General features: G+C 66.4%; 39 protein-coding genes. 22 read left to right on the top strand and 17 right to left on the bottom strand.

The window, feature by feature from the left end:
* From DBY63_RS23925 to glsB, 3 genes are all read left to right on the top strand, one after another.
* On the top strand, nt 1-681 hold a 681-nt coding region (locus tag DBY63_RS23925; protein WP_256594523.1), incomplete at its 5' end, for a response regulator transcription factor.
* A complete protein-coding gene (locus tag DBY63_RS23920) occupies nt 682-1,998 on the top strand; it encodes an ATP-binding protein (protein ID WP_108582973.1) in 1,317 nt (438 codons plus the stop codon).
* Nucleotides 1,999-2,047: 49 nt separating this feature from the next.
* On the top strand, nt 2,048-2,989 hold the full coding sequence (gene glsB / locus DBY63_RS23915) for a glutaminase B (protein ID WP_077171000.1): 942 nt from the start codon (nt 2,048-2,050) through the stop codon (nt 2,987-2,989).
* On the opposite strand, the gene DBY63_RS23910 is transcribed toward glsB, so the two are convergent.
* The 3 genes from DBY63_RS23910 to DBY63_RS23900 all read right to left on the bottom strand — a co-directional run bounded on the left by DBY63_RS23910 (nt 2,986) and on the right by DBY63_RS23900 (nt 6,551).
* Nucleotides 2,986-3,870, bottom strand: coding sequence for a hypothetical protein (locus DBY63_RS23910; RefSeq protein WP_108582974.1), 885 nt, complete (start codon nt 3,868-3,870; stop codon nt 2,986-2,988). The two genes, glsB and DBY63_RS23910, sit on opposite strands and share 4 nt — an antisense overlap.
* An 82-nt stretch (nt 3,871-3,952) precedes the next feature.
* Nucleotides 3,953-5,392, bottom strand: a complete 1,440-nt coding sequence (gene cls / locus DBY63_RS23905) for a cardiolipin synthase (protein ID WP_007162696.1) — start codon at nt 5,390-5,392, stop codon at nt 3,953-3,955.
* A 28-nt stretch (nt 5,393-5,420) separates the two neighbouring features.
* A complete protein-coding gene (locus tag DBY63_RS23900; RefSeq protein WP_108582975.1) occupies nt 5,421-6,551 on the bottom strand; it encodes a class I SAM-dependent methyltransferase in 1,131 nt (376 codons plus the stop codon).
* A gap of 72 nt (nt 6,552-6,623) precedes the next feature.
* Here DBY63_RS23900 and DBY63_RS23895 point away from each other — a divergent pair, with 72 nt between their 5' ends.
* Nucleotides 6,624-7,400, top strand: coding sequence for a ferredoxin--NADP reductase (locus DBY63_RS23895; protein ID WP_027598461.1), 777 nt, complete (start codon nt 6,624-6,626; stop codon nt 7,398-7,400).
* Nucleotides 7,401-7,632: 232 nt separating this feature from the next.
* Complete coding sequence (locus DBY63_RS23890; RefSeq protein WP_027598462.1) at nt 7,633-9,186, top strand: TerC family protein; 1,554 nt, start codon at nt 7,633-7,635, stop codon at nt 9,184-9,186.
* 153 nt (nt 9,187-9,339) lie between these two features.
* On the opposite strand, the gene mscL is transcribed toward DBY63_RS23890, so the two are convergent.
* Nucleotides 9,340-9,789 (bottom strand): large-conductance mechanosensitive channel protein MscL, encoded by a 450-nt coding sequence (mscL, locus tag DBY63_RS23885; protein WP_108582976.1) that lies wholly within the window; start codon nt 9,787-9,789, stop codon nt 9,340-9,342.
* Nucleotides 9,790-10,015: 226 nt separating this feature from the next.
* Here mscL and DBY63_RS23880 point away from each other — a divergent pair, with 226 nt between their 5' ends.
* From DBY63_RS23880 to DBY63_RS23860, 5 genes are all read left to right on the top strand, one after another.
* Nucleotides 10,016-10,255 (top strand): DUF465 domain-containing protein, encoded by a 240-nt coding sequence (locus DBY63_RS23880; protein WP_007162691.1) that lies wholly within the window; start codon nt 10,016-10,018, stop codon nt 10,253-10,255.
* A gap of 94 nt (nt 10,256-10,349) precedes the next feature.
* Nucleotides 10,350-10,559, top strand: a complete 210-nt coding sequence (locus DBY63_RS23875) for a hypothetical protein (protein ID WP_007162690.1) — start codon at nt 10,350-10,352, stop codon at nt 10,557-10,559.
* Between the two features lie 148 nt (nt 10,560-10,707).
* Nucleotides 10,708-10,977: a hypothetical protein gene (locus DBY63_RS23870; protein WP_007162689.1), complete on the top strand. Its 270-nt coding sequence runs from the start codon at nt 10,708-10,710 to the stop codon at nt 10,975-10,977.
* 119 nt (nt 10,978-11,096) lie between these two features.
* Nucleotides 11,097-12,458, top strand: coding sequence for a DNA repair protein RadA (gene radA, locus DBY63_RS23865; RefSeq protein ID WP_108582977.1), 1,362 nt, complete (start codon nt 11,097-11,099; stop codon nt 12,456-12,458).
* An 86-nt stretch (nt 12,459-12,544) separates the two neighbouring features.
* Nucleotides 12,545-13,255, top strand: a complete 711-nt coding sequence (locus DBY63_RS23860; protein ID WP_027602972.1) for a copper resistance protein B — start codon at nt 12,545-12,547, stop codon at nt 13,253-13,255.
* Between the two features lie 410 nt (nt 13,256-13,665).
* Here the strand turns inward: DBY63_RS23860 and DBY63_RS23855 are convergent, their stop codons facing one another.
* The 3 genes from DBY63_RS23855 to DBY63_RS23845 form a co-directional block, all read right to left on the bottom strand.
* Nucleotides 13,666-14,031, bottom strand: coding sequence for a PilZ domain-containing protein (locus DBY63_RS23855; RefSeq protein ID WP_027598465.1), 366 nt, complete (start codon nt 14,029-14,031; stop codon nt 13,666-13,668).
* A gap of 147 nt (nt 14,032-14,178) precedes the next feature.
* On the bottom strand, nt 14,179-14,817 hold the full coding sequence (locus DBY63_RS23850) for a response regulator transcription factor (RefSeq protein ID WP_027602973.1): 639 nt from the start codon (nt 14,815-14,817) through the stop codon (nt 14,179-14,181).
* Nucleotides 14,814-16,187, bottom strand: coding sequence for a cache domain-containing protein (locus DBY63_RS23845; RefSeq protein WP_042136754.1), 1,374 nt, complete (start codon nt 16,185-16,187; stop codon nt 14,814-14,816). The genes DBY63_RS23850 and DBY63_RS23845 overlap by 4 nt, the downstream gene beginning before the upstream one ends.
* Before the next feature lie 165 nt (nt 16,188-16,352).
* Here DBY63_RS23845 and DBY63_RS23840 point away from each other — a divergent pair, with 165 nt between their 5' ends.
* From DBY63_RS23840 to DBY63_RS23825, 4 genes are all read left to right on the top strand, one after another.
* Nucleotides 16,353-18,410, top strand: a complete 2,058-nt coding sequence (locus DBY63_RS23840) for a carbon starvation CstA family protein (protein ID WP_108582978.1) — start codon at nt 16,353-16,355, stop codon at nt 18,408-18,410.
* Between the two features lie 12 nt (nt 18,411-18,422).
* Nucleotides 18,423-18,626, top strand: a complete 204-nt coding sequence (locus tag DBY63_RS23835; RefSeq protein ID WP_007162682.1) for a YbdD/YjiX family protein — start codon at nt 18,423-18,425, stop codon at nt 18,624-18,626.
* Between the two features lie 57 nt (nt 18,627-18,683).
* The gene (gene yjiA / locus DBY63_RS23830; protein ID WP_108582979.1) at nt 18,684-19,676 is read left to right on the top strand and encodes a GTPase; all 993 of its coding nucleotides are present in this window, start codon (nt 18,684-18,686) and stop codon (nt 19,674-19,676) included.
* Nucleotides 19,677-19,889: 213 nt separating this feature from the next.
* Nucleotides 19,890-20,069, top strand: a complete 180-nt coding sequence (locus tag DBY63_RS23825; protein WP_108582980.1) for a hypothetical protein — start codon at nt 19,890-19,892, stop codon at nt 20,067-20,069.
* Nucleotides 20,070-20,112: 43 nt separating this feature from the next.
* Here DBY63_RS23825 and DBY63_RS23820 read toward each other — a convergent pair whose 3' ends face one another.
* A complete protein-coding gene (locus DBY63_RS23820) occupies nt 20,113-20,589 on the bottom strand; it encodes a DciA family protein (protein WP_108582981.1) in 477 nt (158 codons plus the stop codon).
* Between the two features lie 234 nt (nt 20,590-20,823).
* Between DBY63_RS23820 and secA the strand changes: the two genes are divergently transcribed.
* The 4 genes from secA (at nt 20,824) to DBY63_RS23800 (ending at nt 26,636) form a co-directional block, all read left to right on the top strand.
* A complete protein-coding gene (gene secA / locus DBY63_RS23815) occupies nt 20,824-23,565 on the top strand; it encodes a preprotein translocase subunit SecA (protein ID WP_027598471.1) in 2,742 nt (913 codons plus the stop codon).
* Nucleotides 23,566-23,753: 188 nt separating this feature from the next.
* Complete coding sequence (gene argJ, locus DBY63_RS23810) at nt 23,754-24,971, top strand: bifunctional glutamate N-acetyltransferase/amino-acid acetyltransferase ArgJ (protein ID WP_027598472.1); 1,218 nt, start codon at nt 23,754-23,756, stop codon at nt 24,969-24,971.
* An 82-nt stretch (nt 24,972-25,053) separates the two neighbouring features.
* Nucleotides 25,054-25,692, top strand: a complete 639-nt coding sequence (locus DBY63_RS23805) for a glutathione S-transferase family protein (protein WP_027598473.1) — start codon at nt 25,054-25,056, stop codon at nt 25,690-25,692.
* Nucleotides 25,689-26,636 (top strand): Nudix family hydrolase, encoded by a 948-nt coding sequence (locus tag DBY63_RS23800; RefSeq protein ID WP_108582982.1) that lies wholly within the window; start codon nt 25,689-25,691, stop codon nt 26,634-26,636. The genes DBY63_RS23805 and DBY63_RS23800 overlap by 4 nt, the downstream gene beginning before the upstream one ends.
* A gap of 166 nt (nt 26,637-26,802) precedes the next feature.
* Here DBY63_RS23800 and DBY63_RS23795 read toward each other — a convergent pair whose 3' ends face one another.
* From DBY63_RS23795 to DBY63_RS23785, 3 genes are read right to left on the bottom strand one after another with little or no spacing between them, the layout of a single operon-like run.
* On the bottom strand, nt 26,803-27,852 hold the full coding sequence (locus DBY63_RS23795; protein WP_027598475.1) for an alkene reductase: 1,050 nt from the start codon (nt 27,850-27,852) through the stop codon (nt 26,803-26,805).
* A 15-nt stretch (nt 27,853-27,867) separates the two neighbouring features.
* Complete coding sequence (locus DBY63_RS23790; protein WP_108582983.1) at nt 27,868-29,031, bottom strand: MFS transporter; 1,164 nt, start codon at nt 29,029-29,031, stop codon at nt 27,868-27,870.
* A 16-nt stretch (nt 29,032-29,047) separates the two neighbouring features.
* Nucleotides 29,048-29,338, bottom strand: coding sequence for a metalloregulator ArsR/SmtB family transcription factor (locus DBY63_RS23785; RefSeq protein ID WP_007161865.1), 291 nt, complete (start codon nt 29,336-29,338; stop codon nt 29,048-29,050).
* A gap of 218 nt (nt 29,339-29,556) precedes the next feature.
* On the opposite strand from DBY63_RS23785, the gene DBY63_RS23780 reads away from it, so the two are divergent.
* The 4 genes from DBY63_RS23780 (at nt 29,557) to DBY63_RS23765 (ending at nt 35,370) form a co-directional block, all read left to right on the top strand.
* Entirely contained in the window at nt 29,557-30,252 is a 696-nt protein-coding gene (locus DBY63_RS23780) for an OmpA family protein (RefSeq protein WP_007161866.1), read from the top strand.
* A gap of 251 nt (nt 30,253-30,503) precedes the next feature.
* On the top strand, nt 30,504-32,642 hold the full coding sequence (locus tag DBY63_RS23775; RefSeq protein WP_169853363.1) for an EAL domain-containing protein: 2,139 nt from the start codon (nt 30,504-30,506) through the stop codon (nt 32,640-32,642).
* Between the two features lie 174 nt (nt 32,643-32,816).
* Nucleotides 32,817-33,971: a phosphatidylserine/phosphatidylglycerophosphate/cardiolipin synthase family protein gene (locus DBY63_RS23770; RefSeq protein WP_027598478.1), complete on the top strand. Its 1,155-nt coding sequence runs from the start codon at nt 32,817-32,819 to the stop codon at nt 33,969-33,971.
* Between the two features lie 94 nt (nt 33,972-34,065).
* On the top strand, nt 34,066-35,370 hold the full coding sequence (locus DBY63_RS23765; protein WP_108582984.1) for an acyltransferase: 1,305 nt from the start codon (nt 34,066-34,068) through the stop codon (nt 35,368-35,370).
* Here the strand turns inward: DBY63_RS23765 and DBY63_RS23760 are convergent.
* From DBY63_RS23760 to yaaA, 6 genes are all read right to left on the bottom strand, one after another.
* A complete protein-coding gene (locus DBY63_RS23760; protein WP_027598480.1) occupies nt 35,345-35,713 on the bottom strand; it encodes an antibiotic biosynthesis monooxygenase in 369 nt (122 codons plus the stop codon). The two genes, DBY63_RS23765 and DBY63_RS23760, sit on opposite strands and share 26 nt — an antisense overlap.
* A gap of 129 nt (nt 35,714-35,842) precedes the next feature.
* Complete coding sequence (locus DBY63_RS23755; protein ID WP_027602987.1) at nt 35,843-37,363, bottom strand: fumarate hydratase; 1,521 nt, start codon at nt 37,361-37,363, stop codon at nt 35,843-35,845.
* Between the two features lie 229 nt (nt 37,364-37,592).
* Nucleotides 37,593-38,567: a D-glycerate dehydrogenase gene (locus DBY63_RS23750; protein ID WP_108582985.1), complete on the bottom strand. Its 975-nt coding sequence runs from the start codon at nt 38,565-38,567 to the stop codon at nt 37,593-37,595.
* 24 nt (nt 38,568-38,591) lie between these two features.
* Complete coding sequence (locus DBY63_RS23745) at nt 38,592-39,455, bottom strand: TIGR01459 family HAD-type hydrolase (protein WP_108582986.1); 864 nt, start codon at nt 39,453-39,455, stop codon at nt 38,592-38,594.
* 116 nt (nt 39,456-39,571) lie between these two features.
* Nucleotides 39,572-41,032 carry a mannose-1-phosphate guanylyltransferase/mannose-6-phosphate isomerase gene (locus DBY63_RS23740; protein ID WP_027598484.1) on the bottom strand — a complete coding sequence of 487 codons (1,461 nt, stop codon included), beginning with the start codon at nt 41,030-41,032 and terminating at the stop codon, nt 39,572-39,574.
* 395 nt (nt 41,033-41,427) lie between these two features.
* Nucleotides 41,428-42,207 (bottom strand): peroxide stress protein YaaA, encoded by a 780-nt coding sequence (gene yaaA, locus DBY63_RS23735; protein WP_027602990.1) that lies wholly within the window; start codon nt 42,205-42,207, stop codon nt 41,428-41,430.
* Between the last annotated feature and the right edge of the window lie 325 nt (nt 42,208-42,532).

The following is a 42,532-nucleotide window of genomic DNA, read 5'->3' as shown; positions in this document are numbered from 1 at the left end:
ATCGTCGAAGACGACACCGCCCTGGCCGAGCTCATCGCCACCTACCTGGGCCGTCAGGGCTATGCCGTGACGGTGATCGGTCGCGGCGACGAAGCCCTGGCCGCGGTGCAGCGCCTGCGCCCGCACCTGGTGGTGCTCGACGTCATGCTGCCGGGGCTGGACGGCCTGCAGGTCTGCCGTCAGCTGCGCGCCGCCCAGCCAGGCCTGCCGATCCTGATGCTCACCGCCCTGGACGACAGCCACGACCAGGTGCTGGGCCTGGAGATCGGCGCCGACGACTACGTCAGCAAGCCCTGCGAACCGCGGGTGCTGCTGGCACGTATCCGCACCCTGCTGCGCCGCTGCCAGCTGGGTGAGGCGCCCGCCGATGACCGCCTGACGATCGGCCAGCTGCGGCTGCTGCCGGGTGAACGCCAGGTCTGGTGGCGCGACCAGCTGGTGGAGCTGTCATCTACCGAATTCAACCTGCTGGCGATCCTCATGCGCCATGCCGGCGAGGTGCTCAGCCGCGACCAACTGATCCAGCAACTGCGCGGCATCGAATTCAACGGCGTCGACCGCTCGGTGGACGTGGCCATCTCCAAGCTGCGCCGGCGCTTCGAAGAGCACCCCGGCGACGCCCGGCGGATCAAGACCGTCTGGGGCAAGGGCTATCTCCTTTCCCGCGCCGAGTGGGAATAGATGCTCAAGATCCTCGTCCGCCTCTACCTCATCCTGCTGGTGACCTATGGCGCCGCCAGCTACCTGGTGCCCGAGGCGCTGCTGCAGGTGTTCTACGAGCGCTACAGTCGCTACACCCTCGAGCAACTGCACGGCCCGCTCAGCCTGGTGCAGCGCACCTTCAACCAGGCGCCGCCGGCGCGCTGGCCAGCCCTGCAGGAGGAGTTGGCCGCGGAGCTGGCGCCCATCAGCCTGCGTCTGGTCCCGCTTGAGGATCCGGCCCTCACCCCGGAGGAGCGCGCCGATCTGGCCGCCGGCCAGCGACGGGTACGCCTGGGCGACTATGGCGAACCCAGCGCGGCCCTGGTGCCGCTGCCGACGGATCAGGTGCTCTGGGTCGGCATCCCCGAGGCGCCCACCGACATCGCCCTGACCTACTGGGCCATGAACGCCCTGATCGGCGCGGCCCTGCTGGTTTGCCTCTATGTCTGGCTGCGACCGCACTGGCGCGACCTGGAGCGGCTGCGGCGTACCGCGGCGCGCCTGGGCAAGGGCCATCTGGGCGAGCGCACGGCCATCTCGCCGCGCTCGGACATCGGCGAGGTGGCGCGGGCCTTCGATGACATGGCCCAGGAACTGGAGGCGCTGATCGTCCAGCAGCGCGACCTGCTCAACGCCGTCTCCCATGAATTGCGCACGCCGCTGTCACGCCTGGAATTCGGCCTGGCGCTGTTGCAGGCCGATCCGCTGCCCGCCGAGACCCACCGCCAGCTGGAGCAACTGGTGCGCCACGTCCGCGAACTGGATGCCCTGGTTGACGAATTACTGTCCTTTGCCCGCCTGCAGAGCAGCCAGCAGCCGCCCGAACGCCTGAGCCTGGAACTCGAAGCCTTTCTCGACAGCGTGCTGGCCGACTTCGCCGAAGAGCAGGAGCGCCGCGGCGTCGTGATGCACCTGGACCTGACGCAGGCGCCCAGGCTGGCCGAACTGGCGCCACGCCTCACCGCCCGCGCCCTGCAGAATCTCGTCGGCAACGCCCTGCGTTATTGCCAGCGCGAGGTCTGGGTAGCGGTCCGTGACGACGGCGACGCGTTGCTGATCGCCGTCGAGGATGACGGCGAGGGGATTCCCGCGGCGGAGCGCGAGCGGGTCTTCGAACCCTTCTATCGCCTGGATCGCAGTCGTGACCGCGCCACCGGCGGCTTCGGCCTGGGCCTGGCCATCAGCCGGCGCGCGGTGGACAACCAGGGTGGCCGGCTGGACCTGAGCGCCGGTGCTCAGGGTGGCGCTCGATTCGAGATCCGCCTGCCATTGCCGCCGCGCCTGGGGCTCGCCTGAGGCCGCCGTGGCCCCTACACTTGGCGCCCCCGCCCGTTTCGGAATCGTCATGGCAGAGCCCTTCGACCGCCAATCGCTGCAACCCCTGCTCGACCGTATCGCCGCCGCCGCGCCGCGCCATTTCGGCGAAGGCGAGGTGGCCGACTACATCCCGGCCTTGGCCGAGGTGGCGCCGGATCAGTTCGGCATCGCCGTCTGCGACGTCAAGGGCCAGGTCTGGCGCGCCGGGGCGGCCGACACCGCCTTTTCCATCCAGTCCATTTCCAAGGTGCTCAACCTGGTGATCGCCATGCAGCGCCTGGACGAGGCGGATATCTGGACCCGCGTCGGCCGCGAGCCTTCCGGCCATGCCTTCAATTCCATGGCCCAGCTGGAAGAAGAGAAAGGCGTGCCGCGCAATCCCTTCATCAACGCCGGCGCCGTGCAGGTCTGCGAATTGCTGGTGTCGCGCATCATGTCGATCCACTGGATGATGCGCGAACAGGCGCGCCGTCTGGCCGGCAATCCGACGCTCAACTTCGACGACCGCGTGGCCCGCTCGGAGATGGACCACAAGGCGCGCAACGCCGCTCTGGCCTATCTGATGAAGGCCTACGGCAATCTGCACAGCGAGGTCGATGACGTCCTCGACGTCTATTTCCACGGCTGCGCCCTGGCCATGAGCTGCGTCGACGTGGCTCGCGCCTTCGCCTTTCTCGCCAACGGCGGCATCAATCCCCAGGATGGCCAGGCCGTGGTGACGCCCCAGCAGACCCGCCAGCTCAATGCGCTGCTGCTGACCTGCGGCCTCTACGATGCGGCCGGCGACTTCGCCTGGCGCGTCGGCCTGCCGGGCAAGAGCGGGGTAGGGGGCGGCATCGTCGCCATCGTGCCGGGACAGATGAGCATCTGCGTCTGGTCGCCCCGGCTGGACAGCTACGGCAACTCGGTGGCCGGCCTGCGTTCTCTAGAGACCCTGGTGGAAGGGCTGGGCGTGGCGCCGCTCGGCTAGTAGGCCATGGACAGGCTGAGGGTCACCTGGGGCACCACGCCGTCGGTCTCGCCCTCCGGACCGCTCAACTCGCGCAGCGCGCCGTCTCGATAGAGCGCCAGGGCTTCGGCGCGAGCGCTCCAGCGCGTCTCGCCCCAGCGAAAGGGCTGCTCCAGCGCCAGCCCGGTGCGGGCATAGAGGCGATCGCCGGAATCCGGTCCATAGAAGCCGTTCCACCCCACCCCCAGGGCACTGGGGAAACTCAGGCGCAGGCCACTGGCCGAGATGTCCAGTCCGGGTTCCAGGCTGCCCTGGGTATAGATACCGCTGTCGCCCTGGGTGCGGGTGGTCACCGCCAGTCCCGGACGCCAGGCGCCCAGGCCCGACTCGGCCTGGTAGGCCAGGGTCAGGCTGGCTTCCTGAGTGGTCGCGGCAACGTCGTTGGGACTACTCTTGACCGTGTAGACGAAGCCGACCCTCAGGCCCTCGGCCGGTGACACCACCAGGCCCAGCAGGTTGTTGCTCTCGTACCAGCGCCGCGGGCTGACCCGTTCCTCGCTGGAGGGGCTGTGCAGGCCGTTGCTGCTGCTGAACACCAGCCAGGCATCGGCATTGCCGTCGCTTCCCTGGTGCAGATCCAGGGCGAAGCCCGCCTGCAGGTGCAAGGGGACGCGGTCGAGGCTGGCCGCGTCGTCATCGTAGTTGCCGCGGGAAAAGTCGCCGTTGCGCACGTCCATGCCCAGTTGCGGATGGAAGCGCCCGGAGTTTTCGCTGACCTCCACGCTGCCCAGGGCGGCGTCTTCGCTTTCGATGGACGGCACGCTGCGCGGCGCGGCGGTGGCCTCCAGGGCCAGACAGCCCGCCAGCAGACCGGCGCAACGCAGGGGCGAGGGGCGCGACATGGCGACTCCGGGATGCGCGGGGCGCTCCGGGTGAGGCGCCATGGGGCATCGGACCAGGCCGCCGCCGAGCGGGTTCCAGGCCCTAGAGCACCGGCGAAAACACCCGGGCCACCCGCATGGCCACCCGTCGCCAGCGGCGCAGGGCGGCATTGTCCTCGGGGGTGAGTTCGCGGGAGCGACTGAAGTCCTGCTCCAGCATCTTGCGCACCTCCCAGGCGAAGGGGACGTCCATCACCATCACCATGACCTCGAAGTTGAGGCGGAAGGAACGGTTGTCCAGGTTGGCGCTGCCCACCGCGGCCACGTCCTCGTCGATCAGCACCACCTTCTGGTGCAGGAAGCCCGGGCCGTAGCGGAACACCCGCACCCCGGCATGCACCGCTTCGAAGGCATAGAGGTAGGAGGCGGCATAGACCACCTTGTGGTCGGGTCGCGAGGGCAGCAGGATGCGCACGTCCACCCCGCGCAGGGCGGCCAGGCGCAGGGCCGCCGAAACGGCTTCGTCAGGGATGAAGTAGGGCGTGGTGATCCAGACGCGGTGGCGCGCCGAGTGGATGGCCTCGACAAAGAACAGCGAGCAGGTCTCCTGATCGTCCGCCGGCCCGCTGGGCACCACCTGGCAGAGCACGCCCCCCTCTTCGTAGCGTTCCGGCAGCAGCAGGGTGGGCAGCTTTCTGGTCACCCAGTACCAGTCCTGGGCAAAGGTTTCCTGCAGGGTGGCCAGGGCCGGACCGCGTAATTCCAGGTGGGTGTCGCGCCAGGGCGCCAGGGGCGGCTTGAGGCCCATGTATTCGTCGCCGACGTTGAGCCCGCCGGTAAAGCCCACCTCGCCATCGACGATGACGATCTTGCGGTGGTTGCGGAAGTTGACCTGGAACCTGTTGATCAGCCCGCGACGGTTGCTGAAGCCCTTCACCTCGCAACCGGCTTCGCGCAGCTTTTCCACATAGGCGCGCGGCAGGGCATGGCTGCCGATGGCGTCGTACAGCAGAAAGACCTGGACTCCGGCGCGGGCGCGGTCCAGCAGGGTGTTCTGCAGGGCCAGGCCGAGGGCGTCGTCGTGGATGATGAAGAACTGCACCAGCACCACCTTCTGCGCCCCGCGGATGGCCGCGAGGATGGCGGCGAAGGTCTCCTCGCCGTTGATCAGCAGCCGCACCTGGTTGTTGGCAACGCAGGGCGTGCCGGTGAGGGCGGTCATGGCCTTGAGCTTGCGATTGGCCGCGCTGCACTGCTGGGCGGCCATGGCCTCGGCGATCCAGGGCCGCCAGTCCAGTTCGGCGGCCTGGCGCGCCATCTCCTCGTCGGCCTGGCGCCGCGCCTTCACGTAGCTGTCGAAGCGCCGCCGGCCGAATACCAGATAGGGGATCAGACTGAGGAAGGGCATGAACACCAGCGCCATGGCCCAGGCCATGGCGCCCTGGGCGGTACGCACCGTGATAATGGCGTGGATCGCCGCGCTGATGCCAATCAGTTCGAGGACCAGGGCGATGTAGTGGAGATCGAGGGGCAGGGAAGGCACGCGGGCAGCTCTCGCTCCTGGGTGGATGTCAGAGGGGTTGGACCGCCCTGAGCACCACGAATTTCGGCGTGGCCGCGATCTGTTCGACACGCCTGAACAGCCGCTTGAGCTTGACGTGATAACCCAGGTGGCGATTGCCCACCAGCCAGAGTTCGCCCTTCTCGGTCAGCGCCGCCCGCGCCTGCTGGAACATGCGCCAGGCGAGGAAGTCGCCCACCACCTGCTGCTGGTGAAAGGGCGGATTGCACAGGATCAGCTCCAGCGACCGCGGCGCCTGGTCGGCCAGGCCATCGGCCGCGCGGATTGCCACCGGTCGCTCGCCGAAGGCCGCGCTCCAGTTCTCGCGCGCCGACTGCACCGCCATGTAGGACTCGTCCACCAGGGTGAATTGCGCCTCCGGATTGGCCAGGGCGCAGGCCAGCGCCAGCACGCCGTTGCCGCAGCCGAGATCGGCCACCCGGGCCTGGCCCAGGCCCTGGGGCAGGTGTGGCAGGAAGGCACGGGTGCCGATATCCAGGCCCTCGCGGCAGAAGACGTTGGCATGGTTGACCAGGGTCAGTGGCGGCGCATCCAGGCGATAGCGACTCGGGTAGGGCGAGGCCACCGCCGGTCGCGCCTCGGGGGTGGCGAAGAGCAGCCGCGCCTTCTTTACCGCCAGCGAAGCCTGCACCGGGCCGATATGCCGCTCCAGCAGGTCGCCGGCGGCGCGGGGCAGGTGCTTGAGCATGCCGGCGGCGATCACCCGGGCACCCGGCGCCAGCTGGCCGTGCAGGCGGATCAGCTGCTCTTCCAGCAACGCCAGGGTCTTGGGCACCCGCACCAGCACCAGATCGAAGGGACCGCTGATCGCCTCGCTGGCCGGGACGAAGGTTACCGCCTCGGCGGCGAGGCCGTTGCGCGCCAGGTTGGCCGCCAGCGCCAGGGCCGCCAGGTGCGAGTCGCCACTGGAGGTCACCTGGGCATGAGCGGCGAGACTGGCGGCCAGGGCGCCGAAGCCGTCGTTGAGCACCAACACCCGGGCGGACGGGGCCAGGCCATCCTCGGCGACCTGCTGCAGCAGGTATTCGTCGGCGGCGTCGAAGGCCTGCAGGGGATCGTCGCGGCGCGGGGGCTGACGGTCGAGTTCGAGGGTGGCGAAGGGCGAGACGAGAGAAGGCATGGTTTCTGTCGGTGTTTATCGGCGGCTCACTGCGGGACAATGGCGCCAAGCAATCGGGAAAAAGAGGCCAGTATGACCGCCACCGAAGACAAGTTCACCCGCGAGACGATCACCGCCGTCTGGCCCTGGAGCGACAACCTCTTCAGCCTGAGGACCACCCGCGATCCGCGCTATCGCTTTCGCGCCGGCCAGTTCGCCCGGCTGGGCGTGCGCAAGGCCGATGGCGACATCGTCTGGCGGGCCTACTCCATGGTCTCGGCGCCCCACGACGACTTCCTCGAATTCTTTTCCATCGTGGTGCCGGGTGGCGCCTTCACCAGCGAACTGAGCCGCCTACGCGAGGGCGACGAACTGCTGGTGGAAAAGCAGCCCTATGGCTATCTCACCCTGGAGCGCTTCGGCGGCGGTCGCGATCTCTGGCTGCTGGCCACCGGCACGGGCCTCGCGCCCTTCCTGTCGATGCTGCAGGAGCCCGATACCTGGGAGCGCTTCGAGCGCATCGTGCTGGTCTACAGCGTGCGCGAAGCCCGCGATCTGGCCTACCAGGAGGTCATCCGCGGTTACGGCGAGGTGGAGCACCTCGAAGGTCTCACCGACCGCCTGGTCTATGTTCCCGTGGTTACCCGCGAGGATCACCCCGGCGCCCTGCGTGGCCGCATCACCACCCTGATCGAGAACGGCGAGCTGGAACGCGCCGCCGGCGTCGAACTCTCGCCCGAGCACTCGCGCATCCTCATCTGCGGCAATCCGGAGATGGTCGACGACACCCGCCAGCTGCTCAAGACCCGCGATCTACAGCTGGCCCTGAGTCGCCGACCCGGGCAGGTGGCGGTGGAAAACTACTGGTAACAGGGGCCACCACCGGCGTCTTTACGTTTTCTTCACAATTGGAAAAGGTTGGGCCTTTAGCTTTGGCCCCACCTTGCTCTAGGATCGGAATTTCCAAGGCTACTTTCCGAGTCCCGATGAGCAGTGACAGATCCGAGCCGCCCCCGGCCCCCAGGCCAGGTGCGGCTGACACCCCCTACCGTCTTTCTTCCTCCGCGGCCGTTCGGCCCTCTATCGCGGAGGCATCCCGCTAATGGAATGGATCGCCGATCCCACCGCCTGGTTGGGACTCCTCACCCTGATCGTCCTGGAAATCGTCCTGGGCATCGACAACCTGGTGTTCATCGCCATCCTCGCCGACAAGCTGCCGCCCGCGCAGCGTGACAAGGCGCGGGTGATCGGCCTGTCGCTGGCGCTGATCATGCGTCTGGGCCTCTTGGCCAGCATCTCCTGGATGGTGACCCTCACCGAGCCGCTGTTCGAGGTCTTCGGCAAGGCCTTCTCCGGCCGTGACCTCATCATGCTGTTCGGCGGTATCTTCCTGCTGTTCAAGGCCACCACCGAGTTGCACGAACGCATCGAGGGCCACACCCACAAGACCGGTGGCAATCGCGCCTACGCGGCCTTCTGGCCGGTGGTCGCGCAGATCGTGGTGCTTGACGCCGTGTTCTCGCTGGACGCCGTCATCACCGCCGTGGGCATGGTCGAGCACCTGAGCGTGATGATGATCGCCGTGATCATCTCCATCGGCCTGATGCTGGTGGCGAGCAAGCCGCTGACCGCCTTCGTCAACGCCCACCCCACGGTGATCATGCTGTGCCTGGGCTTCCTGATGATGATCGGTCTGAGCCTGACCGCCGAAGGCCTGGGCTTCCACATTCCCAAGGGCTACCTCTATGCCGCCATCGGCTTCTCGATCCTCATCGAGCTGGCCAACCAGGTGGTGCGCTGGAAGCGCAAGCGCCAGTTGCACGAGCGGCTCGGCATGCGCGAGCGGACCTCCCAGGCCGTGCTGCGGCTGCTGGGCGGTCGCCTGCGCGAAGACGAGGTGGACGAGGACATCGCCGAGCTGATGGAAGGCGAGAAGGGCGAAGGCCCGGTCTTCGATCGCCGCGAGCGCCTGATGATCAGCGGCGTGCTGCAACTGGGCGAGCGCCCGGTGCGCACGGTGATGACCGCCCGCGCCGACGTCGACATCCTCGATGCCGACGCCGCCCCGGAACGGCTGCGCGAGCAATTGCTGGCCTCGGCCCACTCGCGCCTGCCGCTGGTGGTCAACGGCAACATCGACGAACCCCTGGGCTATGTGCACAAGAAGGAGCTGTTCGCCGACATCCTGCAAGGCCAGTCGCCGGATCTGCGTGCCCGGGTGCGCACCCCCATCCACCTGCCGGCCCAGGCCACGGTACTGGGCGCTCTGGAACAGCTGCGCGCCGCCTCGACCCACGTGGCCTTCGTGGTCAATGAATTCGGTGGTTTCGAAGGCCTGTTGACCCTGACCGACATCCTCGAGGCCATCGCCGGCGAATTGCCGGATGCCAGCGAGGAGAGCCTGCCGGAACTGGAAAAGGTGGAGAACGGCTATCGCGCCAGCGGCGGCCTGAACCTGCATCCCCTGGCCCAGCGCACCGGTTTCCAGATCGCCGAAAACGAGGACTACCAGACCCTCGGCGGCCTGGTGGTGGACCTGCTGGGACGCCTGCCGGTGGCCGGTGATCGCCTGGAATACCAGGGCTGGCAGCTGACCGTGGAATCGGTCAAGGATCGGCGGATCGGCTGGATCCGCCTGGAGCGGCCCGCCTCCTAGCGAGGCGGGCGTTCTGTAAGCCTGTTCAAAGGCTGCGAGCTAGAGTCAAACAAGGCGAAAATGGCTGAGGAAGCGGAGTTTACAAGTGGTAAATGAGCATTCCGAAGCCATTTTCAACGCAGGTTGGCCGACGCGCAGCCGACTTTGAAAGGCTTACAGCGGGTTGACCGGCGGTTCCTGCTTCACCACGGGAGCCTCGGTCGCCTTGCTGTTCTGCTCCTTCAGCAGGTCGCGGATCTCGGTCAGCAGCACCTGGTCCTTGGTCGGACCGGCCGGGGCGGCATCCTGGTGCAGGCGCAGGCGGTTGAGCACCTTGATCGCCATGAAGATGGCGAAGGCGATGATCACGAAGTCGAAGATGGTCTGCAGGAACTTGCCGTAGGACATGACCACGGCTGGCTGGTCACCCACGGCGGCCCTCAGGGTGATCGCCAGTTGCGAGAAATCCACACCCCCCAGCAACAGGCCCAGCGGCGGCGTGATGATGTCGGCCACGAAGGACGACACGATCTTGCCGAAAGCCGCGCCCAGGATGATGCCGACCGCGAGGTCGACCACGTTGCCTCTCATGGCGAATTTCTTGAACTCGGCAATGATGCTCATGCTGCACTCCTTTGGATGGTTTCGAAGAGACGATAGACGATTGTGCTCGCTTCGCTCGGGTTTGGAACCCTGCTAACGGTCTCCAGGTTCCCCGGAAGCGGCAAATCGCCGCGCGATCGGCAACTGGTCGCGGCTGTCGCACTTTGTCGAAGGGGCCGGGTCCACCCTTGTACGCCGAGGGCAGCAACCCTCGCGACCTCCACCTCTCGTCCCCAAGGAGCCCCTGATGGTTGCCAAACACGACCTGCACAAAGACTTTCCCGAGTACGCCGAGCAGCTGGACAGCCGTCCGCAGACCGATGCGGCCTTCGCCAAGCTGCTGGAAGACTACGCCAAGCTCGACCAGCAGATCCTCGATCTGGAGGAAGTGGAAGAATCCAGTGGCGACGAGGAACTGGGTCGCCTGCGCCGCGAGCGCGTCCTGCTCAAGGACAAGATCGCTCAGCAGCTGAAATACCCGTCCTAGCCGTACCGGGCTCGACCGGCAGCGTCGAGCCCTGCCTGGCGCGATTGGCAAGAGCCGCTGGCGTTGCCATCATGGCCTCCCAGGAGAGGAGCCGATGACCGACGAAGTGGCGATGTACCAGCAGTGGCACCTGTGGATCACCGAGGCGGCCGTGGAAGCCCAGCGCCGTCGCGTGCAGCTCGAATTCGCCGAATACAGCCGGTTGCTGGCCGACCTGCAACTGCTCGAACAGCAGCGCTGGCAACAGGCGTTGCCCGTCTGGTTGCGTGGCGAGGCGGAAATGGTGTCGACGCTCAAGCACTAGCGGCTGATCGGCGAACCCCCTGCAGAGCCTGATGACAGCGCGATGAACGACCAGCGGTGCCCGGCGGTCAATGGGTTACCCCAGGCTACTTTCGCGGGGTGAGCGAGGTTTATCCGGCCTACCTGGCCCTCTCAACGAGGATGTCCCCATGAAGCGTACCGCCCTGATCGCCCTGATGATGTTTGCCGCCGCCCCCGTATTCGCCAAGGATCTGTGCGCGGTCCAGCTGCAGAAGCTGGACGATGCCAGCAAGATGAAGACCAACATGATCGGCCCGGGCAGTTCCCAGGCCCAGCAGATCGCCGAATTCCGCAAGAACGCCATGGCTGCCCAGAAAGCCGGTGACGAGAAGAAGTGCATCGCGCAGGCCAACCAGGCCCTGACCATGCTGCGTCAGCCGGGTGGCGAGGGCAACTAAGGCCCAAGCCTGCCGTTCGAGAAAAGGCGCGCTCCCCCGCGGGAGTGCGCCTTTTTACTGTCTATGCATCCAGTCGTGTTATGCTGGAGGTCTTCCCTTCTCGACTGGAGAATTCCGCCATGGCCAAGGCCAAGCGTCTCTACGGCTGCACCGAATGCGGCGCCACCTTTCCCAAGTGGGCGGGCCAGTGCGGTGAGTGCGGCGCCTGGAACACCCTGGTGGAAACCGTCGTCGAGACCTCCGCTGTCCCTTCCGGACGCGCCGGCTGGGCCGGAGCCCAGGCGACCATCAAGACCCTGGCCGAGGTCAGCGTCGAGGAAACCCCGCGCTTCACCACCGATTCCACCGAACTCGACCGGGTGCTGGGTGGCGGCCTGGTGGATGGCTCCGTGGTGCTGATCGGCGGCGATCCCGGCATCGGCAAGTCCACCATCCTGCTGCAGACCCTCTGCCACCTGGCCGCGCGCATGCCGGCGCTCTATGTCACCGGCGAGGAATCCCAGCAGCAGGTGGCCATGCGTGCCCGCCGCCTGGGCCTGCCGGAAGACAAGCTCAAGGTCATGACCGAGACTTGCATCGAGTCCATCGTCGCCACCGCCCGCCAGGAAAAGCCGCGGGTCATGGTGATCGACTCCATCCAGACCATCTTCACCGAGCAGCTGCAGTCCGCGCCCGGCGGCGTGGCCCAGGTACGCGAGAGCGCAGCGCTGCTGGTGCGGTTCGCCAAGCAGACCGGCACCGCCATCTTCCTGGTGGGCCACGTCACCAAGGAAGGCGCCCTGGCCGGACCGCGGGTGCTGGAGCACATGGTCGACACCGTGCTCTATTTCGAGGGCGAATCCGACGGCCGCCTGCGCATGCTGAGAGCGGTCAAGAACCGCTTTGGCGCGGTCAACGAACTGGGCGTGTTCGGCATGACCGACAAGGGCCTCAAGGAGGTCTCCAACCCTTCGGCGATCTTTCTCAACCGGGCCCAGGAGGCGGTGGCCGGCAGCGTGGTCATGGCGACCTGGGAGGGCTCGCGGCCGATGCTGGTGGAGGTGCAGGCCCTGGTGGACACCAGTCACCTGGCCAATCCGCGGCGGGTCACCGTGGGCCTGGACCAGAATCGCCTGGCCATGCTGCTGGCGGTGCTGCACCGCCATGGCAGCATTCCCACCTACGATCAGGACGTCTTCATCAACGTGGTCGGCGGGGTCAAGGTGCTGGAGACGGCGGTGGACCTGGCGCTGATGTCGGCGGTGATCTCCAGCCTGAGGGACAGCGCCCTGCCGCACGACCTGCTGGTGTTCGGCGAGATCGGCCTGTCTGGTGAGATCCGCCCGGTGCCCAGTGGCCAGGAACGGCTCAAGGAGGCGGCCAAGCACGGCTTCAAGCGGGCCATCGTGCCCAAGGGTAATGCGCCCAAGGACCCGCCACCCGGCTTGCAGGTGGTCGCGGTGACGCGTCTGGAGCAGGCGCTGGATGCCCTGTTCGAATAGCCCTGGGCGGCTTTTGTAATATTTTTTAAAACTCTCGGCGGGGCAGGGTGGTCTATCAGGCGCTTCCATGACCCTGGATACCCGCCATGTCTCGTCTGCTCCCGCTTTCCGTATTCCTTGCCGGCTTCGCTACCAGTGCCCTGGTCCAGGCCGCCGATCCCAGCAGCTCCGCGCCGGCCAGTCTGGAGGTGGATCAGCTGGAGTGGCAGCATGCCGACGAAGGCAGCGTCTTCAACTGGGATCTGGAAGGCTGGGCCCTGGGCGGCGGCGCCAATCGCCTGGATTTTCGCAGCCAGGGCGAGCGCACCAACGGCCACACCGAGCAGGCCGAGGTGCAGGCGCTCTGGGGGCACGCCCTGGCCAAGGGCTGGGGCAGCGTGGCCGGCATCCGCCAGGATTTCAAACCCGGCTCGCCGCAGACCTGGGCCGCCCTGGGCATCCAGGAACACGATCCCGAGGATCTCGACATCGAGATCACCGCCTTCTTCGGCGAAAACAATCAGACCGCCCTGCGCCTGGAAGCCGAATACGACTGGGCCCTGACCCAGCGGCTGATTCTCCAGCCCCATACCGAACTCAATTTCTACGGTCGCAACGACGAGTCCCGCGGCCAGGGCGCCGGTTTCGCCGAAAGCGAAGCCGGGCTGCGCCTGAGATACCAGGTGACCCCGGAGGTCGCGCCCTATGTCGGGGTGTCCTGGAACGCCACCCACGGCAACACCGCCGCCATGGCGCGGGAAGAGGGCGAAGACACCCACGACGCCCGCCTGGTGGTGGGTCTGCACCTGGAGTTCTAGGCCCGGTCCTACGGAAGACTTCGCCCTTCGCTTCGGACAGGCGCCCTCGCTCAGGTGGTAGGCAGAGGTGACCTGGCTGTTCTATCGCGGCCACGGGCCACTCCTGCAGCGCTTTCCGTGTACCTGTAGGAGCGATCGCTAAGTCGCACCAACATGGCCGCGATAGAGATCAGGCAGAACAGTAGCGTGGAAACGGCGCAGCCTTTTCCACTGGGCCCTCGCGGTGAGGGACACCCTTACCCCAACCCTCTCCCGAGGGGAGAGGGGGCTATCCGTGCAGGTGTTCATCTCCATCGGCTTCAGGATCGCGATCAGCTGTCTGCCTACACCTGTAGGAGCACCCCGCGACCGCGATAAGCCGCAATCGGCACAGACGATAGAGCGCTAGCCAGTACCGTCGACCCCAAGACCTAGGGCGTACCCAGCGCCGCCAACTCGCGTTCCAGCAGGGTTTCGTCGCCCAGGTTCAGCTCCACCAGGCGGCGCAGGTGGCTGATGGAATCCAGATCGATCTGGCGGCAGGCGAAGGCCAGCTGCTCCGCGGTTTCCCGAACCAGCTCCACGTCCATGCTCACCTGGGCCTCGTCGTTCAGCAGGATGCGCAGCTGATAGGTCGCGCTCGGCTGGGCCGACCAGTCGGCAGGCCGCGCCAGCAGCACGCCCTTGAGCGAGATGTCGTCCACGGGCGCTGCCCACTGGCGCTCACCCTGGTGCAACTGGGCAGGGGCATCGAAGGTGAAGCGGGTAAAGCGGCGACGCTCGTTGGTGTCGTTCATGGAAGGGCTTCCTGAGGTTTCCTGATCACTGTAGACGACCGTGGCCGTCCCGTATCGACTGCGCCTGGAAGGGTAGCCGGCGGCGGCCGGTGGGGCCAGGACGAGAGGGCTCATTGGTCGCCAGGGGGCGAGCAGCGGCCCAATTCGTCAGACGTTGGAGGTGCCCTCCGGGCGCCAGCCGTACTCGCGCGCATGGCGGACCAGATCGGCCGGCTTTTGGATGTCCAGCTTGCGGCGGATGCTCAGGCGGTGGGTTTCCACCGTGCGCACGCTGAGCCCCAGCTGCTGGGCCATGGTCTTGTTGTTGAGGCCCTGGGCCATGAGCAGCAGCACCTGGCGCTCCCGCGGGGTGAGGTCGCCGTCACTGGTGCCCCCTTCGCCCAGGCGGGCGGCGATGGCGCTGCTGTAGAAGCGCCCGCCGACCGCCAGGGCTTCCACCGCGGCGATGATCTCCTCGGACGGCGCATCCTTGAGCACATAGCCGGCCGCGCCGACCCGCAACGAGGTGCTCACGTATTCGCGATTGTCGTACATGCTCAGGATCAGCACCCGGGCGCGCGGGGCACGCTCGGCGATCAGGGCGGTCAGCTCCAGGCCGTTGATGTCCTTGAGGCCGATGTCCACCAGCAGGATGTCCGGATCGAGCCGCGCCAGCAGGTCGAGGGCTTCCGCACCACTGCCGGCCTCGCCGACCACGACGAAGCGCTCGATGGTGCCCAGCAGCGCCCGCACCCCGGCGCGGACCAGGGCATGGTCGTCGACCAGGAGGATGCGGATGGGCGTCATGTCGGGCTTTCCTCGTCGGCCGGGAGGTCCGAGCGTAGCAGAACCACGTCCAGGGTCGTGCCGCCGGGGCCGGACTGGATGGCGCAGCGACCGCCGAACAGCTCCACCCGCTCGCGGATGTTGCGCAGGCCGATGCCGCCGCTGAGATGTTCCACCTGGCCGGTATCGAAGCCCCGACCGTCGTCGTGCACGGTCAGGCAGATCCAGCGCCCGCGCCGCTGCAGGTCGATGACGACCTTGCGCGCCGCTGCGTGGCGCTCGATGTTGGTCAGGGCCTCCTGGACGATGCGGAACAGGGCGACGTCCATGTCGCCGCCGGCGGTGCTGTCGTCCAGGGTCTGCCGATAGTCCACGTCCAGGCCGCTGCGCTGGCGGAATTCCTCCACCAGCTGGCCGAGCGCCGCGGGCAGGCCAAGGGTATCCAGCAGCGAAGGGTGCAGGTCGTGGGAGATGCGGCGGATCTCGCCGATGGCGGCGGCCAGGCGCTGGGTGCCTTCGCGCAGGGTCTCGCCGGCGCTGGGCTTGCCGGTCCCCAGTTCGCGGCTGGCCAGTTCGAACTGGAACTTGATGGACACCAGCAGCTGGCTGATGCCGTCGTGCAACTCGCGCGACAGCCGCGATCTTTCCTCTTCCTGGGAGGTGATGAGTCTCTGGGTCAGCTGCTTGAGCTTGCGATCGGCCAGGCGGTGCTCGCTGACGTTGAGCGTCAGGCCGCCGGCGAACACCAGCAGCACCGCCACCAGGGCCACCCCGGCGCTGGCCAGCAGGGTGGTGCGGATGCCAGCGGCCACGTCGTGGCGCACCTGGGCGAGGGCGGCGTCCACGTCGTCCAGATAGAGGCCGGTGCCCAGCACCCAGCCCCAGCGCTGCAGCTGGGTCACGTAGGCGAGCTTTTCCGCCATCTGGCCGCTGGAGGGCTTCTGCCAGCCATAGCGCTGGAAGCCGTCGCCCTGGCTGGCACTGCGCAGCAGCGCCTGGATCACCAGCAGGCCGTTGCCGTCGGTGAGTTGCCAGAGATCCTGGCCGACCAGCTCGGGCTGGCGCGGGTGCATGAGATTGCGGCCATGCTGGTCGTAGACGAAGAAGTAGCCGTCGCTGCCAAAATTCAGGCTGGCCAGCAGCGCCAGTACCCTGGCCTTGGTCTCCTCGTCGTCGCGACCGCTACCGTACAGCGGCTGGATGGCACTGACGCCCATCTCCACATAGTTGCGCAACTCGGTCTTCTTGCTGCCGAGGATGCTGTGTTCGAGCAGCCGTGCCTGCTGCTCGCCCAGGCGCTGGCTCTGTTCCAGGACCACCAGGCAGACCGCGGCCACCGCCAGCAGCAAAGGCAGCAGTCCGAGGGCGACCATCTTGTATTTGAGCTGCATCGGCACCTGTCCGGGCTGGCGGCTACGTAGAACTACGTAGCGGGCCTTGGGTAGTTCTGCGAATTTCGCTGTCGCGTCGAGCCGCCGATAGTAATATGGCTCCGCTGTGGGCTCTCACAATAACAAGTATCGCCGCGGCCACTGGTGCGCGGCAGGAGAACAAGCATGACCCGAATGGCCAGCCATCTTGCCTGGTTCGCCGTTGCCGTACTGGGCGCCTTCGCGCTGGGTACCGTGGCGCTGAGTCGAGGCGAAGCGATCAACGCCCTCTGGATCGTGGTCGCCGCCGTGGCGATCTACCTCGTTGCCTACCGCTACTACAGCCTGTTCATCGCCACCAAGGTGATGGGCCTGGACGCCAAAAGAGCCACGCCCGCCGTGCTCAACAACGACGGCCTGGACTACGTCCCCACCAACAAGCACATCCTCTTCGGCCACCACTTCGCCGCCATCGCCGGCGCCGGTCCGCTGGTAGGCCCGGTGCTCGCCGCCCAGATGGGCTATCTGCCCGGCACCCTCTGGCTGATCGCCGGGGTGGTCTTTGCCGGCGCGGTGCAGGACTTCATGATCCTGTTCCTCTCCACCCGCCGCAACGGCCGCTCCCTGGGCGACATGGTGCGCGAGGAGATGGGGCGCATCCCCGGCACCATCGCCCTGTTCGGCTGCTTCCTGATCATGATCATCATCCTCGCGGTGCTGGCGCTGATCGTGGTCAAGGCCCTGGCCGAGAGCCCGTGGGGCATGTTCACCGTGATCGCCACCCTGCCGATCGCCATGTTCATGGGCGTCTACATGAGATACATCCGCCCCGGGCGCATCGGCGAGATCTCGCTGATCGGCGTGGTGCTGCTGCTGGCCTCCATCTGGGTGGGTGGCCTGGTCGCCGCCGATCCGGTCTGGGGCCCGGCCTTCACCTTCACCGGCGTGCAGATCACCTGGATGCTGATCGGCTACGGCTTCGTCGCCGCCGTGCTGCCGGTCTGGCTGGTGCTGGCCCCGCGTGACTACCTGTCCACCTTCCTCAAGATCGGCACCATCATCGCCCTGGCCATCGGCATCCTGGTGACCATGCCGATGCTGAAGATGCCGGCCCTGACCCAGTTCGTCGACGGCACCGGTCCGGTGTGGAAGGGTACCCTGTTCCCCTTCCTGTTCATCACCATCGCCTGCGGCGCGGTGTCCGGCTTCCATGCCCTGATCAGCTCGGGCACCACCCCCAAGCTGATCGCCAAGGAAACCCATGCCCGCTACATCGGCTACGGCGCCATGCTGATGGAGTCCTTTGTCGCCATCATGGCCATGGTCGCCGCCTCGGTGATCGAGCCGGGCGTCTACTTCGCCATGAACAGCCCGGCCGCCGTGGTCGGCGCCGACGTGGTGTCGGTGGCCGCCAAGATCAGCACCTGGGGCTTCGTGGTGACGCCCGAGATGCTGCAGGCCACCGCCACCGAGATCGGCGAGCATACCATCCTGGCCCGTGCCGGTGGTGCGCCGACCCTGGCGGTGGGCATCGCCCAGATCATGCACAACGTGCTGCCGGGCGAGAACACCATGGCCTTCTGGTACCACTTCGCCATCCTGTTCGAGGCGCTGTTCATCCTCACCGCGGTGGACGCCGGCACCCGCGCCGGACGCTTCATGCTGCAGGACCTGCTGGGCAGCTTTGTCCCGGCACTCAAGAAAACCGACTCCTGGACCGCCAACGTCATCGGCACCGCCGGTTGCGTCGCCCTCTGGGGCTGGCTGCTGTACCAGGGCGTGGTCGATCCGCTGGGCGGCATCAACACCCTCTGGCCATTGTTCGGCATCTCCAACCAGATGCTCGCCGGTATCGCCCTGATGCTGGGCTCGGTGGTGCTGATCAAGATGAAGCGCCAGCGCTATGTCTGGGTGACCCTGGTGCCGGCGGTGTGGCTGCTGATCTGCACCACCACCGCCAGCCTGATCAAGCTGTTCGATTCCAATCCGGCGGTCGGCTTCCTGGCCCTGGCCAAGAAGTACAGCACCGCCATGGCCCAGGGCCAGGTGATCGCCCCGGCCAAGAGCATGGAGCAGATGCAGCACATCGTCTTCAACGCCTACACCAACGCCACCCTGTCGGTGCTGTTCCTGGTGGTGGTGATGAGCATCCTGTTCTTTTCCATCAAGGTCGGTCGCGCCGCCCTGGCCAAGCCCGAGCGCAGCGATCGCGAGACCCCGTTCCAGCCGGCCGCGGGCGTTTAAAGGAGAATCCCTATGTTCAATGACCTGGGTCGCATGGGTAAGTACCTGGGGCAGGCCGCCAAGATGCTGGTGGGCATGCCCGACTACGACACCTATGTCGAGCACATGCGCGGCAAGCACCCGGACCAGCCGGTGATGAGCTACGAAGCCTTCTTCCGCGAGCGCCAGGAAGCGCGTTACGGTGGCGGCAAGTCCGGCGCCATACGCTGCTGCTGACCCAGGGTCTCCTCCAGGCCGGGCCTCGAGCCCGGCCTCTTTCTGTCTGGAGTTGCCATGCACGAACCCATCCCCGTCACCGTCCTGACCGGCTTTCTCGGCGCCGGCAAGACCACCCTGCTCAAGCACATCCTGCAGGCCGAGCACGGCCTCAGGATCGCCGTGATCGAAAACGAATTCAGCGCCCTCGACGTCGACGGCGAATTGCTGGAAGACGCTGGCGCCGTACAACTGATGAAGGTCGCCAACGGCTGCGTCTGCTGCACCGGCAGCAAGGACCTGGCCTATGCCCTGACCGTGCTGCTGGAGCGGCTGGACAGCGGCGAACTGGATTTCGAGCGCCTGGTAGTGGAATGCACCGGTCTCGCCGATCCCGGTCCGGTGGCCCAGACCTTCTTTACCGACGACCTGCTGCGCGAGCGCTATCTGCTCGACGGGGTACTGACCCTGGTGGACGCCGTCCACGCCAGCGAGCAACTGAGCGATCCGCTGCTGCAGGCGCAGATCGGTTTCGCCGATCGCCTGCTGCTGACCAAGCTCGACCTGGCCGAGCCGGCCGCCGTCGAGGCGCTGGAGAATCGCCTGCAGCGCATCAATCGCCGTGCGCCCATCCGCCATGTCGATCACGGCCGCATCGAGCTGGCCGAATTGCTGGACATCCGCGGTTTCAACCTGCACGACGAAGACCTGGCGCCGCCCACGCTGTTTCGCCCGCTGCGCCCGGTGTCGGAAGCCGTCAGCCTCACCGAGCGCATCCAGTCCATCGCCATTCGCGAGCCGCGCCCCTTCGACCAGGCCAAGATCAGCGGCGTGATGGAGATGCTGCTCGATACCCTCGGCTGCGACCTGCTGCGCTACAAGGGGCTGCTCAACATCGCCGGCGAGGATCGCCGCCTGCTGTTCCAGGGCGTGCAGCAGATCTATGCCGCCGACTGGGAGCGCGACTGGCTGCCGGACGAGGCGCGCGAGAGTCGCGTCGTGCTGATCGGCATGGACCTGCCGGAAGAGCGCATCCGCGCCGCCTTCGAGCGGGCGGTGGCACGCGCCTGAGGCGGGCTGGACATCCAGCAACGTATTCCGGGACGGGCAGGAATACTCAGGGCGGCCAGGCGGACAACTGCAGGCTGCCTTCGACAAGGGCTTCAGGCGGCGCCCCAGCGCAGTGCCTGCCCCGTTAATGCGGTGTTAAGGGCTACCAGGTTAATAACGCCGGACGGGGCATAAGGCCACGGAACGAAGTATCCCTAAGCGAGGACTCCCTGCATGCTCCTGCTATGGCAAGCCTTGGCCACCGGTGGCCTGATGATGCCGGGCTCGTTGCTGGTCGAGCTCTGGTTGCCGCACCGGGAGACGCGCGCGCGACGCTGGTGGCGACGGATTGCCTATTCCTGTCTGGGCGGTCTGGCCGGCATCGCCGGGCGGCTGTTGGTGGGCTGGTCCTAGGCCTCTGCCGAAAAAAAGCTAACGCCCAACCGCGCTCCTTGCCCTAGGCGTCGCTGTCCGCAGCAGGCGCCTTGGGCGCTGCGCGGCTGGCCAGGCGTTCCAGGGCCGCCTTGAGCCCTGGGTCGCGGATACCGGCAGCCACTTCCCTGAGACTCTCGGCGCCCACCTGACTGACCTGGCGCACCGGTCGGACCCGGGTGGCGACGCCGGGACTCGGCTGCATCTTGAATTGCAGGCGCATCAGGCCGGCGAATTCCGGCGCCTGCTGCAGCAGTCTGAGCAGACGGCGCTGCTGGTAGCGCAGTCGCGTCGCCCAGTGGGCGTCGTTGACCACCAGCAGCAGGGTGCCCTCGCGCCAGCTGGCCACCCGGCAGTGGGGGCGGGCAGCCGGTTGCAGCTGTTCTTCCAGCAACTGTTGCAGGCGCCCCAGTCGCTCGGCTTCGCGAAACAGCGACTTGAGCGGTTTGGCCTGGCGCAGCAGGGCAGCGGGAGCGACGGCGGAGAGAGGGCGAAAGGCCATGCGCAGGACTCGCGATGGGCGAAGAGAAGACGCCGATGGTAACAGATCGCTCTGGCGTCCTGGCGGCTGGGGGCCCGTCGTTCTTTCCTCATCGGCATTTCCGAGTAGAATGCCCGATTACCATCGCGGGACACCGCGGGTCTCAACCCCCGCGCCCAGGCGTCTGGCCAGGCTCTGCAGAGGCCTTGCCGCCCGTTTCGCTCCCCTCATTCCAGCGGAAGAATTCCAGTCGATATGTTTGCGCCTTTGTTGAAGAAATTCTTTGGAAGCAAGAACGAACGAGATGTCAAACGCCTAGGCAAGGTCGTGGTGGCCACCAATGCGTTGGAATCCCAGATTGCCTCCTTGAGCGACGAGCAACTGCGCGCCAAGACCGAGGAATTCAAGCAGCGCGTGGCCAAGGGCGAGTCCCTCGATGCCCTGATGCCGGAAGCCTTCGCCGTGGTCCGCGAGGCCGGCAAGCGCGTCATGGGCATGCGCCACTTCGACGTCCAGCTGATCGGTGGCGCGGCGCTGCACGAAGGCAAGATCGCCGAGATGCGCACCGGTGAGGGCAAGACCCTGGTGGGTACCCTGCCGGTCTACCTCAATGCGCTGTCCGGCAAGGGCGTCCACGTGGTCACGGTGAACGACTACCTGGCCCGCCGCGACGCCAACTGGATGCGGCCGCTGTACGAATTCCTCGGACTGTCGGTGGGCATCATCCTGCCGTTCCAGCCGCCGGAAGAGAAACGCGCCGCCTACGCCTCGGACATCACCTACGGCACCAACAACGAATTCGGCTTCGACTACCTGCGCGACAACATGGCCTTCAGCATGGCCGAGAAGTACCAGCGCGAGCTGAACTTCGCGGTGGTCGACGAGGTGGACTCCATCCTCATCGACGAAGCCCGGACCCCGCTGATCATCTCCGGTCAGGCCGAAGACAGCTCCGAGCTCTATCAAAAGATCAACCAGCTGATCCCGCGTCTGCAGCAGCACATCGAGGAAGAGGAAGGCAATCCGACCCAGGTCGGCCACTACACCATCGATGAAAAGACCCGCCAGGTGGAGATCACCGAGCTGGGTCACCAGTACATCGAGGAGATGCTCACCGAGGCCGGGCTGCTGGCCGAGGGCGAGAGCCTCTACTCGGCGCACAACCTGGGCCTGCTGACCCACGTGTTCGCCGGTCTGCGCGCCCACACCCTGTTCCATCGCAACGTCGAGTACATCGTCCAGCAGGACCAGGTGCTGCTGATCGACGAGCACACCGGCCGGACCATGCCGGGTCGCCGCCTTTCCGAAGGTCTGCACCAGGCCATCGAGGCCAAGGAAGGACTGCCGATCCAGCCCGAGAGCCAGACCCTGGCCTCGACCACCTTCCAGAACTACTTCCGCCTCTACAACAAGCTCGGTGGCATGACCGGCACCGCCGACACCGAGGCCTTCGAATTCCGCCAGATCTACAACCTCGACGTGCTGGTCATCCCGACCCACCGCGAGATCGCCCGTAAGGACTTCAACGACCTGGTCTACCTGACCCAGGCCGAGAAGTACCAGGCCATCATCGAGGACGTGAAGCAGTGCCAGGCCGAAGGCCGCCCGGTGCTGGTGGGTACCGCCTCCATCGAGAGCTCCGAGTACGTCGACCAGCTGCTGACCCAGGCCGGCATCGAGCACAAGGTGCTCAACGCCAAGTACCACGAACGCGAAGCCGAGATCATCGCCCAGGCCGGGCGTCCGGGCGCCGTGACCATCGCCACCAACATGGCCGGTCGCGGTACCGACATCCTGCTCGGCGGCAACTGGGAAGTGGAAGTCGCGGCCCTGGAGAATCCTTCCGAGGAACAGATCGCCGCGATCAAGGCCGCCTGGCAGGCGCGCCACAAGCAGGTCATTGACGCCGGCGGCCTGCACGTGATCGCCTCCGAACGCCACGAATCCCGCCGGATCGACAACCAGCTGCGCGGCCGTGCCGGGCGCCAGGGCGACCCGGGTTCCAGCCGCTTCTACCTGTCGCTGGAAGACAGCCTGATGCGCATCTTCGCCTCCGACCGGGTGAAGAACTTCATGAAGGCCCTGGGCATGCAGGGCGGCGAGGCCATCGAGCACCGCATGGTCACCAACGCCATCGAAAAGGCGCAGCGCAAGGTCGAAGGCCGCAACTTCGACATCCGCAAGCAGCTGCTGGAATACGATGACGTGGCCAACGAGCAGCGCAAGGTGATCTATCACATGCGCGATACCCTGCTGGCCAACGAAGACGTCGGCGACACCATCAAGGGCTTCCGCGAGGAAACCCTGACCCAGGTGATCAACGAGCACATCCCGCCGCAATCGCTGCCCGAGCAGTGGGACATCCCCGGCCTGGAAGCCGAGCTGTACAGCGTCTTCGGCCTGCAACTGCCCATCGGCCAGTGGCTGGACGAAGACGACAAGCTGTACGAGGACACCCTGCGGGTGAAGATCCTCGAGCAGCTCGAAGCCGCCTACATGGAAAAGGAGGACCTCGCCGGTCGCGAGGCCCTGCGCAACTTCGAGAAGCAGATGCTGCTGCGGGTGGTCGACGACCTCTGGAAGGACCACCTCACCACCATGGACCACCTGCGGCACGGTATCCATCTGCGCGGTTATGCCCAGAAGAACCCCAAGCAGGAATACAAGCGCGAGTCCTTCACCCTGTTCCAGGAGCTGCTGGACAGCATCAAGCGCGACACCATCCGCGTCCTGTCCCACGTCCAGGTGCGTCGCGAAGATCCGGCCGAGGAAGAGGAGCGCATGCGCCGCGAGGCCGAGGCCATGGCCGAGCGCATGCAGTTCCAGCACGCCGAGGCGCCTTCGCTGGTCGATCCCGAGGTGCTCGAGGACGAGCAGGGCGAAGACACCGTGGTGCCCTTGCAGCCCCAGCGCAATGACCAGAAGATCGGTCGCAACGAGCCGTGCCCCTGTGGTTCCGGCAAGAAGTACAAGCAGTGCCACGGCAAGCTCGATTGAGGGCCTGCCCAGGCAGTCGAGGCGACGGCAACCTGTCGGCATAGCAGCCGACAGGTTGTAAACTCCACTCGCTAGGCTGTTTGCGCCCCTTGCCCCGGCTGGGCGAGGCGGGCGCTGGAAGGCTGCTTTCCACGCCGCGACCGGTTTTCCGCTCGCGGCGTTTCCTTTTCTTTCACTGGAGTTTTCCCATGGCTGTCGGTCTCGGTCCGCTCTCCACGCTGCACCCGGTTCCCGGTTTCGAACTCGGTATCGCCTCTGCCGGCATCAAGCGCCCCGGGCGCAAGGATGTGGTGGTGATGCGCTGTGCCGAAGGCTCCAGCGTGGCCGGGGTCTTTACCCTGAACGCCTTCTGCGCGGCCCCGGTGATCATTGCTCGTCAGCGCTTCGCCGGCCCCGTGCGTTACCTGTTGACCAACACCGGCAATGCCAACGCCGGCACCGGACAGCCCGGCCTGGCCGCGGCCGAGCGCACCACCAAGACCCTGGCGACCCTGGCCAGCGTCGGCGAGGAGGCGGTACTGCCGTTCTCCACCGGCGTGATCGGCGAACCGCTGCCGGTGGAAAAGATCGAAGCCGCGCTGCCGGCCGCCCTGGCCGACCTGGCCGAGGACAACTGGGCCGCCGCCGCCACCGGCATCATGACCACCGATACCCTGCCCAAGGGCGCCAGCCGCCAGTTCCAGGTGGACGGCACCACCGTCACCGTGACCGGCATCAGCAAGGGCGCCGGCATGATCAAGCCGAACATGGCGACCATGCTCGGCTACGTGGCCACCGACGCCAAGGTCGCGCGCGGTCTCTTGCAGGATCTGCTGGCCGACGCCGCCAATCGCTCCTTCAACCGCATCACCATCGACGGCGACACCTCCACCAACGACTGCTGCATGCTGGTGGCCACCGGTCAGGCGGCCATGGCGGAGATCACCCAGCCCAACGGCGCGGCCTTCGAGCAGCTGCGCGAGGCGGTGTTCGCGGTATTCGCCGAACTGGCCCAGGCCATCGTGCGTGACGGCGAGGGTGCCACCAAGTTCGTCACCGTGCAGGTCAATGGTGGTGGCAATGCCCAGGAATGCCTGGACGTCGGCTACGCCGTGGCCCATTCGCCGCTGATCAAGACCGCGCTGTTCGCCTCCGATCCCAACTGGGGGCGCATCCTCGCCGCCGTCGGCCGGGCCGGCGTGCCCCAGCTGGACGTCAGCCTGATCGACGTCTTCCTGGGTGGCGTGCAGATCTGCCAGCAGGGCGGTCGCGCGGCCACCTATACGGAAGAGCAGGGCGCGCGGGTCATGGCCCAGGCCGAGATCGAGATCCGCATCGAGCTGGGTCGCGGCAGCCACAGCGAGACCATCTGGACCACCGACCTCTCCCACGACTATGTGAAGATCAACGCCGAGTACCGTACCTGACGGCTACCCGACGCCTTGGCGTCCGCTCCGGCGGGCGCCTGCGGCGGTCCTCGCGGGCCGCATCGTTTCGAGGAATCCCCGCATGTCCCAGCTGCAACTCGTGATCGGCAACAAGAATTTCTCCTCCTGGTCGTTGCGGGCCTGGCTGGCCATGGAGCTCAGCGGCGCCGCCTTTGAAGAGGTGTCGATCCCGCTCTATGCGCCCAACAGCCGCGCCTTGCTCAAGGCCCAGTCGCCCACCGGCAAGGTGCCGGTGCTCAAGCTGGCCGAGGGCACCATCTGGGATTCCCTGGCCATCGTCGAATACCTCGCCGAGGCCTATCCCGACGCCGGGCTGTGGCCCGCCGAGACCCTGGCCCGCGCCCATGCCCGGGCGCTGTGCGCCGAGATGCACAGCGGCTTCCTGGCCCTGCGCCGCGAACTGCCCATGGATCTGCGTCGCCGGCAGCGGTTGAAGTCGACCACCGCCGAGGCGGTGGAAGACATCCAGCGCATCCAGCGCCTGTGGCGCGAATGCCGCGAACGCTACGGCCAGCAGGGTCCCTATCTGTTCGGTACGCCGACCATCGCCGATGCCTTCTATGCCCCGGTCGCCAGTCGCTTCCGCAGCTACGGGGTGGAACTGTCGGCCGAGGCGGCCGCCTATGTCGAAACCATCTACGCCTGGCCGGCCTTCCAGCGCTGGCTGGCGGAGGCCGAAACCGAGGAGCAGAGCGCATGACTCGTCTGCATGTCGTCGCCGCGGTGATCCGCGACCCCCAGGGCCGGATCCTCATCGCCCAGCGCCCGGCGCACAAGCACCAGGGTGGTCTCTGGGAATTCCCCGGAGGCAAGGTCGAGGCCGGTGAGGCTCCGGCCGCGGCCCTCGCCCGCGAACTGGCCGAGGAACTGGGCATCCAGGTGACAAGGGCGCGGCCGCTGCTGCAGGTGCGCCACGACTATCCCGACCAGGCGGTCCTGCTGGATGTCTGGCAGGTGGACGCCTTCACCGGTGACGCCCATGGCGCCGAAGGCCAGCCCTTGGCCTGGGTCGTGCCTCGCGAACTGGCCGACTACGACTTCCCGGCGGCCAACCGGCCCATCGTCCAGGCGGCGCGGCTGCCCGAGCGCTACCTCATCACCCCCGGCGAGCTGACCACCGCGGAATTGCTCAATGGCCTGCACCGGGCGCTGGACAGCGGCATCCGCCTGGTCCAGCTGCGCACGCCGGACAACTTCGATCCCCAGTACCGCGATCTGGCCGGCGATGTCCAGGGCCTCTGTACCGGCCGCGCCCAGTTGATGCTCAAGGGCCCGCTGGAGTGGCTGGGCGATTTCCCCGCGGCTGGCTGGCACCTGACCGCCGAGCAGTTGCGCCGCTATGCGCCCAATGGCCGGCCTTTTCCGGCGCAGCGGCTGCTGGCGGCTTCCTGCCATGACGCCGAGGAACTGGCCTTGGCCCAGCAGATGGGGGTGGACTTCGTCACCCTGTCGCCAGTGATGCCCACCGCGAGCCATCCCGGTGCCCCGACCCTGGGCTGGGTCAAGGCCCAGCAGCTGCTGGCCGACTGCAACCTGCCGGCCTATCTGCTGGGCGGGCTGGGCGAGGACGACCTCAACAGCGCCTGGCAGGCCGGCGCCCAGGGCGTGGCGGCGATCCGGGCGTTCTGGCCTGGGGGCGTTTGAGACAAATGGTGTAATCCAATCGCGGCCATGCCGGTGCGCCGTAGCGACCGCTCCTACAGGGGCACCGAACACCTGTAGGAGCGGCCGCATCGGAGGACCGCCATGGCCGCGATATCGGCACAAAAAAAGCCCGCCAACCGGCGGGCTTTTTTATCCACGGAAAAACCTACAGCCGCGGATAGTCGATGTAGCCGACCGGGCCCTTGCTGTAGAAGGTGTCCGGGTGCGGCTCGTTCAGCGCGGCGTCCTGTTCCAGGCGTTGCGGCAGGTCCGGGTTGGCGATGAAAGGCACGCCAAAAGCCACGGCATCGGCCTTGCCTTCTGCCAGCCAGGCATTGGCCTTGGCCTTGTCGAATTTCTCGTTGGCGATGTAGACGCCACCGAAGGCCGCCTTGAGGTCCGGGCCGAGGCTGTCGCTGCCGGCCGCTTCGCGGATGCAGATGAAAGCGACCTGGCGCTGGCCGAGCTCGCGGGCGACATGGCCAAAGGTGGCGGCAGGGTCGTTGTCGCCCATGGTGTGCATGTCGCCACGGGTGGACAGGTGCACGCCGACGCGATCGGCGCCCCAGACGTCGATGCAGGCATCGGTCACTTCCAGCAGCAGCCGAGCGCGATTCTCGATGGAGCCGCCGTAGTTGTCGGTGCGCTGGTTGGTGTCGCTCTGCAGGAACTGGTCGAGCAGATAGCCATTGGCCCCGTGGACCTCGACGCCATCGAAGCCGGCGCGCTTGGCGTTCTCGGCGCCATGCCGGTAGGCAGCGACGATGCCGGGGATCTCGGCGGTTTCCAGTGCCCGCGGGGTGACATAGTCACGCTTGGGGCGCAGCAGGCTAACGTGGCCCTGGGCGGCGATGGCGCTCGGCGCCACCGGCAGTTCGCCGTCGAGATAGCTGGGGTCGGAGATGCGGCCCACGTGCCAGAGTTGCAGCACGATGCGGCCACCAGCCTTGTGCACGGCGGTGGTGACGCGCTGCCAGCCGGCCACCTGCTCGTCGGACCAGATGCCGGGGGTGTCGGGATAGCCCACGCCCATGGGGTCCACCGAGGTGGCCTCGGTGATGATCAGGCCGGCGGATGCGCGTTGCACGTAGTACTCGACCATCAGGTCGCCCGGGACCCGGCCCGGTTCGGCGCGGCAGCGGGTGAGGGGCGCCATGATGACGCGGTTGGGCAGTTCCAGGGCGCCGATCTTGATCGGGTCGAACAGCTGAGTCATGGCTAGCTCTCTTGATTAGCTGGCGGTCGCCAGGCCGCTCTTGCGGGCCTGGCTGGCGGTCAGCAGGGTGGCGATAAGGGCCAGCAGGGCGAGCCCGCTGGCGGCGAGGGGTACCGCGGTAAGACCCAGGCCGTGGTCGATCACCAGGCCACCGACCCAGGCGCCGAGGGCATTGCCCACGTTGAAGGCGCCTATGTTGAGGGTCGAGACCAGATTCGGCGCGTCCTTGCCGAAGGTGACCACGTTGATCTGCAGGGCCGGCACGGCGGCGAAGGCGGCCGCGGCCCAGAGGAAGAGGGTGATCTCGGCGGGCAGGAAGGCATGGCCGGTCCAGCGCAGGGCGGCGGAGGTCAGGGCCAGGGCGACAAAGATGCCCACCAGGCTGGTGGCCAGGCGCCAGTCGGCCAGTCGACCGCCGATGAAGTTGCCCAGGGTCAGGCCCAGACCGATCAGCAGCAGGGTACCGGTGACGCCACGCGGCGAGACGCCGGTTACCTCCTGCAGCAGCGGCGCCACATAGGTGAAGAGGGCGAACATGGAGGCGGCGAAGAACACCGTTATCGACAGCGCCAGCCAGAAGCCCAAGCCGCGCAAGGCGAGCAATTCCCGGCGCAGGTCGGCGCGTGGCTGGTTGCGGTCGGCCGGCAGCACCCGCCAGAGACCGATCAGGGCGACCACGCCGATCGCCACCACCGCCCAGAAGGTCGAGCGCCAGCCGGCGGCCTGGCCGAGGGCGGTACCCAGGGGCACGCCCAGCACATTGGCCAGGGTCAGACCGGTGAACATCAGGGCCACCGCCGAGGCGCGGCGATTCTCCGGGACCAGGCTCGCCGCCACGACCGCGCCGATGCCGAAGAAGGCGCCATGGCAGAGAGCGGTGACCACCCGCGCCAGCATCAGCATGTTGTAGCCGCTGGCAATGGCGCAGAGCAGGTTGCCGACGATGAAGATGCCCATCAGGGCGAGCAGGGCGCGCTTGCGCGGCCAGTGGGCGGTGGCCAGTGCCATGAAGGGCGCGCCGACGGCCACGCCCAGGGCATAGCCAGTGACCAGCCAGCCGGCGCTGGGAATGGATACGCCGAGATCGGCGGCGACGTTGGGCAGCAGCCCCATGATGACGAATTCGGTGGTGCCGATGGCGAAAGCGCTCAGCGCCAGCACGATGAGAGAAGCGGGCATCAGGATTCCTTGCAGACTAGAGTTCGCGGGCGAGACGTTGCAGAAAGGCCTGGATGGCGGCCTCGTCGCGTTGGTAGAACACCCATTGGCCGATGCGCCGCGTGGTGACCAGGCCAGCCCGGGTCAACACCGCCAGGTGCGCCGAGACCGTGGACTGCGAGAGTCCGGCACGGGCTTCGATCTGTCCGGCACAGACGCCCGTACCCAGGTCGTGTTCCTGGTGCGGGAAATACTGCCGGGGATCGCGCAGCCAGCCGAGGATCTGGCGGCGCAGGGGATTGGCCAGGGCTTTGAGGATCTCGTCCATCACGGTCGCATCGTCATATTGGGTTGTAACGAACCTTAGATCGCGAAAAATCGATATGCAAGCTATCCATCTTCGATTCTGCCTATCGCGGACTTAGAGGCTCACTATCGCGATAAGTGTCTGCGAGCGCCGCTTCGTTCAGTTGCGATTCAGATCACGCGGCTAGAATTGCCGGGTGCGGCCCCATTCGCCGCAATGGATTTCCAAGGAGCAAAGACATGGCGCTGCCCACCCGTATCCTTCTCGCCAGCCTGGCCCTGGCCACCCTGGCCGGATGCGCATCCCCCAATCCCTACGAAAACCAGGGTCAGGCCAGCGGTGGTACCTCCAAGACCGCCAAGTACGGCGGCCTGGGTGCCCTGGCCGGTGCCGTCGCCGGTGCCGCCATCGATCACAACCACCGCGGCAAGGGTGCGCTGATCGGCGCCGCCGCCGTGGGTGCGGCCGCCGCTGGTTACGGCTATTACGCCGATCGCCAGGAAGCCGAGTTGCGCCGGCAGATGGAAAACACCGGCGTCGAGGTGCAGCGCCAGGGCGACGACATCAAGCTGATCATGCCCGGCAACATCACCTTCGCCACCGATTCCGCCGATATCGCCAACAGCTTCTACAAGCCGCTGAACGACCTGGCCAATTCCTTCAAGCAATTCGATCAGAACAGCATCGAGATCGTCGGCTACACCGACAGCACCGGCAGCCGTGCCCACAACGTCGAGCTGTCCCAGCGCCGGGCGCAGAACGTTGCCGGCTACCTGACCGCCCAGGGCGTGCCCGCGGCGCGCCTGAGCACCCGGGGCGCCGGTCCCGATGCCCCCATCGCCAGCAACGCCACCGCCGATGGCCGCGCGCAGAATCGCCGCGTCGAAGTCAATCTGCGCCCCCTGCCCGGAGCCACCGGCACCCCCGCCCAGTAGCGACCGCTCGTCGCCGGCGACCGGCAGTTTCCGCGCCTTCGGGCAGCCTGGCGGAAACTGCTTTTTCATTTTGCGCTCTGATAGACGTCGCGAAGGGTCCCGCCTGCCAATCGGCAGGCGGCAGACCCCTGTCCGGCTGCTACCCTAGTAGGGTTGAGAGCGACGCGTCGCATAACGGTCACGACGGGAAGAGGTAGCCAGCCGCGCATGGCTGCTGCACGGCGGCAGAGGCCGCGGGGAGAAGAGGCTTGATGGAGTGCCCGTTGCCGCAGACAGAGCAAGGTCCGGTGTTGCTGGTTGTCGACGACCGCCTGGAGAACCTGCTCGCCATGCAGGCGGTACTGGAGGTCGGAAACTGGCGGGTGATCACGGCCGCTTCGGGTGAGCGTGCCCTGCAATACCTGCTGGACGAAACCGTGGATCTGGTGCTGCTCGACGTCCAGATGCCGATCATGGACGGCTTCGAGGTGGCGCGCATCATGCGCAGCAACCTGCGCACCCGCTTCACCCCGATCATCTTCGTCTCCGCCGAAGCCCACTCCTACGAATCTGTCCTGCGGGGCTATGCCACCGGCGCGGTCGACTATCTGCTCAAGCCGGTCGATCCCAATATCCTCAGGCACAAGGTGCGCTCGCTGCTCGATCACGAGCGCAATCGCCGCGAATTGCTGCAGGCCACCCAGCAGCTGGAACTGGCCAAGTCCTTCAGCGATTCGCTGCTCGACAATGCCGCCGAAGGCATCCTCACCGTCAATGAACAGGGCCGGGTGACCTTCGCCAACGCCGCCATCGCCCGCATGCTGAGATGCAGCGTCAGCGACCTGGTGCACGCCAATTTCCTCGACTTCCTCGAAGGCGGCAGCGGTCTCGACGACTGGCAGACCTCGCCCTTCATGGAGCACTACGACCGCCGCGAGACCTATCGCCTGCACGATGCCCGCCTGCGCACCAATCGTGGCGACAGCCTGCCGGTGGCGCTGTCCTGCGCGCCGCTGCCGCGCATGCAGCGGGCCATGGTCATCATCGCCCTGGACATGTCGCGCATGCGCGAGCTGCAGGACCAGCTGGAATCCCAGGCCGTCACCGATGCCCTGACCGGTCTGCTCAATCGCCGCGGCTTCAACCAGACGCTGGAAGCGGCGCTGGCGCGCAGCGGCCGCAACGGCAAGCGCATGGCGGTGCTCTACATCGATCTCGACGGCTTCAAGCGCATCAACGATTCCCTCGGTCACGAAGCCGGGGATCGGGTGCTGTGCATCGTCGCCGAGCAGCTCAAGAGCTGCATGCGGCCCTACGACATCCTGGCGCGCATGGGCGGTGACGAATTCACCGCGCTGCTCGATTCCCTGGAGCATCCGGAGGACGCTGCCCGCGTGGCCGAGAAGCTGCTGGAGCTGCTGGCCACGGTGCATCGCATCGACGGCATGGAAGTCAGCCTGGGCGCCAGCATCGGCATCGCCAGCTATCCCGACTGCGGCCATACCGTGGACGGCCTGCTGAGATCCGCCGACATCGCCATGTACGAGGCCAAGCGCGGCGGGCGCCAGCAATACCGCTTCTTCTCGCCGGACATGAACGGCCGCGCCCGTTCCCGGTTGATGCTCGAAGAAAGCGTGCGCAACGCCATCGACAACAAGGACTTCGTGCTCGCCTACCAGCCGCAGGTCTATCTGCGCGACGGCCGCCTGCGCGGCTTCGAGGCGCTGCTGCGCTGGGAGCACACGGTGGCCGGCAAGGTCTCGCCGAGCGTCTTCATCCCGCTGCTGGAAGAGACCCGGCTGATCAACCGCATCGGCGACTGGATCTTCCGCGAAGGCGCGACCAAGCTGCAGTCCCTGCAGGAAATCTATGGCGACGAATTGCTGCTGAGCATCAACCTCAGTCCGGTGCAGTTCGGCATGCCGCAACTGGCGGAAAGCCTGCGCCAGATCATCGAGACCCATGGGCTGCGACCTGAGCAGCTGGAAATCGAGGTGACCGAGTCGGCGCTCATGCACGACATCGATTACACCCGTGCCCAGCTGTCGCAACTGCGTGCCCTCGGCGTGCGCATCGCGGTGGACGACTTCGGCACCGGCTATTCCTCGCTGGCCTATCTGCGCCACTTCGAACTCGACACCCTCAAGATCGATCAGCTGTTCATCGCCAACATGCTGGATTCCTCCCGCGACGCCGCCATCGTCAGCACCATCCTCGAACTGGGTCGCAACCTGGATCTGGAAGTCATCGCCGAAGGGGTGGAGACCCTGGAACAGCGCGACTGGCTGATCGAGCACGGCTGCGAGATCATGCAGGGCTTCCTGGTCTCCCGGCCGCTGAGCGCCGAGGTGACCGGTCGCTTTCCCCAGCAGGTGGACTGGACCGCCCGACGCCCCGAGCCCACGCTCTAGGCGCGCTGACGGCCTGTTCCAGGGGCAGGCCCCTCCGTCCATCGGCGCAGGCCGTCGAGCAGGCGCCGCGCCAGAGCCGGCGGTGCTCCCCTGGCCAGCCAAACCACGCCTGCCACTGAACGAACCCCCGTCCGCGCCTTCTTATGCAATGGCCACAGGCACGGAGTAGGAAGCATGCGGGGCGCCGTCTTTCCATGGCGGGAAAACAACAGGTTCGAATTGCTGGTGGACGGCGGTCGGTTCTTTCCGGCCATGCTCGAATCCATCGCGGGCGCCAGCCGCCGGATCGATGTCGAACTCTATCTGGTGGAAGCCGGCAGTTGCTCCGAGCAGTTGCTCGTGGCCCTGACCGAAGCGGCCCGACGCGGCGTCGCGGTGCGTTGCCTGTTCGATGGCTTCGGCACCCTGCGCATGGACGCCGGCTTGCGCCGCCAGCTGGAAGAGGCGGGCGCCGAGCTGCGCATCTTCAACCCCGTGCGCTTCGGTCACGGCTTGCACAACCTGCACCGCGACCATCGCAAGATCTTCATCATCGACGGCGAGGAGGCCTTCGTCGGTGGCAGCGGCGCGACCGATGACTTCTGGGATCCGGCCAAGAGCGACTGCAACTGGCACGAGGTGATGGTACGCATCCAGGGACCCCTGGTGGAGGACTGGCTGGCGCTGTTCGAACGGCAATGGGAAGCGGTGGGTCGCCGCCGCGCCTGGAAGCCACGCCCGCGGCGGGGTCGCGAGCGACCGCCACCGCCGCCTGCCGCCCAGGAAGGGCAGGGCCGGGTCGCCTATGCCGATGCCCGTCAGCACCGCGACATCCTGCAGGCGCTGATTCGCGCCCTGGTGGGCGGCCGCGAACGCATCTGGTTCGCTACCCCCTATTTCCTCCCGACCTGGCGCGTGCGCTGGGCCTTGCGACGGGCCGCGCGGCGTGGCGCCGACGTGCGGCTGCTGCTTACCGGTCGGCACACCGACAATCCACCGGTGCGTTTCGCCGGGCAGCGCTACTACCGCAGCCTGTTGCGCGCCGGTGTGCGCATCTACGAATACCAGCCGCGATTCATCCACGCCAAGATGGTCCTGGTGGACAACTGGGTCAGCGTCGGCTCCTGCAATTTCGATCACTGGAATCTGAGGTTCAACCTGGAGGCCAATGTCGAGGCGGTGGATCGCGGCCTGAGTCAGGCGGTGGCGGCCAGCTTCGTCAAGGATTTCGCCCAGAGTCGCGAGATCACCCTGGAATTCTGGCGCAGTCGGCCCTGGTGGCGGCGCGCACGCGAGTGGCTCTGGGGTTCGCTGGATCGCCTGGTGATCGGTGTACTGGGGCGCGGTTAGCAGCCCCGGGTGTCAGGTGCGGGTAACATAACCGATCCGGCGCTGTAGGCCGGACCCATCGTCCCGCGGACGAGGCCAGACGAGTAACGCCTTAGTGCAGACTTTAGATAAACACCGCTTCATCGGTCTGGAGTGGCTCAGGTTCCTGATGGGTTTCTATGTGGTCGTCTACCACACCATCCATTTCTATCCCGAGCGCAAGACCATCCCCCTGCTGGACGAGATCACCAGCATGGGCTTCTTCGCCACCAGTACCTTCTTCGTGCTCTCCGGCTTTCTGCTCGCCCACGTCTATTGCGGCCGCGGCAGCCTGCGCGAGCCGGCGCGCAGTTTCTGGGTCAAGCGTTTCGCCAACCTCTATCCGATCCACATCTTCGCCCTGCTGCTGGCGATGGCGGTGGTGACCTGGATCGGCAGTCTGGGCATTCCGCCGGGCGCCGCCACGGCGAGCATCCGCTTCGTGGTGTTCGACACCAACGAGCCCCTGGCCCGGACCAACCCCGAGCTGTTCCAGCACTTCATGACCAACGCGGAGCTGGCCTTCAATGCCGTGCTGCAGCTGTTCATGCTGCAGGCCTGGAATCCCTACTACCTGACCTTCAACGCACCGCTCTGGTCGATCTCGGCGCTGTTCTTCTTCTACCTGACCTTTCCCAAGCTGGCCCCGCGGCTGATGACCAGCGAGCGCCCCTGGCAGCTGTTGCTGCTGGTCTGGGTGCTCTATCTGATTCCGCCGCTGCTGGTGATCCTGCACCAGAACTACGGCATGCCCTTTACCGGCCTGCTGCAGCGCGTGCCGCTGTTCCGGCTGCCGGAGTTTCTCGCCGGCATCCTGCTGTACGCCATCTTCCGCCGCCAGCACGCGCGGGGCTGGATACCCTCGGAGCGGCAGCGGCTGCTGCTGGCGAGCTACCTGATCCTGAGTTTCGCCCTGGGCACGGCGCTGTTCACCCATGGACCCAAGTTCTGGTACTTCCTGTTCCACAACGGGCTGTTCCTGCCGTCGCAGCTGATCCTGGTCTATCTGGCCGCGCTGGCGCAGGAGCCGGCCAGCGAACGCATCCGCCACTGGTCGCCACGACTCGGCGGTGCGTCGCTGTCGATGTTCGCCCTGCACGTGCCCCTGTCGGGGATCTACATGACCCTGGAGCAGCTGATCGGCGGCAATCTAAAGGCCTGCCTCAGTGGCGATCGCGAGGTCTGCATCGCCGCCGCCGGGGCCTATACCAACTCCATCGAGTGGTACTGGCTGTTCCTGCTGGCGGTGGTGGTGCTCTGCGTGCTGTTCCAGGAGCGGCTGGTGGTGCCGACCCGCAAGCGCATCCTCGCGGTGCTGCTGCCGCGCCTGGCGCCGCCGCAGCAGCCGCCCCGGTCTAGCGGCGGAAGCCTGCGGCCATGACGAAGAAACGGGCGTTCAGGGCCGCCAGCGGCTCGCGTAGCTGCTCCAGCTGATCGGCCGCACCGAATACCTCGAAGCGTTCCAGGGTGGCGATGGCCTGGGCCTGCTCCAGCAGGTCGCCGACGTTGTCCAGGTGCGCCAGCAGCGCCTGGGCATCGCGATAGCCTTCGCGGCAACGCGCCGTGGTGCCGTCATAACAGAAGCCGTAGTAGAGGCAGCCGGGTTCGTTGCGGGTGCGCTCCAGCATGGCCTCGCCCAGGCGCTTGAAGGCTTCGAGCTGATCGGGCTGGACGGCGAAGACGGGGGCCAGGCTGCAGACGGAATCGCTGGGAAGAGTGGGCATGGGGGCTCCGGGGTCGGGGATGGTCTCCATGCGACCTCGGCCGGTCGGCAGTGCTCCCACCGGCTGACGGACGTGCGCCCAAAGAAAAAGCCCAGCACTGAGGCTGGGCTTTTCTGTCGCGACGGGCGCTTAGATCTCGACGGCCAGGCTGTCGGCGATCTTCTTCTGCCACACCTGCGGACCGGTGATGTGCACCGACTCGCCACGGGTGTCCACGGCCACGGTCACCGGCATGTCCTTCACCTCGAACTCATAGATGGCTTCCATCCCCAGTTCCGGGAAGGCCAGGACCTGAGCGCCCTTGATGGCCTGGGCCACCAGGTAGGCGGCGCCGCCGACGGCCATCAGGTAGACGGCCTTGTGGTCCTTGATCGCCTCGATGGCGATGGGGCCGCGCTCGGACTTGCCGATCATGCCCAGCAGACCGGTCTGGTCGAGGATCTGGCGGGTGAACTTGTCCATGCGGGTCGCCGTGGTGGGACCGGCCGGGCCGACCACCTCGTCGCCCACCGGATCGACCGGGCCGACGTAGTAGATGAAGCGGCCCTTGAGGTCCACCGGCAGCGGCTCGCCCTTGTTGAGCATGTCGACCATGCGCTTGTGGGCGGCATCGCGACCGGTCAGCATCTTGCCGTTGAGCAGCACGGTCTCGCCCGGCTGCCAGCTCTGCACCTCTTCCGGGGTCAGGGTGTCCAGATTGACCCGACGGGCACTCGGACCGGCTTCCCAGACGATTTCCGGATAGGCGTCCAGCGGCGGGGCTTCCAGGCTGGCGGGGCCGGAGCCGTCGAGTACGAAGTGGGCGTGACGGGTGGCGGCGCAGTTGGGGATCATGCACACCGGCAGGGAGGCGGCGTGGGTCGGGTAGTCCTTGATCTTGACGTCCAGTACCGTGGTCAGGCCGCCCAGGCCCTGGGCACCGATGCCCAGTTGGTTGACCTTGTCGAAGATCTCCAGGCGCAGCTCTTCCAGGCGATTCTGCGGACCGCGGGCCTTCAGCTCATGGATGTCGATCTCGTCCATCAGCGATTCCTTGGCCAGCACCGCGGCCTTCTCGGCGGTCCCGCCGATGCCGATGCCCAGCATGCCCGGCGGGCACCAGCCGGCGCCCATGGTCGGCACGGTCTTGAGCACCCAGTCGACGATGGAGTCGGACGGGTTGAGCATGGCCATCTTCGACTTGTTCTCGGAGCCGCCGCCCTTGGCCGCGACGTCGATCTCCACGGTGTTGCCGGGGACGATCTGGTAGTGGATCACCGCCGGGGTGTTGTCCTTGGTGTTCTTGCGGGCACCGGCCGGGTCGGCCAGGATCGAGGCGCGCAGGACGTTTTCCGGCAGGTTGTAGGCGCGGCGCACGCCTTCGTTGATCATCTCGTCCAGGCTCAGGGTGGCGCCGTCCCAGCGCACGTCCATGCCGACCTTGGCGAAGACGGTGACGATGCCGGTGTCCTGGCAGATCGGCCGGTGGCCGGTGGCGCACATCCGCGAGTTGATCAGGATCTGGGCGATGGAATCGCGCGCGGCGGCGGATTCTTCGCGCAGATAGGCCTCGTGCATGGCCTGGATGAAATCGACGGGGTGGTAATAGGAGATGAACTGCAGGGCGTCGGCAACGCTCTGGATCAGGTCATCCTGCTTGATCACGGTCATGTACGCGCTCCTCTTGGCGGTTTCTTGCGTCTCGGCCACAGCGGTGGCGAGACGGGCGCGCAATTCGGGTCGCACGGACCGGGCCGCGAAGGAGCCCGATCGGAGGGGTGGCCTGACACACTGAGAGAGGCCCACCCGGCCAGGGCGGCCGACCCGAGAGCGGCGCGGCAGTATAGCCTTTAAGCGCCCGGACGGCACGCCACCTGGGTCGACGGTGGGCGATCAGCGCCTAGCGGCGGTCCAGCGCCGCCGGATTGACCAGGTCGGTCGGGCGCTCACCGGTGAGGGCCGCGATCAGGTTGTTCACCGCGCGTTCGGCCATGGCGTAGCGGGTCTCGTGGGTGGCCGAGCCGATGTGCGGCAGGGTGACCACGTTGGGCAGTTCGAACAGCGGCGAGGCTTCCAGCGGCTCGCGAGTATAGACGTCCAGGCCGGCGCCGCGGATCTGGCCCTGGCGCAGCGCCTCGATCAGCGCCGGCTCGTCGATGACCGGGCCGCGCGCCAGGTTGATCAGGATGGCGCTGGACTTCATCAGCCCCAGTTCACGGGCGCCGATGAGGCCTTCGGTGGCGGCCGACAGGGGCACCACCAGGCAGATGAAGTCGGCTTCCTTAAGCAAGTCGTCCAGCGCGCGGCGCTGGGCACCCATCTGCTCTTCCAGTTCGGGCTTGGCGCTGTTGGCGGTATAGAGGATCGGCATGTCGAAGCCGAAGTGGCCACGCTTGGCGATGGCCGCGCCGATGCGACCGGCGCCGACGATGCCCAGCGTACGGCCATGGATGTCGGTGCCGAAGTGTTCTTCGCCGATACCCTTGCGCCAGTGTCCGGCCTTGACGAAGGCGTCCAGCTCCGGCACCCGCCGGGCGGCGCTCACCAGCAGGGTGAAGCCGAGGTCGGCGGTGGTATCGGTGAGCACGTCCGGGGTATTGGTGAGCAGGATGCCGCGCTCGGTCAGGTAGTCCACGTCATAGCTGTCGTAGCCGACCGAGACGCTGGCGATGGCTTCCAGGGTCGTGGCCATTTCCAGCTCCTTCTCGCCCAGCTTGCGACTGGCGCCGATCAGGCCCTGGGCCTTGGCTGCGGAAGCGGCGAACAGGTCGATGTTGGCACTGGCGGGAATCACCTCGACGGAGAAATGTTCGCGCAAACGTTCCACCAGCGTTTCGGGCAGGCGGTTGAAGACCACTACGTGCTTCTTGCTCATCGATACCTCGGCGTGCGGAAAGGATTAGGCCAGACCAGCCGCGGCGAAGCGCGGCCGCTCGGGATGTTGCCTGAGCAGCGGCTCGAGTCCCTCGCGGGTCGGCTCCTGGTTGAAGTCCAGACCAAGGGTCTCGCGGTGGATGCCGGTGGCCGCCAGCCAGAGGCAGTCGATGCCCGCCGCCACCGCGCCGGGTACATCGGTCACCAGCGAGTCGCCCACGAACAGCAGACGCTTGGCGCCACGCTCGGCCAGGGCGCCTGCCGCGCAATGGAAGGCATAGGGATCGGGCTTGCCATACCAGGTGACCGCGCCACCTAAAGCAGCGAAGCGATCGGCCAGCTTGCCGGCTGCATAGAAGGGTAGACCCCCGGACACCACGTTGCGATCCGGATTGGCGCAGAGAAAAGGCTTGTCCAGCGCCGTGGCCAGGGGCGCGAAGCGCGCCTCCAGTTCGTCTTCCGGAAAGCTGCCGACGCCCAGGATGATGGCCGCCTGCTCGATGTCCTCGACGAAGCGCGCGCGGATTTCCGCGGGCCAGCCCACCTGGCCGGTGCCAGGGCCGGAGAGGTAGATGCCGCCTTCGCTGAAGGTCGGGTCCTGCTGAAAGGCATCGATGGCCAACTGACCCGAGGTGGTGATGCCGGCGAAGAGCTCGCCCGGCACGCCCAGCTTGCCCAGTTCTTCGACCATGCCGTCCGCATCGCGCGAGGCATTGCTGAGGAACCACACCGGCTTGCCTTCGGCGGCGCGGCGCTCCAGCCAGGCGCGAGCGCCGGGAAAGGTTTCGTAGCCGTCGATCAGCACGCCCCAGAGGTCGAGGATGAAGCCGTCGTAGGCGGCCAGGGCCTCGTCCAGTTGATCGAGGCGGAGCAGGGTGGGAGCGGTCATGCGGCGGATCCGATGGCGAAAGGGGAAACGACAAGCCTAACCGGTTTTGCCGAGCGGCTGCCGAAAACGCAGACACCGGCCGGAGCCGGTGTCTGTTCATTGCCGTACAGCGAGGCTTAGCGGGTCGACGCCTTGCCTGCCTTGGCGACTTCCAGGGCCTGGGTGTCGACGCGGCCATAGATGTCTTCGAAGCGGACGATGTCGTCCTCGCCCAGATAGCCACCGGACTGCACTTCGATCAGCTCCAGCGGTACCTTGCCGGGGTTGGCCAGGCGGTGCACGGAGGTCATCGGCAGGTAGGTGGACTGGTTTTCGGTCAGCAGGAAAACCTTGTCGTCACAGGTGACCTCGGCGGTACCCGAGACCACGATCCAGTGCTCGGCACGGTGGTGGTGCATCTGCAGCGACAGCTGGGCGCCCGGCTTGACGGTGATGCGCTTGACCTGGAAACGCTGGCCCATGTCGATGGAGTCGTAGGAACCCCAGGGACGGAAGACTTCCTGGTGGGCCTTGACCTCGTTGCGGTTCTGCTTCTCGAGGGTGTTGACCAGCTTCTTGACGTCCTGGACCTTGTCCTTGTGGGCGATCATGACGGCGTCCTTGGTTTCCACCACGACCACGTCGTCCAGACCGACCAGGGTCACCAGCTTGCCGTTGCCGTGCACCAGGCAGTTGCGGCTGTCATGCAGGACGACGTCGCCCTTGATGACGTTGCCGTTGTTGTCCTTGGCATGCACGTCCCACAGCGCGGACCAGGAACCGACGTCGTTCCAGCCGGCGCTCATGGGCACCACGCAGGCGCGGGTGGTCTTTTCCATCACGGCGTAGTCGATGGAGTTGTCCGGGCAGACGGCGAAGGTGGCGGCATCGATGCTGATGTTGATGCCGTCGATGCTGCTGCGCTCCAGCGCCAGTAGGCAGGTGTCATAGATGTCGGTGTCGTGCTTCTTCAGCTCTTCCAGGAAACGGCTGGCGCGGAACAGGAAGATGCCGCTGTTCCAGCAGTAGTCGCCGGAAGCCACGTATTCGGTGGCGGTGACGGCATCGGGCTTCTCGACGAAGCGCTCGACGCGGGAAACGCCCTGGGGCAGACCGTCGTTGGAGCCGGTCTTGATGTAGCCGTAGCCGGTTTCGGGCGCGGTGGCCGGGATACCGAACAGCACCATCTCGCCACGCTCGGCGGCGGCGGCGGCCTGTTGCAGGGCGGCCTTGAATTCGGCTTCGTCCTCGATCACGTGATCGGCGGGCAGCACCAGCATCAGGTCGTCCTTGCCGTCAGCGACCAGTTGCATGGCGGCGATGGCCACGGCCGGCGCGGTGTTGCGACCGAAGGGCTCCATGATCAGCGCCTGCGGCTTGCACTCGACGGCCTTGAGCTGCTCTTCCACCAGGTAACGGTGTTCGGCGTTGCAGACGATGATGGGGCAATCGATGCTGCCCTCGCAGCCCAGGCGATTGATGGTCTCCTGGAACATGGTCTGTTCGCTGGTCAGTGCCAGGAACTGCTTGGGGTAGAGCTTGCGCGAGAGGGGCCAGAGTCGCGAGCCGCTACCACCGGACAGGATGACGGGAATCATGGGCGTTACTCCTTCAGCGTCTGCTGATTTGTGGCCGCTGTCCCTGAGGTCGGGACGAAGCGTCCATGCTTCGAAAGATCAACCGGCCGACAGGTCGACCGGTACAAATTGAACGTGCGGACTGATTGCCTTTGGCCAGCATGACCCAGGGCAAGGACCAGACAAAGACAGAATCAAACGAAAGTGGTTCTCAGCGAATTTTCCTTTTTCCGGAAAGGCAGCGGTTTTGAGATGTCCGGCAACTTTTCGCGCCTGAAACGTCTCCGCTACGGGGCTGAAACCTTTTTATTGGAGGGAGATGACAGTCTTTCACGGACTCATCCTGCTCATTGTGACTGCTTAACCAGTTTGAAGGCAAAGCAGACATCCTTCGTTGCCATCCGTCGATTATCTGGCTATTCAAGAGGTTTATCTCGCAAGAATACCAGCTTGTCTGGGCCGGATCGCTCGCTCGAATAGCGATAACCCTGGTCGTCGAAGTCGCGCAGGTCGTCCACCGCAGTGACGCGCTGCTTGATCACGTGCCGCGCCATGAGGCCGCGGGCCTTCTTGGCGTAGAAGCTGATGATCTTGTAGTCGCCATTCTTGAGATCGCGAAACTCCACGTCCACGACCCGGGCCTGCAGGCGCGCGCGGCGCACCGCGCTGAAATACTCGTTCGAGGCCAGATTCAGCAGGACATCGTCACCCTGAGCCGCAAGATCCGCCTTGAGCCAGTCGCTGATGCGCTCGCCCCAGAAGGCGTAGAGGTCCTTGCCGCGTGCGTTGGCGAACTTGGTGCCCATCTCCAGGCGATAGGGTTGCATCAGGTCCAGCGGCCGCAACAGGCCATAGAGTCCGGAAAGCATGCGCAGGTGGCGCTGGGCGAAGTCGAAATCCTCTTCCTGGAAGTCTTCGGCGGCCAGGCCGGTGTAGACGTCGCCCTTGAAGGCCAGTAGCGCCTGCTTGGCATTCTCCGGTGTGAAGTCCGGGGTCCAGCTGCCGAAGCGGGCGACATTGAGGGTGGCGATCTTGTCGGACACCCCCATGAGCGCGGCGACCTCCGCCGGCGCGAGCTGCCGGAGTCCGTCGATCAGCTCACGGGAGTGCTCCAGGTATTGCGGCAGGGTATGGCGGGACGTGCTCGGCGGCGTGCTGTAGTCCAGCGTCTTGGCGGGTGAAATCACCATCAGCATCGGCTTGGCTCCTCTTGGCGAGGCGCCATTCTAGAAGCCTCCGCCGCTGGGCTCCAGTGGACCTTGCCGATGGGATCGATAGGTATTGACCACGCTCCCGGGGCGAGGTTGCCAGGCCAGGCAGCAGGAAATACCGGTCCGCGAAAAAAACCGCTTACCGCCAAAAAAAGCCTTTGTGCCTCAGACCTTTTGCGTTATTACCGAAGTGTCCGTCGCATCTCTCGGGTCCCGTGCCCTCATGTTGGCCGGTCCGTGAACCCGTTGCTGGAGCGACGGCACCTTTCGCAGCGGAGCGTCGTCTGGCGCTCCGTCGACAGGCTTGCGA

Source organism: Pseudomonas sp. RIT411 (assembly GCF_003057735.2).
Taxonomy (GTDB): Bacteria; Pseudomonadota; Gammaproteobacteria; order Pseudomonadales; family Pseudomonadaceae; genus Chryseomonas; species Chryseomonas oryzihabitans.
Note: the sequence above shows the minus strand (reverse complement) of the source record. Positions and strands in the feature narration are given on the sequence as shown.

Excerpts from the sequence above, each read along its gene's own strand:
- yjiA (WP_108582979.1), top strand. The coding sequence starts at position 18,684 with ATGCACGAACCCATCCCCGTCACCGTCCTGACCGGCTTTCTCGGCGCC.
- DBY63_RS23780 (WP_007161866.1), top strand. The coding sequence starts at position 29,557 with ATGGCGCTGCCCACCCGTATCCTTCTCGCCAGCCTGGCCCTGGCCACC.
- DBY63_RS23755 (WP_027602987.1), bottom strand. The coding sequence starts at position 37,363 with ATGACCGTGATCAAGCAGGATGACCTGATCCAGAGCGTTGCCGACGCC.
- DBY63_RS23750 (WP_108582985.1), bottom strand. The coding sequence starts at position 38,567 with ATGAGCAAGAAGCACGTAGTGGTCTTCAACCGCCTGCCCGAAACGCTG.
- DBY63_RS23790 (WP_108582983.1), bottom strand. The coding sequence starts at position 29,031 with ATGCCCGCTTCTCTCATCGTGCTGGCGCTGAGCGCTTTCGCCATCGGC.
- DBY63_RS23920 (WP_108582973.1), top strand. The coding sequence starts at position 682 with ATGCTCAAGATCCTCGTCCGCCTCTACCTCATCCTGCTGGTGACCTAT.
- DBY63_RS23860 (WP_027602972.1), top strand. The coding sequence starts at position 12,545 with ATGTCTCGTCTGCTCCCGCTTTCCGTATTCCTTGCCGGCTTCGCTACC.
- DBY63_RS23825 (WP_108582980.1), top strand. The coding sequence starts at position 19,890 with ATGCTCCTGCTATGGCAAGCCTTGGCCACCGGTGGCCTGATGATGCCG.
- DBY63_RS23805 (WP_027598473.1), top strand. The coding sequence starts at position 25,054 with ATGTCCCAGCTGCAACTCGTGATCGGCAACAAGAATTTCTCCTCCTGG.
- DBY63_RS23840 (WP_108582978.1), top strand. The coding sequence starts at position 16,353 with ATGACCCGAATGGCCAGCCATCTTGCCTGGTTCGCCGTTGCCGTACTG.
- DBY63_RS23895 (WP_027598461.1), top strand. The coding sequence starts at position 6,624 with ATGACCGCCACCGAAGACAAGTTCACCCGCGAGACGATCACCGCCGTC.
- DBY63_RS23820 (WP_108582981.1), bottom strand. The coding sequence starts at position 20,589 with ATGGCCTTTCGCCCTCTCTCCGCCGTCGCTCCCGCTGCCCTGCTGCGC.
- DBY63_RS23870 (WP_007162689.1), top strand. The coding sequence starts at position 10,708 with ATGAAGCGTACCGCCCTGATCGCCCTGATGATGTTTGCCGCCGCCCCC.
- DBY63_RS23890 (WP_027598462.1), top strand. The coding sequence starts at position 7,633 with ATGGAATGGATCGCCGATCCCACCGCCTGGTTGGGACTCCTCACCCTG.
- DBY63_RS23740 (WP_027598484.1), bottom strand. The coding sequence starts at position 41,032 with ATGATTCCCGTCATCCTGTCCGGTGGTAGCGGCTCGCGACTCTGGCCC.
- DBY63_RS23910 (WP_108582974.1), bottom strand. The coding sequence starts at position 3,870 with ATGTCGCGCCCCTCGCCCCTGCGTTGCGCCGGTCTGCTGGCGGGCTGT.
- DBY63_RS23800 (WP_108582982.1), top strand. The coding sequence starts at position 25,689 with ATGACTCGTCTGCATGTCGTCGCCGCGGTGATCCGCGACCCCCAGGGC.
- DBY63_RS23770 (WP_027598478.1), top strand. The coding sequence starts at position 32,817 with ATGCGGGGCGCCGTCTTTCCATGGCGGGAAAACAACAGGTTCGAATTG.
- mscL (WP_108582976.1), bottom strand. The coding sequence starts at position 9,789 with ATGAGCATCATTGCCGAGTTCAAGAAATTCGCCATGAGAGGCAACGTG.
- DBY63_RS23760 (WP_027598480.1), bottom strand. The coding sequence starts at position 35,713 with ATGCCCACTCTTCCCAGCGATTCCGTCTGCAGCCTGGCCCCCGTCTTC.
- DBY63_RS23900 (WP_108582975.1), bottom strand. The coding sequence starts at position 6,551 with ATGCCTTCTCTCGTCTCGCCCTTCGCCACCCTCGAACTCGACCGTCAG.
- DBY63_RS23850 (WP_027602973.1), bottom strand. The coding sequence starts at position 14,817 with ATGACGCCCATCCGCATCCTCCTGGTCGACGACCATGCCCTGGTCCGC.
- secA (WP_027598471.1), top strand. The coding sequence starts at position 20,824 with ATGTTTGCGCCTTTGTTGAAGAAATTCTTTGGAAGCAAGAACGAACGA.
- argJ (WP_027598472.1), top strand. The coding sequence starts at position 23,754 with ATGGCTGTCGGTCTCGGTCCGCTCTCCACGCTGCACCCGGTTCCCGGT.
- DBY63_RS23795 (WP_027598475.1), bottom strand. The coding sequence starts at position 27,852 with ATGACTCAGCTGTTCGACCCGATCAAGATCGGCGCCCTGGAACTGCCC.
- DBY63_RS23835 (WP_007162682.1), top strand. The coding sequence starts at position 18,423 with ATGTTCAATGACCTGGGTCGCATGGGTAAGTACCTGGGGCAGGCCGCC.
- DBY63_RS23855 (WP_027598465.1), bottom strand. The coding sequence starts at position 14,031 with ATGAACGACACCAACGAGCGTCGCCGCTTTACCCGCTTCACCTTCGAT.
- DBY63_RS23875 (WP_007162690.1), top strand. The coding sequence starts at position 10,350 with ATGACCGACGAAGTGGCGATGTACCAGCAGTGGCACCTGTGGATCACC.
- DBY63_RS23785 (WP_007161865.1), bottom strand. The coding sequence starts at position 29,338 with ATGGACGAGATCCTCAAAGCCCTGGCCAATCCCCTGCGCCGCCAGATC.
- DBY63_RS23745 (WP_108582986.1), bottom strand. The coding sequence starts at position 39,455 with ATGACCGCTCCCACCCTGCTCCGCCTCGATCAACTGGACGAGGCCCTG.
- glsB (WP_077171000.1), top strand. The coding sequence starts at position 2,048 with ATGGCAGAGCCCTTCGACCGCCAATCGCTGCAACCCCTGCTCGACCGT.
- DBY63_RS23845 (WP_042136754.1), bottom strand. The coding sequence starts at position 16,187 with ATGCAGCTCAAATACAAGATGGTCGCCCTCGGACTGCTGCCTTTGCTG.
- DBY63_RS23880 (WP_007162691.1), top strand. The coding sequence starts at position 10,016 with ATGGTTGCCAAACACGACCTGCACAAAGACTTTCCCGAGTACGCCGAG.
- yaaA (WP_027602990.1), bottom strand. The coding sequence starts at position 42,207 with ATGCTGATGGTGATTTCACCCGCCAAGACGCTGGACTACAGCACGCCG.
- radA (WP_108582977.1), top strand. The coding sequence starts at position 11,097 with ATGGCCAAGGCCAAGCGTCTCTACGGCTGCACCGAATGCGGCGCCACC.
- DBY63_RS23775 (WP_169853363.1), top strand. The coding sequence starts at position 30,504 with ATGGAGTGCCCGTTGCCGCAGACAGAGCAAGGTCCGGTGTTGCTGGTT.